The organism is Curtobacterium sp. MCPF17_051 (assembly GCF_003234595.1).
Classification (GTDB): Bacteria; Actinomycetota; Actinomycetes; order Actinomycetales; family Microbacteriaceae; genus Curtobacterium; species Curtobacterium flaccumfaciens.
On record NZ_QKSE01000022.1, the window covers coordinates 1 to 55,716 of the forward strand.

General features: G+C 71.5%; 52 protein-coding genes. 25 read left to right on the forward strand and 27 right to left on the reverse strand.

Translation table 11 applies throughout. The features are described 5' to 3' along the window. The 5 genes from DEJ35_RS15210 to DEJ35_RS15230 form a co-directional block, all read right to left on the reverse strand. On the reverse strand, positions 1–1,223 hold a 1,223-nt coding region (locus DEJ35_RS15210), incomplete at its 3' end, for an ROK family transcriptional regulator (protein ID WP_111193077.1). Between the two features lie 134 nt (positions 1,224–1,357). After that, positions 1,358–2,407 (reverse strand): sugar phosphate isomerase/epimerase, encoded by a 1,050-nt coding sequence (locus tag DEJ35_RS15215; protein ID WP_110862655.1) that lies wholly within the window; start codon positions 2,405–2,407, stop codon positions 1,358–1,360. Between the two features lie 34 nt (positions 2,408–2,441). Beyond that, positions 2,442–3,554 (reverse strand): Gfo/Idh/MocA family protein, encoded by a 1,113-nt coding sequence (locus DEJ35_RS15220; RefSeq protein WP_111193078.1) that lies wholly within the window; start codon positions 3,552–3,554, stop codon positions 2,442–2,444. After that, complete coding sequence (locus tag DEJ35_RS15225; protein ID WP_111123866.1) at positions 3,539–4,246, reverse strand: ThuA domain-containing protein; 708 nt, start codon at positions 4,244–4,246, stop codon at positions 3,539–3,541. The genes DEJ35_RS15220 and DEJ35_RS15225 overlap by 16 nt, the downstream gene beginning before the upstream one ends. After that, positions 4,243–5,439: a Gfo/Idh/MocA family protein gene (locus DEJ35_RS15230; RefSeq protein WP_258378504.1), complete on the reverse strand. Its 1,197-nt coding sequence runs from the start codon at positions 5,437–5,439 to the stop codon at positions 4,243–4,245. Before DEJ35_RS15230 ends, DEJ35_RS15225 begins: the two co-directional genes overlap by 4 nt. Before the next feature lie 97 nt (positions 5,440–5,536). Between DEJ35_RS15230 and xylA the strand changes: the two genes are divergently transcribed. The 3 genes from xylA to DEJ35_RS15245 all read left to right on the forward strand — a co-directional run bounded on the left by xylA (position 5,537) and on the right by DEJ35_RS15245 (position 9,289). Further along, on the forward strand, positions 5,537–6,730 hold the full coding sequence (xylA, locus tag DEJ35_RS15235; protein ID WP_111091413.1) for a xylose isomerase: 1,194 nt from the start codon (positions 5,537–5,539) through the stop codon (positions 6,728–6,730). Further along, positions 6,723–8,207 carry a xylulokinase gene (gene xylB, locus DEJ35_RS15240; RefSeq protein WP_111193094.1) on the forward strand — a complete coding sequence of 495 codons (1,485 nt, stop codon included), beginning with the start codon at positions 6,723–6,725 and terminating at the stop codon, positions 8,205–8,207. Before xylA ends, xylB begins: the two co-directional genes overlap by 8 nt. An 80-nt stretch (positions 8,208–8,287) precedes the next feature. After that, positions 8,288–9,289 carry an acetylxylan esterase gene (locus DEJ35_RS15245; RefSeq protein ID WP_111193080.1) on the forward strand — a complete coding sequence of 334 codons (1,002 nt, stop codon included), beginning with the start codon at positions 8,288–8,290 and terminating at the stop codon, positions 9,287–9,289. On the opposite strand, the gene DEJ35_RS15250 is transcribed toward DEJ35_RS15245, so the two are convergent. The 3 genes from DEJ35_RS15250 to DEJ35_RS17400 are packed head-to-tail and all read right to left on the reverse strand — an operon-like array spanning position 9,282 to position 10,610. Then, positions 9,282–9,476: a hypothetical protein gene (locus tag DEJ35_RS15250; RefSeq protein WP_110862651.1), complete on the reverse strand. Its 195-nt coding sequence runs from the start codon at positions 9,474–9,476 to the stop codon at positions 9,282–9,284. The genes DEJ35_RS15245 and DEJ35_RS15250 overlap by 8 nt on opposite strands. Positions 9,477–9,483: 7 nt before the next feature. Next, a complete protein-coding gene (locus tag DEJ35_RS17480) occupies positions 9,484–10,446 on the reverse strand; it encodes a helix-turn-helix transcriptional regulator (RefSeq protein WP_220032972.1) in 963 nt (320 codons plus the stop codon). Continuing rightward, the gene (locus tag DEJ35_RS17400) at positions 10,443–10,610 is read right to left on the reverse strand and encodes a hypothetical protein (RefSeq protein ID WP_181420178.1); all 168 of its coding nucleotides are present in this window, start codon (positions 10,608–10,610) and stop codon (positions 10,443–10,445) included. Before DEJ35_RS17400 ends, DEJ35_RS17480 begins: the two co-directional genes overlap by 4 nt. 196 nt (positions 10,611–10,806) lie before the next feature. Here DEJ35_RS17400 and DEJ35_RS15265 point away from each other — a divergent pair, with 196 nt between their 5' ends. From DEJ35_RS15265 to DEJ35_RS15275, 3 genes are all read left to right on the forward strand, one after another. Further along, on the forward strand, positions 10,807–11,565 hold the full coding sequence (locus DEJ35_RS15265; protein WP_181420177.1) for an AraC family transcriptional regulator: 759 nt from the start codon (positions 10,807–10,809) through the stop codon (positions 11,563–11,565). Between the two features lie 106 nt (positions 11,566–11,671). Beyond that, positions 11,672–12,049 (forward strand): ATP-dependent DNA ligase, encoded by a 378-nt coding sequence (locus DEJ35_RS15270; RefSeq protein ID WP_110862649.1) that lies wholly within the window; start codon positions 11,672–11,674, stop codon positions 12,047–12,049. Between the two features lie 55 nt (positions 12,050–12,104). Further along, a complete protein-coding gene (locus DEJ35_RS15275) occupies positions 12,105–13,130 on the forward strand; it encodes a glycosyl hydrolase family 18 protein (protein ID WP_110862648.1) in 1,026 nt (341 codons plus the stop codon). A gap of 66 nt (positions 13,131–13,196) precedes the next feature. Here the strand turns inward: DEJ35_RS15275 and DEJ35_RS15280 are convergent, their stop codons facing one another. From DEJ35_RS15280 to DEJ35_RS15295, 4 genes are all read right to left on the reverse strand, one after another. Then, the gene (locus DEJ35_RS15280; protein WP_375342447.1) at positions 13,197–15,563 is read right to left on the reverse strand and encodes a beta-glucosidase; all 2,367 of its coding nucleotides are present in this window, start codon (positions 15,561–15,563) and stop codon (positions 13,197–13,199) included. A gap of 131 nt (positions 15,564–15,694) precedes the next feature. Then, the gene (locus DEJ35_RS15285; protein ID WP_111193081.1) at positions 15,695–16,576 is read right to left on the reverse strand and encodes a carbohydrate ABC transporter permease; all 882 of its coding nucleotides are present in this window, start codon (positions 16,574–16,576) and stop codon (positions 15,695–15,697) included. Next, a complete protein-coding gene (locus DEJ35_RS15290; RefSeq protein ID WP_027464452.1) occupies positions 16,576–17,598 on the reverse strand; it encodes a carbohydrate ABC transporter permease in 1,023 nt (340 codons plus the stop codon). The genes DEJ35_RS15285 and DEJ35_RS15290 overlap by 1 nt, the downstream gene beginning before the upstream one ends. Positions 17,599–17,600: 2 nt before the next feature. Further along, positions 17,601–18,896 (reverse strand): ABC transporter substrate-binding protein, encoded by a 1,296-nt coding sequence (locus DEJ35_RS15295; protein WP_110862647.1) that lies wholly within the window; start codon positions 18,894–18,896, stop codon positions 17,601–17,603. A gap of 146 nt (positions 18,897–19,042) precedes the next feature. Between DEJ35_RS15295 and DEJ35_RS15300 the strand changes: the two genes are divergently transcribed. After that, a complete protein-coding gene (locus DEJ35_RS15300) occupies positions 19,043–20,086 on the forward strand; it encodes a LacI family DNA-binding transcriptional regulator (protein WP_181420176.1) in 1,044 nt (347 codons plus the stop codon). 13 nt (positions 20,087–20,099) lie between these two features. Here the strand turns inward: DEJ35_RS15300 and DEJ35_RS15305 are convergent, their stop codons facing one another. Further along, a complete protein-coding gene (locus tag DEJ35_RS15305) occupies positions 20,100–21,083 on the reverse strand; it encodes a helix-turn-helix domain-containing protein (protein WP_111091415.1) in 984 nt (327 codons plus the stop codon). A 121-nt stretch (positions 21,084–21,204) separates the two neighbouring features. Between DEJ35_RS15305 and DEJ35_RS15310 the strand changes: the two genes are divergently transcribed. Then, positions 21,205–21,651 (forward strand): MarR family winged helix-turn-helix transcriptional regulator, encoded by a 447-nt coding sequence (locus DEJ35_RS15310; protein WP_110862645.1) that lies wholly within the window; start codon positions 21,205–21,207, stop codon positions 21,649–21,651. A 95-nt stretch (positions 21,652–21,746) separates the two neighbouring features. Here DEJ35_RS15310 and DEJ35_RS15315 read toward each other — a convergent pair whose 3' ends face one another. From DEJ35_RS15315 to DEJ35_RS15330, 4 genes are all read right to left on the reverse strand, one after another. Continuing rightward, a complete protein-coding gene (locus DEJ35_RS15315) occupies positions 21,747–22,595 on the reverse strand; it encodes a carbohydrate ABC transporter permease (protein ID WP_027464448.1) in 849 nt (282 codons plus the stop codon). Continuing rightward, positions 22,595–23,563, reverse strand: coding sequence for a carbohydrate ABC transporter permease (locus tag DEJ35_RS15320; protein ID WP_181435602.1), 969 nt, complete (start codon positions 23,561–23,563; stop codon positions 22,595–22,597). Before DEJ35_RS15320 ends, DEJ35_RS15315 begins: the two co-directional genes overlap by 1 nt. Beyond that, positions 23,560–24,879: an ABC transporter substrate-binding protein gene (locus tag DEJ35_RS15325; protein ID WP_111091416.1), complete on the reverse strand. Its 1,320-nt coding sequence runs from the start codon at positions 24,877–24,879 to the stop codon at positions 23,560–23,562. The genes DEJ35_RS15320 and DEJ35_RS15325 overlap by 4 nt, the downstream gene beginning before the upstream one ends. A 227-nt stretch (positions 24,880–25,106) precedes the next feature. Further along, positions 25,107–26,123 (reverse strand): LacI family DNA-binding transcriptional regulator, encoded by a 1,017-nt coding sequence (locus tag DEJ35_RS15330; RefSeq protein ID WP_258370002.1) that lies wholly within the window; start codon positions 26,121–26,123, stop codon positions 25,107–25,109. A gap of 201 nt (positions 26,124–26,324) precedes the next feature. Here DEJ35_RS15330 and DEJ35_RS15335 point away from each other — a divergent pair, with 201 nt between their 5' ends. The 8 genes from DEJ35_RS15335 to DEJ35_RS15370 all read left to right on the forward strand — a co-directional run bounded on the left by DEJ35_RS15335 (position 26,325) and on the right by DEJ35_RS15370 (position 34,503). After that, entirely contained in the window at positions 26,325–27,560 is a 1,236-nt protein-coding gene (locus tag DEJ35_RS15335) for an ABC transporter substrate-binding protein (protein WP_110862642.1), read from the forward strand. Between the two features lie 2 nt (positions 27,561–27,562). Then, positions 27,563–28,528: a carbohydrate ABC transporter permease gene (locus tag DEJ35_RS15340; protein WP_111033625.1), complete on the forward strand. Its 966-nt coding sequence runs from the start codon at positions 27,563–27,565 to the stop codon at positions 28,526–28,528. Continuing rightward, a complete protein-coding gene (locus DEJ35_RS15345) occupies positions 28,521–29,408 on the forward strand; it encodes a carbohydrate ABC transporter permease (RefSeq protein WP_027464442.1) in 888 nt (295 codons plus the stop codon). Before DEJ35_RS15340 ends, DEJ35_RS15345 begins: the two co-directional genes overlap by 8 nt. Positions 29,409–29,440: 32 nt before the next feature. Beyond that, entirely contained in the window at positions 29,441–30,232 is a 792-nt protein-coding gene (locus DEJ35_RS15350; RefSeq protein WP_110862640.1) for a ThuA domain-containing protein, read from the forward strand. A 5-nt stretch (positions 30,233–30,237) separates the two neighbouring features. Continuing rightward, positions 30,238–31,332 (forward strand): Gfo/Idh/MocA family protein, encoded by a 1,095-nt coding sequence (locus DEJ35_RS15355; RefSeq protein ID WP_111193097.1) that lies wholly within the window; start codon positions 30,238–30,240, stop codon positions 31,330–31,332. Between the two features lie 181 nt (positions 31,333–31,513). Next, positions 31,514–32,887 (forward strand): ATP-binding protein, encoded by a 1,374-nt coding sequence (locus DEJ35_RS15360; protein ID WP_111193082.1) that lies wholly within the window; start codon positions 31,514–31,516, stop codon positions 32,885–32,887. Then, the gene (locus tag DEJ35_RS15365; protein ID WP_111123859.1) at positions 32,884–33,507 is read left to right on the forward strand and encodes a response regulator transcription factor; all 624 of its coding nucleotides are present in this window, start codon (positions 32,884–32,886) and stop codon (positions 33,505–33,507) included. The genes DEJ35_RS15360 and DEJ35_RS15365 overlap by 4 nt, the downstream gene beginning before the upstream one ends. Positions 33,508–33,621: 114 nt before the next feature. Beyond that, a complete protein-coding gene (locus tag DEJ35_RS15370; RefSeq protein ID WP_111193083.1) occupies positions 33,622–34,503 on the forward strand; it encodes a hypothetical protein in 882 nt (293 codons plus the stop codon). 65 nt (positions 34,504–34,568) lie between these two features. On the opposite strand, the gene opgC is transcribed toward DEJ35_RS15370, so the two are convergent. The 3 genes from opgC to DEJ35_RS15385 are packed head-to-tail and all read right to left on the reverse strand — an operon-like array spanning position 34,569 to position 39,417. Continuing rightward, positions 34,569–37,046, reverse strand: coding sequence for an OpgC domain-containing protein (opgC, locus tag DEJ35_RS15375; RefSeq protein WP_146244816.1), 2,478 nt, complete (start codon positions 37,044–37,046; stop codon positions 34,569–34,571). 8 nt (positions 37,047–37,054) lie between these two features. Continuing rightward, a complete protein-coding gene (locus tag DEJ35_RS15380) occupies positions 37,055–37,465 on the reverse strand; it encodes an ATP-binding protein (protein ID WP_110862635.1) in 411 nt (136 codons plus the stop codon). Then, positions 37,462–39,417 carry a glycosyltransferase gene (locus tag DEJ35_RS15385; protein WP_258378508.1) on the reverse strand — a complete coding sequence of 652 codons (1,956 nt, stop codon included), beginning with the start codon at positions 39,415–39,417 and terminating at the stop codon, positions 37,462–37,464. Before DEJ35_RS15385 ends, DEJ35_RS15380 begins: the two co-directional genes overlap by 4 nt. A gap of 337 nt (positions 39,418–39,754) precedes the next feature. On the opposite strand from DEJ35_RS15385, the gene DEJ35_RS15390 reads away from it, so the two are divergent. Further along, on the forward strand, positions 39,755–40,681 hold the full coding sequence (locus DEJ35_RS15390; RefSeq protein ID WP_111193085.1) for an NAD-dependent epimerase/dehydratase family protein: 927 nt from the start codon (positions 39,755–39,757) through the stop codon (positions 40,679–40,681). Positions 40,682–40,734: 53 nt separating this feature from the next. On the opposite strand, the gene DEJ35_RS15395 is transcribed toward DEJ35_RS15390, so the two are convergent. The 3 genes from DEJ35_RS15395 to DEJ35_RS15405 form a co-directional block, all read right to left on the reverse strand. Beyond that, positions 40,735–42,084: a fibronectin type III domain-containing protein gene (locus DEJ35_RS15395; protein WP_146244817.1), complete on the reverse strand. Its 1,350-nt coding sequence runs from the start codon at positions 42,082–42,084 to the stop codon at positions 40,735–40,737. A 319-nt stretch (positions 42,085–42,403) separates the two neighbouring features. Beyond that, positions 42,404–44,224, reverse strand: coding sequence for a DEAD/DEAH box helicase (locus DEJ35_RS15400; protein ID WP_110862632.1), 1,821 nt, complete (start codon positions 44,222–44,224; stop codon positions 42,404–42,406). A gap of 91 nt (positions 44,225–44,315) precedes the next feature. Then, positions 44,316–44,780: a MarR family winged helix-turn-helix transcriptional regulator gene (locus tag DEJ35_RS15405; RefSeq protein WP_181420175.1), complete on the reverse strand. Its 465-nt coding sequence runs from the start codon at positions 44,778–44,780 to the stop codon at positions 44,316–44,318. A gap of 96 nt (positions 44,781–44,876) precedes the next feature. On the opposite strand from DEJ35_RS15405, the gene DEJ35_RS15410 reads away from it, so the two are divergent. Continuing rightward, entirely contained in the window at positions 44,877–47,171 is a 2,295-nt protein-coding gene (locus tag DEJ35_RS15410; protein WP_258378506.1) for an MDR family MFS transporter, read from the forward strand. A 75-nt stretch (positions 47,172–47,246) separates the two neighbouring features. Then, positions 47,247–47,834, forward strand: coding sequence for a TetR/AcrR family transcriptional regulator (locus DEJ35_RS15415; RefSeq protein ID WP_111193088.1), 588 nt, complete (start codon positions 47,247–47,249; stop codon positions 47,832–47,834). Positions 47,835–48,145: 311 nt separating this feature from the next. Here the strand turns inward: DEJ35_RS15415 and DEJ35_RS15420 are convergent, their stop codons facing one another. Then, on the reverse strand, positions 48,146–48,904 hold the full coding sequence (locus DEJ35_RS15420) for an SDR family NAD(P)-dependent oxidoreductase (protein ID WP_110862630.1): 759 nt from the start codon (positions 48,902–48,904) through the stop codon (positions 48,146–48,148). A 68-nt stretch (positions 48,905–48,972) separates the two neighbouring features. On the opposite strand from DEJ35_RS15420, the gene DEJ35_RS15425 reads away from it, so the two are divergent. Both DEJ35_RS15425 and DEJ35_RS15430 read left to right on the forward strand, forming a co-directional pair. Next, a complete protein-coding gene (locus tag DEJ35_RS15425; RefSeq protein ID WP_111193089.1) occupies positions 48,973–49,551 on the forward strand; it encodes a TetR family transcriptional regulator in 579 nt (192 codons plus the stop codon). Positions 49,552–49,600: 49 nt separating this feature from the next. Beyond that, on the forward strand, positions 49,601–50,011 hold the full coding sequence (locus DEJ35_RS15430; protein WP_111193090.1) for a VOC family protein: 411 nt from the start codon (positions 49,601–49,603) through the stop codon (positions 50,009–50,011). 19 nt (positions 50,012–50,030) lie between these two features. On the opposite strand, the gene DEJ35_RS15435 is transcribed toward DEJ35_RS15430, so the two are convergent. Next, positions 50,031–50,300, reverse strand: a complete 270-nt coding sequence (locus DEJ35_RS15435; protein ID WP_111193091.1) for a hypothetical protein — start codon at positions 50,298–50,300, stop codon at positions 50,031–50,033. Positions 50,301–50,394: 94 nt separating this feature from the next. On the opposite strand from DEJ35_RS15435, the gene DEJ35_RS15440 reads away from it, so the two are divergent. Next, positions 50,395–51,270, forward strand: a complete 876-nt coding sequence (locus tag DEJ35_RS15440; protein WP_110862657.1) for a DUF808 domain-containing protein — start codon at positions 50,395–50,397, stop codon at positions 51,268–51,270. A 95-nt stretch (positions 51,271–51,365) separates the two neighbouring features. On the opposite strand, the gene DEJ35_RS15445 is transcribed toward DEJ35_RS15440, so the two are convergent. After that, a complete protein-coding gene (locus DEJ35_RS15445; protein WP_111193092.1) occupies positions 51,366–52,247 on the reverse strand; it encodes an SDR family oxidoreductase in 882 nt (293 codons plus the stop codon). Between the two features lie 85 nt (positions 52,248–52,332). Between DEJ35_RS15445 and DEJ35_RS15450 the strand changes: the two genes are divergently transcribed. The 3 genes from DEJ35_RS15450 to DEJ35_RS15460 all read left to right on the forward strand — a co-directional run bounded on the left by DEJ35_RS15450 (position 52,333) and on the right by DEJ35_RS15460 (position 54,831). Then, positions 52,333–52,911, forward strand: coding sequence for a TetR/AcrR family transcriptional regulator (locus DEJ35_RS15450; protein WP_110862626.1), 579 nt, complete (start codon positions 52,333–52,335; stop codon positions 52,909–52,911). 37 nt (positions 52,912–52,948) lie between these two features. Beyond that, complete coding sequence (locus DEJ35_RS15455) at positions 52,949–53,383, forward strand: VOC family protein (protein WP_111123853.1); 435 nt, start codon at positions 52,949–52,951, stop codon at positions 53,381–53,383. A gap of 62 nt (positions 53,384–53,445) precedes the next feature. After that, positions 53,446–54,831: an FAD-binding oxidoreductase gene (locus DEJ35_RS15460; RefSeq protein WP_111193093.1), complete on the forward strand. Its 1,386-nt coding sequence runs from the start codon at positions 53,446–53,448 to the stop codon at positions 54,829–54,831. Positions 54,832–54,950: 119 nt separating this feature from the next. Here DEJ35_RS15460 and DEJ35_RS15465 read toward each other — a convergent pair whose 3' ends face one another. Next, a complete protein-coding gene (locus DEJ35_RS15465) occupies positions 54,951–55,346 on the reverse strand; it encodes a hypothetical protein (protein ID WP_110862623.1) in 396 nt (131 codons plus the stop codon). Positions 55,347–55,716 lie beyond the last annotated feature (370 nt).

The following is a 55,716-nucleotide window of genomic DNA, read 5'->3' on the forward strand; positions in this document are numbered from 1 at the left end:
GTGGAGGGGGCGGCGGCGGGCGCCGCGGACGTGGTCGCCGGCACCGGCGCCGGCGCTGGCGCCGCGGGCATGGTGGCGTCGCGCAGCAGCTCCGCGAAGCCGATCTCGGCGGCGCCACGGACCAGGACGTCGCGGCCGAGTGCCGCCGGGACGATGCGGAGCCGGTCGGTCATGGCGGCCATCGTCTGCGCCCGGACGTCGGTTTCGATCCGGTCGCCGACGTGTCCGAGCAGCGCACCGAGGAACCCGCCGAGCACGACGACCTCGGGGTCGACGGTGTGGATGGCGTTCCGCAGTGCGGTCGCGAGAGCGGTGACCTGTCGGTCGACGACCCGCTCCAGCTCGGGCCGGCCCTCGGCGAGCGCCGCGGCGAGCGCGTCGAGGTCGTCCGGCGGGGTCCTGGTGACCGCGGTGAGCGCGGAGCGCGAGGCCTCGGTCTCCAGACAGCCGACCGCACCGCAGTGGCAGCGGATGCCGTTCGCCGCGACGAAGGTGTGCCCCAGCTCGCCCGCGTACCCGTCGGCGCCGCTGAAGGGCCGGCCGGCGCTGACGATCCCGCCGCCGATGCCGCTCGCGCCGCCGTTCAGGTACACGAGGTCGTCGACGCCGCGGGCGCTGCCGTACAGCCGTTCCGCCCAGGCGCCGAGGTTGGCGTCGTTCGCGGCCCGGACCGGCAGCCCCAGGCGTTCCGCGAGCGGTGCGGCGAGGGGTTCGTCACGCCATCCGAGGTGCGGGGCGTCGCGGACGGTGCCGTCCTCGACCCGGACGATGCCGGGCACGGCGACACCGACCCCGACGATCCGGGCCGCCGGTCCGGTGCGGGCGAGGAGTGCTGCGAGGACCCGGGCGACGGCGTCGATCGCCTGCGCCGCGGTGGGCACGGTGGTCTGCGGCTCGACCAGCCGGTCGCGGACGGTGCCGTCGAGGCCGACGAGGGCGACCCCGACGGCGTCGATCTCGACCGTGACCGCGGCGGCGAGGACGTCGCCGGACGCCCGGACGACCCCGCTCGGTCGTCCGACACCGGTACCGGGGGTCCCCGCGGCGGGAGTCTCCTCGTGCACGAGACCGGCGTCGACGAGTTCCCCGACGAGCGCGAGGATGGTCGAGCGGTTCAGGCCGGTGCGCCGGGTGAGTTCGGCGCGGGTGACGGGGCCGTCCTCGTGGACGAGCCGGAGGACGCGCGCGGCGTTGCCCGGCGTCGCCGTGGGCTGCCGTGCCATGGGTCCTCCTCGTTGGTGGGTGAGGTCGTGGGTGGGGTTTCGGGCTGAGCGACGAGTTTCGCACCGGCGGGCCCCGTGGACTGTCGCGCCGTGCGAAACCTCGGCGACCGCACGGCCCCGCAGCGTGGTGCCGGTCAGCGCGACCGCGAGAACGCGGCGTCGAACGCGGCGTCCGGCGGCGCGATGGTACCGAGCTGCCGGACGAACGCCAGCGCCTCGGGCCCGCCGACGAGCCGGTCCATGCCGGCGTCCTCCCACTCGACGCTGGTCGGGCCGGCGTACCCGATGTGGTTCAGGACGCGGAACACCCGCTCCCACGGCACGTCCCCGTGACCGGCGGTGACGAAGTCCCACCCGCGCCGGGGGTCGCCCCACGGCAGGTGCGAGGACAACCGCCCGTTGCGCCCGTCGAGCTGCTTCACCGACTCCTTGCAGTGCACGTGGTACACCCGGTCGGCGAAGTCGAGCAGGAACGCGGCGGGGTCGAGGTCCTGCCAGACGAAGTGCGACGGGTCGAAGTTGAACCCGAACGCCGGCCGGTCCTGGAACACCTCGAGCGTGCGCTTGGCGGTCCAGTAGTCGTAGGCGATCTCGGACGGGTGCACCTCGAGTGCGAACCGGACGCCGACCTCCTCGAAGACGTCGAGGATCGGTGACCAGCGGTCGTGGAAGTCCTGGTACCCGGCGTCGATCATCCCCGGGGGCACGGGCGGGAACCCGGCGACGGTCTTCCAGATCGACGAGCCGGAGAAGCCGGTGACGGTGTCGACACCGAGCGCTGCGGCGGCACGGGCAGTCCACTGCAGTTCCTCGGCCGCACGCTGCCGCACGCCCTCGGGGTCGCCGTCGCCCCACACGCGCGGCGGGACGATGTCCTCGTGCCGCTGGTCGATGGGGTCGTCGCACACGGCCTGGCCGACCAGGTGGTTCGCGATCGTCCAGACCCGCAGGCCGTGGCGTTCCAGGATCGCCAGCCGGTCCGCCACGTACTCCGGGTCCGTCGCGGCGCGCCGGACGTCCAGGTGGTCACCCCAGCAGGCGATCTCCAGCCCGTCGTAGCCCCACTCGCCGGCGAGCCGGGCCACCTCTTCGAAGGGCAGGTCGGCCCACTGTCCGGTGAACAGGGTGACCGGCCGGGAGGCCCGGGTCGTCTCCGTCGTGTCGCTCGCGTCCGTCGTCGTCATCGTCGTCGTCCTTCTTCGCGGTGGTCGGGTTCCGTCACCAGGATCCGGGTGCGGACCCGGCGGGGACGGTGGCGGGTCGCTCGACGCGCCAGTGCACGTCGACGACCGAGTGGTCTCGGGCGGCGGCCGAGACCGCCTCCATGACCTCGAGCACGTGGAACGCGAGGTCGCCGGAGGCACGGTGCGGCCGGTCCGTCGCGATCGCGTGCGCCATGTCGGCGAGGCCGTAACCGCGGCCGGCGTCGGCGTACCCGGCGGCGACCGGCAGGTCGCGCCACGAGCGGTCGTCGGCGGTGGCGATCGACACGGTGTCCGAGAACCGGTTCGGGTCCGGTACCCCCAGGGTGCCGGCGGTGCCGTACACCTCGAACAGCGGGGCGCGGGTGGCCCAGACCTCGAACGAGACGCTCACGGTGGAGACCACGCCGCCCTCGTGCTCGAGGATCGCGACGACGTGCGTGTCGATGTCGACCGGGATCGAGGTGCCGGCGTTCGGTCCGGTCGCGATCGTCCGTTCACGGGTGGAGCGGGTGGCGCTGCCGCTGACCCGGACGACCGGCCCGAAGAACGTGACGAGGCTGGTCAGGTAGTACGGCCCCATGTCGAGGAGCGGTCCGCCGCCCGGCTGGTAGTAGAACGCCGGCGCGGGGTGCCAGAGCTCGTGCCCGGGTGCGCTCCAGGCGACTGCAGCGCCGACCGGGGTGCCGATCGCGCCGTCGTCGAGGGCGGCCCGTGCGGTCTGGATACCCGTGCCGAGGACGGTGTCCGGGGCACTGCCGACGCGCAGGCCGGCGGCGCGGGCGGCTTCGAGCACCGGTGCGGCCTCGGCGGTGGACATCGCGAGCGGCTTCTCGCCGTAGACGTGCTTGCCTGCTGCGAGTGCCCGGGTGGCGATGTCGGCGTGCGCGGCCGGGATCGTCAGGTTGAGCACCGCGTCGACGTCGTCGGCGGCGAGCAGGTCGTCCACGGTGGTCCCGCGCACGCCCTGAGCCGCACCGACCTGCTCGGCACGGGCGACGTCGAGGTCGGCGACCGCGGCGAGCTCGAGGCCGGGCAGGGCCGGGAAGTGCTCGAAGTACTGCTGGCTGATGACCCCGACGCCGACGACTCCGACGCGGAGCACCCCTTCGTTCACCGTGCTGCCCACAGGAGTCCCCGTTCGATGATGGTGCGGACCGGCTGCGACTCGACGATCTCGATCCGGTGTCCGGGGGCCGAGACGAAGATCCGTCCCTTCCCCCACTGCCGGGTCCAGATCGCCGGTGCGGTGACCGGGCGGTTCCAGGGGTCCCACGAGCGGGCCTCCTGCGTGGTGGTGGCGAGGACGTCGTCGTACTCGTCGCTCAGCACCCAGTACTGCTCGGTGACGAGGTCGAAGTCATCGATGCCCTGCGTGATCGGGTGCTCGTGCCCGAGGTCGGTGATGTGCACCGTGTAGGGGATGTAGTTGTCCGACTGCTCCCCGACCCGTTCGTCGGGGTGCTTGCCCGCGTGGTGCGCGAACTGCCCGCCGATCATGTGCAGGTAGTCGGCGTTGTCGCGGTACGAGTCCGCGATGCCGCCGTGCCAGCCGGCCAGGCCGGTGCCGTTCAGGACGGCCCGCTGCAGACCGGCGAACTCGTCGGCGGCGATGGTCGTCATGGTGTTCACCTGGACGATCAGGTCGACCGTGTCCATGTACTCCTGGTCGGCGTACACGGCGGGCGATCCCTCGATCCGGACCGCGAAGCCGTGGTCCTGCAGGAACGGGATGAACAGGTCGGTGGTCTCGACGGGCTGGTGGCCGTCCCACCCGCCGCGGACGACGAGCGCCTGGCGGGTCTGCTCGGCGGCGCTCACGAGGTCGCCGTCCAGGTGCTGCCGGCGGCGGCGCTGCGTTCGACCGCGTCGAGGACCCGCTGCACGTGCAGGCCGTCGGCGAACGACGGCGACGGGTCGGTGCCGGCGACGATGGCGTCGACGAAGTCCTTCACCTGGTGGCTGAAGGTGTGCTCGTACCCGATGAGGTGCCCGGTCGGCCACCACGCGGCCATGTAGGGGTGCTCGGGCTCGGTGACGAGGATGCGGCGGAACCCCTGCTCCCCCGCCGGTGCGTTCGACTCGTACAGCCGGAGCTCGTTCATCGACTCGAGGTCGAACTGGATCGCGCCCTCGGAACCGCTGATCTCGAGCGTCAGACCGTTCTTCCGCCCGGTCGCGTAGCGCGTGGCCTCGAACGTGCCGATCGCACCGTCGGCCGCGCCGCCGTCGAGCCGTGCGGTGAAGAACGCGGCGTCGTCGACGGTGACCTGCCCGCGCTCGCTCGACGCGGTGCCGGAGAGCCCCACCCCCTCGGCCATCAGCGGACGCTCGGTCACGAAGGTCTCGAGGGTGCCGGACACGGTGGCGAGCGACGCGCCCGTGACGTGCTCGACCAGGTCGATCGCGTGTGCGCCGATGTCCCCGAGCGCCCCCGAGCCCGCGAGCGACTTGTCGAGGCGCCAGGTCATCGGGCCGTCGGCGTCGGCGAGCCAGTCCTGCAGGTAGAGCGCACGGACCTGGCGCACGGTGCCGATCCGGCCGTCCTGCACCAGCTGCCGGGCGAACGCGATGGCCGGCACCCGGCGGTAGCTGAACCCGACCATCGCCCGGACACCCTGTGCACGGGCGGCGGCGGCGGCGGCGGTCATCGCCTCGGCCTCGGCGACGGTGTTCGCGAGCGGCTTCTCGCACAGGACGTGCTTGCCGGCCTGGAGCGCGGCGATCGCGATCTCGACGTGCGAGGACCCCGGCGAAACGACGTCGACCACGTCGATGTCCGGATCGGCGACGACGGCACGCCAGTCGGTGGACGCCGCCTGCCAGCCGTACTGCTGCCGAGCGGCCTCGGTGCGTCCGGGATCACGCCCGACGATCACCGCCATCTCCGGCTCGGCGCCGAGGTCGAAGAACCTGGGGGCGGTCCGCCACGCCTGTGAGTGCGCGGCTCCCATGAAGCCGTGCCCCACCATCGCGACCCGCAGTCGTTGCTGCACCGTCGACTCACTTGCCATCCGCTCGCTCCTTTGCGATCACGTGCTTGCCACAGCCAACACTACCGCTTATGTTGGGCGCGGCAACATTTTGTTTCGACGACGAACGGTGACCACCATGGCAACGACGCCCACCCGTGCAGACAAGTTCTCCTTCGGTCTCTGGACCATCGGCTACAACGGCTCCGACCCCTTCGGCGGGCCGACCCGACCCGCCCTCGACGTGGTCGAGGCGGTCGAGAAGCTCGACGAGCTCGGCGCCTACGGCCTGACCTTCCACGACGACGACCTGTTCGCGTTCGGCTCGACCGACGCCGAACGCCAGACCCAGATCGACCGCCTCAAGGGTGCGCTCGAGTCGACCGGGATCGTCGTGCCGATGGTCACGACGAACCTGTTCTCCGCCCCGGTCTTCAAGGACGGCGGCTTCACCTCGAACGACCGGCAGGTCCGCCGCTTCGCGCTCCGCAAGGTGCTCCGCAACATCGACCTCGCCGCCGAGCTCGGCGCGTCGACGTTCGTGATGTGGGGTGGCCGCGAAGGCTCCGAGTACGACAGCGCCAAGGACGTGCAGGCCGCGCTCGAGCGGTACCGCGAGGCCGTCAACCTGCTCGCCCAGTACGTCACCGACAAGGGCTACGGCATCCGGTTCGCCATCGAGCCGAAGCCGAACGAGCCCCGCGGCGACATCCTCCTGCCGACCCTCGGTCACGCGATCGCCTTCACCGAGACGCTCGAGCGCCCGGAGCTGTTCGGCATCAACCCCGAGGTCGGCCACGAGCAGATGGCTGGCCTGAACTTCACGGCCGGCATCGCCCAGGCGCTCTACCAGGGCAAGCTCTTCCACATCGACCTCAACGGTCAGCGCGGCATCAAGTACGACCAGGACCTGGTGTTCGGTCACGGCGACCTGCAGAACGCGTTCTCGCTCGTCGACCTGCTCGAGCACGGCGCCCCGCAGGGCGGCCCGGCGTACGACGGCCCGCGCCACTTCGACTACAAGCCGAGCCGCACCGAGGACATCACCGGCGTCTGGGACTCCGCGTCGGCCAACATGCGCATGTACCTGCTCCTCAAGGAGCGTGCGCAGGCGTTCCGCGCCGACCCCGAGGTGCAGGCGGCGCTCGAGGCCTCCAAGGTCGGCGAGCTGTCGACGCCGACGCTGGACGACGGCGAGTCGTACGACGCGTTCCTCGCCGACCGCTCCGCCTACGAGGACTTCGACGCCGACGCCTACTTCGGCGGCAAGGGCTTCGGCTTCGTCCGCCTGCAGCAGCTCGCGATGGAGCACTTGATGGGTGCTCGTGGCTGAGAACACGGACGAGCGCCAGCTCGTCGCCGGCGTCGACTCGTCGACCCAGTCCTGCAAGGTCACCATCCGTGACGCCGCGACCGGTGCGGTCGTCCGCGAGGGACGCGCGTCCCACCCGGACGGCACCTCCGTCGACCCCCGCCACTGGTGGGACGCCCTCGGCGCAGCCGTCGCGGACGCCGGTGGCCTCGACGACGTCGGTGCCGTCGCCATCGCCGGGCAGCAGCACGGCATGGTCGCGCTCGACGCCGACGGCCGCGTGGTCCGCGACGCCCTGCTCTGGAACGACGTGCGGAGTGCGGACGCGGCCGCGCAGATGGTCGACGAACTCGGCCGGGAGGCCTGGGTCGCCCGGACGGGGCTGGTGCCGGTCGCGTCGTTCACGGGCACCAAGCTGCGGTGGCTCCGCGACGCGGAGCCCGAGAACGCGGCCCGCGTCGCGGCCGTGGCGCTCCCCCACGACTGGCTGTCGTGGCGGCTCCGCGGCCACGGCCCGGCGGACGAGAGCCCGCTCGGCCCCGACCTCGACGCCCTGGCGACGGACGCGTCCGACGCCAGCGGCACGGCGTACTGGGACCCGGTGCGCCGCGAGTACGACCCGGAGTTGTTCGAGCTCGCGCTCGGGCGACCGATGCGTCCGGCGTCGATGGGTGACGACGACGCCGTGGTCGTTCCCCGCGTGGTCGCTCCCGACGAGGCGATGGGCACCCTGTCCACCGACGTCGAGCTGCCCGGCGGCGCTGTCGCCCGGTCCGGCCTCGTCGTCGGCGCCGGACTCGGCGACAACGCCGGGGCAGCGCTCGGCCTGGGTCTCGGCCCTGGTGACGTCGCGGTGTCCCTCGGCACCAGCGGCACGGTCTTCGGGGTCAGCGACGCCGAGGTGCGTGACCCGAGCGGGACCGTGGCGGGCTTCGCCGACGGGACCGGGTCGCGCCTCCCGATCGTCACGACGCTCAACGCGGCCCGCGTGCTCGAGGTGATCGGCGGCCTGCTCGGCGTCGACCACGACGCACTCGGCGAACTGGCGCTGCAGGCGCCGGCCGGGGCCGACGGCCTCGTCCTGGTGCCGTACTTCGTCGGCGAGCGCACGCCCAACCGGCCGAACGCGACCGCATCACTGCTCGGCATGACGCCGGCGACCACCGACCGGGCGCACCTGGCCCGGGCGGCCGTCGAGGGGATGCTCTGCGCCCTCGCCGACGGACTGGCCGCGGTGCAGGGCACCGGGGTGACCGTCGAGCGGCTGCTGCTCATCGGTGGCGCTGCGCGGAACCCGGCGGTCCGCACCGTCGCCGCACAGGTGTTCGGCCGTGACGTCCTGGTGCCGGAGCCCGGCGAGTACGTCGCCGCGGGTGCTGCGAAGCAGGCCGCGTGGGCGCTCACCGGCGCACTGCCGACGTGGGACACCGCGACGACCACCGTGCCGTCCGACCCGCACCCCGCGGTGCTCGAGCAGTACCGCGCCGCGGCGCGCTGACCGACGCACCGGATCCGACACTCCCCGCCCCCGGCGCCCTCCACCAGGGCGCCGGGGCAACATCGTCCCCGGAGGACCCCATGCCACTGACCGACCTGCCCCTCGACGCGCTCCGCGCCCACCGCTCGGACGTCCGTCGTCCCGCTGACTTCGACGCCTTCTGGGCGGACACGATCGCCGCCGCCCGGACCGCGGGCGAGGGGGTCGAGTCGACCCTCGTGCCGGCCGAGACCCCGGTGACCGGTCTCGTCGTCGAGGACCTGACGTTCCCCGGGTTCGCCGGCGACCCCGTGCGCGCGTGGGTCAACCGCCCGGTGTCCGACGACCCCGGCGCACTGCCGGTCGTCGTCGAGTTCCTCGGCTACGGCGGTGGCCGTGGTCGCCCCGGCGAGCGCGTGCACTGGGCCCTCGCCGGCTACGTGCACGTCGTGATGGACACGCGCGGCCAGGGCTCCGGGTGGGCCGGCGGCGACACCCCGGACCCGCACGGCTCCGCACCGCACGCCAGCGGCTGGATGACGAGCGGCATCGGCTCACCGGCCGAGCACTACTACCGCCGCGTCTACACCGACGCCGTGCGGCTCGTCGAGGCGGTGCGGACGCTTCCCGGGATCGACCCCGAGCGCATCGCCCTGACCGGGGGCAGCCAGGGCGGCGGCATCACGATCGCCGCGGCGGCCCTGGTCGAGGCACACGTCGGACCGGTCGCCGCGGTGCTGCCCGACGTGGCGTTCCTCGCCGACTGGCGGAACGGCACCGACGTCGCGGTCGGCGGTCCGTACCTGGAGCTCGCGCAGTACCTCGCCGTCCACCGCGACGCGGCCGACAGCGTGTGGGAGACCGCCGCGTACCTGGACGGGGTGAACCACGCCGCCCGCATCACCGCCCCTGCGCTGTTCTCGGTCGCGCTGATGGACGACGTCGTTCCGCCGCGCACGACCTTCGCCGCGTTCAACGCCCTCGGCTCCACCGACCGCGAGATCGTCGTGTACCCGTACAACGGGCACGAGGGTGGCGGCTTCCGGCACTGGGAGCGTCAGGCTGCGTTCCTGGCGGACCGGCTGCAGAGCCCGGTCAGATGAAGTAGTGGTGCCGGTGGTGGGGGCCGGGGCTCCCTCCACCGACGTCGTAGTGCACGGTGAGGGTCTGCTCCCAGTCGCGTCCGCGGTGGTCGCCCCACTCGAACAGGATGCTGTCCGGCACCACGTCCGGCTGGTGGAGCAGGACCCGCTCCGCCAGCCCGATCAGCCGCTGTTGTCGCGTGCGCACGGGCGGGTCAGGTGCTCGTCTGGAGCGTCTTCTTCGGGTACTCGTCGAAGCGCTGGTGGTACGTGCTCGAGAACCGCCCCATGTGGCGGAAGCCCCACCGGTGCGCGACCTCGGCCACCGTCGTCTGCGCGCAGTCGGCGAGCTGGAGCGCGATCCGCACCCGGTCGAGGCGGACCTGCAGCAGGTACGTCATGGGGCTCACCCCGACGTGCTGCACGAAGTTCTCCTGGAGTGTGCGGGAGCTGACCCCGACGGCCCCGCAGACGTCCGCGAGCTGGAGCGGCCGGTCGCAGTGCTCCGCGAGCCAGGCCTGCGCGAGCTGCACGGTGTTCACCGTCCGGCGCACCGGCGGTGCGTCGCCTTCGGCACCCGTCCCGCCGAAGGCCCGCAGGACGGACTCGGCCAGCAGCACCTGTGCGGACAGGTGGCCGCCCGGGTTGCGGTCGGGGTGCAGCGCGTTGACCGCCACCGCGTCGATGCGGGCGAGCAGGTGGGAGACCTCGGCCTCGGCCGGGCGGGATCGCAGTCGCCCGGCGAAGCGGTGGTCGAACACGACCCCGTTCACGGCGTCGAGGAAGCCGCGGTCGACCCGCAGCACCTGGACGGTCCCCGCCGGCACGATCAGGGTGAACGGTCGGTCCGTCGGCAGGAGCACCGGCACACCGGGACGGGTGGGCGCGTCGTCGTCGACCCGGAGGCACCCCACGGTCGACCACGCCAGCACCGGCGTGCCGTCCGGCGTGAACGAGGCGGCGGCGGCCGTCGACACCGCCGACGACAGCAGCGCGACGTTGTGGTGGCGCACCGTCCGGTGGCGGAACGCGAACCGGTCGGTGGGTGCGAACCGAACGTCGCGACCGTCGTACACGGCACGGACCGTCCGGACGGCGTCGGAGGGGGTCCGGCCGCACCGCTCGGCGGCCCGGGGTGCGTGGCCGACCACGGCCCGCGGGACGGTGTCGCTGCTCACGGGTTCCGCCCCCGCTGTGCGCGGAGGTCCGCGAAGGTGAAGCGCTCGCGATCGACGTCGTCCTCGGACTGCACGATCCACCCGCGTCGGGCAGCCCGTGCCCGCGCCCGGTAGGAGGTGATGTGGACCGGGGCGACCCCCGGTGCACGTTCGTAAACACTCATGAGATCCTCCGATCTGCCCCCGCACCTCCGACCCTGTTCGGAGGGGGACAGTTTGAGTACCTTCTGGACGATAAGCGCCTCCGTCGAGGTCCACAATGGCCCCCGAACGGGTGCGATCCACATCCGCGCACCCCGGATAACGGCGGCGTCGTGGCGTCGGGGGCCGATCCGCCCGACCGACTCGTACCCTCCACGTATGGACCAGGCACCGACCACGGCGAGTGGTCCCGAGCACGGCGGAGCACGGCTGTCCCGCAGCGTGCACGAGGCGCTGCGGTTCGTGCACGCCCACGCCCGTGAAGCGATCTCCGTACCGGACATCGCCGCCGCCGCACACCTGTCGACCCGCGGCCTGCAGAGCGCGTTCCGGCGGGAGCTGCAGACCTCACCCGCGTCGTACCTGCGCGGGGTGCGGCTCGAGGGCGTCCGCCGCGACCTGCTGTCGATGACACCGGCCGACCGACGCACCATCGCAGACGTCGCGAAGCACTGGCACTTCAGCAACGCCGGGCGGATGGCTGCCGAGTACCGTGCCGCGTTCGGCACCGCACCGTCGGCAGCGCTCCGGTCGTTCGACCCGGAGGACCCGGAGCCCCTCGCCACGCCGGACCTCGCTCGGCCCCCGGGCGAGGGATCACGCTTCCGGATCGTGCTCGATTGCGAGGTGGAGGTCGACGACGCCGACGCGACGTTCGCCAGTGCCCTGCGACGCGCCCAGGGCGACGACCGCCCCTGGCACGGCTACGACCCCGACGGCAGCACGGCCGACGTCGTCGCGTTCCTGCTGGCGAGCGCCGTCCGCGGGGTCACCGGGGACAGCTCCGGCATCCGGCTGCGCGCGGTCAACCCGATGCTGCGGGCGCCGGATGAGCACGGCGGGTACCCGTCGGCCGAGCTCCCACCGTGGTCGGCACCGACCGTCCCGCCGTCGGCCGCCGGCACGGAACGGGACTGATCACGCCGTGGATGGACGAAAAGCGCCAGGGGTCGAGGAATCGGGGGAGGATGGACCCCGCGGGCCCGGCACGTGCGGCGGGTCCCACCCGACGGAAGGCAGCGCCATGGGCCAGCTCATCTACGACTCGCAACCCCTCGAGCTCCGCCTCGACGACCGTGCGCTCACGCACCTGCAGATCGTCATCGTGAACCTCATCCGCCGCGGAGAGAGCTTCGTGTTCTCGTGGAAGGACGACCCCGCCGTCGGTGGCGGCCGCAGCAGCATCTGGATCCACCCCTACTGCGGACTGCACTTCAAGTTCGCCGGCGGCAAGTCACCGAGCGTGAACCGCTCGTGGCTCGACGAGCTCTACGCCAGCGCGGCGAGCGGTTCCGGCCTCGTCCTGAGCCCGGAACCGACGGACGCCGAGGGCCCGGTCTCCGCCGACGAAGTCGCCGGGGCCCCGCCGGCACGCCCCACCACGACCATCAGCGCCTCCTGACCGGAGCGCCGACGACACGCCCCGACCGGGTACCAACGACAGGACGCCCCTCCCCGTGACCACCACCCCGCGTCGACGCCGCTCCGCGCTGCTCGCAGCCGTCCTCTCCACGGGACTCGCACTCGCCGGCTGCACGACCCCGACCGCTGCCCGGGCCGACGGGTTCGACGTGACCGGCTTCCAGCCCGAGAACGCCGACACCGCCCTGGTGGACGCGAACGCCGCCGCGATGGACGTGGTCGGCGTCGACGGCCTGCTGCTGAACCGGACGGGCACGAAGGTCACGGTCCCCTCGCGTGCCGCGAAGGCCCAGCGCGACCGGGCGCACGCGAACGGGCTCACCGCACAGCTGCTCGTGAGCAACTACTCCGAGGCCGACGGGGACTTCAGCGAGCCGATCGCGCGGAAGCTGCTCACCTCGCCCGCGAACCGCGCCCGGGTCGTCCGGTCGCTCGCCGCCGACGTCACCACGGGCGGCTGGGACTCGATCATGATCGACCTCGAGGCGTTGACCCCGGCCGAGAAGCCCGGCCTCACCGCCTTCGCCTGGGAGCTCCGAGCCGCCGTCGGCGACGACGTCCGGCTCGACATCGCCCTGTCCGCGTCGACCACAGCCGCCGGGTACGCCCGCCTGGGCTACGACGTGCGCGCCCTCCGCGCCCCGCTCGACCACCTGACGCTCATGGCCTACGACCAGCACGGCCCCTGGGAACCGGACGCGCCCGGCCCGGTCGGGTCGCTCGCGTGGTCGTCGAAGGCCGCCCGTGCACTCGCGACCCTCGCCCCCGCCGACCAGATCGTGCTCGGTGTCGCCGGGTACGGCTACCACTGGAAGGGGACGCGTCCGGCCGGTCAGCTCTCCGACGCCCAGGCCCGGCTCCGGGTCCGGAAAGCGGGCGCGACCGCCCGGTGGGACGCGACGGTCGGCGAGTGGACCGCGACCCTGCCGAGCGGTGAGGTGCTCTGGTGGTCCGACGCACGCTCGCTGCGCGAGCGGATCGCGCTGGCGGACCGGCTCGGCCTGACAGGCGTCGCCGTCTGGTCCCTGGACCTGTCCGACCGGATCGAACCGGTCGGGTGACCGCGACCCACTGACGGACAGGAGGCCCGGTGCACGCTGGCACCGGGCCTCCTGTCCGTCTCCCGGTCAGACGAGCGACCACTCCACCAGGCGGGGGTCGTCGAGGGTGACCTCGTGGACGGCGCCGGTGACCGCGACGGTGGCGCGCTCCGTGGCGGTGCCGGGGACGGGGTGTCGGACCGGCCCGTCGCCCGAGGCGACGATCCCACCGGCTGCCACCGGGCCTCCCGGCCGTGACACCGCCGCGTGCGACGCGACCCAGACCTGCACGTCGCCGGGCTCGACCACCCTGCGCATGCGGCGGTCGGTGAACGCGAAGCGCTGCACCGGGACGCGGAAGCGGACCCGCGCGAACTCCCCCGCGGCGAGCGCGACCCGCGCGTACCCGAGGAGCTGCACCTCGGGCCTGGTGACGCTGCCGTGCACGTCGTGCCCGTAGAGCTGCACGACGTCTTCGCCGTCACGGGACCCGGTGTTCCGGACCGTCACCGACGCGGTGAAGACGCCGTCGGAGCGGACGTCCTGGTCGACGACGAGCTCGTCGTAGGCGAAGTCGGTGTAGCCGAGGCCGAAGCCGAACGGTCGCACCGGCGTCGAGTCGGCGGCGGTGACGTCGGACGGACCGCCGAGCCGCGGGTGCAGGTACGTGAACGGCTGCGCACCGGCGGACCGGGGCAGGGACAGCGGCAGGCGGCCCGAGGGCGAGGCGACACCGGTGAGCAGGTCGGCGATCGCCAGCCCGCCGCCCTCGCCCGGGAAGAACGCCTGCACGACCGCGGCCGGACGCGGCTGGTCGCCGTCGAGCGCCCAGCCGATCGCGTACGGCCGGCCGGTGAGCAGCACCATCACGGTGGGGGTACCGGTCGCGACGACGGCCTCGACCAGCTCGCGCTGCACGCCGGGCAGGTCGAGCGAATCGGTGTCGTTGCCCTCGCCGACCGTGCCGCGGCCGAAGAGTCCGGCCTGGTCACCGACGACGACCACCGCGACGTCCGAGGCGGACGCCACGGCGACCGCGTCGGCGAAGCCGGCCCGGTCGTCGCCCGTGACGGCGCAGCCCGCTGCGAAGCGCACCGCTGCCGGGCCGAGGGCCTGGGCGACGGCTTCGCGGACGGTCGGGATCGCGAAGCCGAGCGGCAGGTCGGGGTGCGAGGCGAGCACGTGGTTGGCGAACGAGTAGCAGCCCTGCAGGGCCTCGGCTCGGTCGGCGTTCGGGCCGATGACCGCGACCGAGGCGCCTGCCGCGAGCGGGAGGACGGGGGTGGCGTCGCTGGCGCCGTCGGCGCTGCCGCTGTCGGTGGCGCCGCTGTCGTTCGACAGCAGCACGAGCGACTTCGCCGCCAGCCGGCGTGCGAGTGCCTGGTGCAGCGGGGTGTCGAGGTCGATCCCGGTGGAGGCGTCTCCGGCGAAGGCGTCCGGTTCGAGCAGGCCGAGCCGTTCCTTCTGCCGGAGCACCCGGAGCACGGCGCGGTCGACGAGTGCCTCGTCCACCTGCCCGCTGCGGACCCGCTCGACGAGCGGCGCGAGGTACGCGTCACCGGTCGGGAGCTCGACGTCGACGCCGGCCTCGAGCGCCAGCGTCGCGGCCTCGCCACGGTCGGCGGCGATGCCGTGCATGACCTCGAGGAACGCCACCGAGAAGTAGTCCGCGACGACCGTGCCGTCGAAGCCGAGCCGGCCGCGGAGCAGGTCGGTGAGCAGCTCGCCGTTCGCCGCGACGGGCACGCCGTCGATCTCGGCGTACGAGTTCATGACGCTCCGGGCGCCGCCGTCCCGCAGCGCCATCTCGAACGGCGGCAGGTACACGTCGGCGAGTTCGCGGGCCCCGGCGTGCACGGGGGCGTGGTTCCGTCCCGCCTGCGACGCCGAGTACCCGAGGAAGTGCTTGAGGGTCGCGTCGACCCCGGCGGACTGCAACCCGCGCACGTACGCGGTGCCGACCGTGCCGACCAGGTACGGGTCCTCGGCGATGCACTCGTCGACCCGGCCCCAGCGGGGGTCACGGATCACGTCGAGCACCGGTGCGAGCCCCTGGTGGACGCCGAGCTGCCGCATCGACGCACCGATCGCGGCGCCGACCTGCTCGACGAGCTCCGGGTCGAACGACGCGCCCCACGCCAGCGGGGTCGGGAACGTCGCGGCCTTCCACGCGGCGAGGCCGGTCAGGCACTCCTCGTGGACGAGCGCCGGGATCCCGAGCCGGGTCTCGCGCTGCAGTCGGCGCTGTTCGGCCCAGAGCCAGGCGGCACGCTCGTCGGGTTCGACGGGACGGGTGCCGTAGACGCGGGTGAACTGCCCGATGCCGTCGCGGGTGATGTCCGCCAGCGTGCTGCCCTGCTGCACGGCCGCCATCTCGCCCTGCATGGGGGCGACGACGCCGTTCTGGTCGAGCCAGTAGCCGACGAGCTGGGCGACCTTCTCGTCGAGGGTCATCACGGCGAGCAGGGCGTCGGCGCGGGCTCCGGCGGTGGTCGCGGTCGCGTCCGTCGCGTCCGTCGCGTCCGTCACGCTGTCGGCCTGGAGGCGCGGGTCGTGTCCGGCGGTCTGCGTCGCGTCGGTCGCGGTCACCCCTTCACCGCCCCGGTCAGGCCACCGACGATGCGGCGCTGGAAGATCGTGAAGAACACGAGGGCCGGGATCATCGACATCGAGGTGAACGCGAGCACCTTGGCGGTGTCGACGGAGTACTGCGACGAGAACGACTGGACCCCGAGCGGCAGCGTGTACGCGGCCTCGTTGTTCAGGATGAACAGCGGCAGGATGTAGCTGTTCCAGCTGGCGATGAACGCCAGGATGCCGACCGTGACGACGCCGGGCAGCGACAGCGGCACGACCATCCGGAAGAAGAACCCGAGACGGCTCGCTCCGTCGATCGACGCGGCCTCCTCGAGCTCGTCGGGGATCGCCCGCAGGAACGGCACCAGGATGATGACGGTGGTCGGCAGCGCGAACGCGATCTGCGGCAGGATCACGCCGGCCAGGCTGTTCGTCAGACCGAGGTCCTTGACGAGCAGGTACAGCGGGGTGATCGCGACCGTGATCGGGAACATCAGGCCCGCTGCGAACAGGGCGTAGAGCGCCCCGCGGCCGGCGAACCGGTAGCGGGCGAGCACGAAGCTCACCATCAGCCCGAGCACGACGACCCCGAGGGTGGTCGTGAAGGCGCTGATCGTGGAGTTGCCGAGCTGCTGCCAGAAGATGCCGCTCGACAGCACGGACCCGTAGTTGCCGAACTCGAACGGTGCCGGCAGCCCGGCGGGGCTCGTGGTGATCTGCGAGTTGGTCCGGAAGCCGCCCAGCACGATGTAGAGCACGGGTGCCAGGTTGGCGGCGACGAACAGGATCGCGACGACGTAGGTCAGCGGGTTCGCGCGTCCGATCGCGGCACTGGACCGGCGCTCCCGCACGGCCCGGCGCCCGGGGGCGACGATGCTCGTGGTGGCCATCAGTTCTTCCTCTCGGTGAGTGCACCCGCGGTGTCGCGGCGGAGCACGAAGCGCTGGTAGATCAGGGCGACCACGAGCGAGATCACGAACATCACGACCGCGACGGCGCTGCCGAAGCCGAAGTTGCCCGAGGTCCGGCCGTTGGCGACCATGTACGTCGCCATCGTCGAGGTGCCCGCGGTCGACGCGATGTACTGCCCCCAGATGATGTAGACGAGGTCGAACAGCTGCAGCGAGCCGATGATCGACAGGAACGCCCAGATGCGGATGGTCGGACCGAGCAGCGGCAGCGTGATGCGCCGCTGGATCTGCCAGTAGCCGGCACCGTCGATGGCGGCGGCCTCGAACAGTTCCTCGGGGATGCTCTGCAGGCCGGCGAGGAACAGGATCACCGCGAAGCCGATGTACTTCCACGAGATGATCACGAGCAGCGTCCAGATGGCGATGTCGGGGTTCGACAGCCAGTCCGCACGGAGGCCGCCCAGGCCGATGCTCTGGAACAGGTCGTTCACGGCGCCGTTCGACTGGAGCATCAGGCTCCACCCGGTGCCGACGATCACCTCGGAGATGACGTACGGCACGAAGACGAGCACGCGGACGAGTCCTCGGCCGTGCATCTTCTGGTTGAGCAGCAGTGCGAGCACGATCGCGATCGGCCCCTGCAGCACCAGGGAGAGCACGACGATGAAGCCGTTGTGCATCAGGACCGCGTGGAACGCCTTGTCCTGGAAGATGATCAGGTAGTTCTGCAGCCCGACGAAGTCGGTGGGCGGGCCGTAGCCCTGCCACTTGAAGAACCCGTAGTACGCGGCGAGCGCCACGGGCAGGATCACGAACGTGACGAAGACGATGACCGCTGGTCCGGCGAGGACCGCGATCTCGACGCGCTTCCGCCAGTCCGCGATGCGGCGCTTGGTCCGCCGACCGGCGGGGAGCGGCGAACCGCTCCCCGCCGGGGACGTCCCCGCGGCCGTGTCCGACCCGGTGGTCGGAGTCGTACCGAGCGAGGTGTCGAGGGTCATGCTCAGCCCTTGGCCGCAGCCTGGTTGGTGGTCTCGACGATGTCCTTCGCGTCGCCCTTGCCGGCGAGCAGGTCGACCACGCTGGTGTTCAGCGCGTTGCCGACGTTCTGGCCGTACAGGGTGTCGAGGTACTGCGAGACGAACGGGGCCTCCTGGTAGGCGGCCAGGGCCGACTTGAGGTAGTCCGAGTCGACGACCGACTGGGCTTCCTTGTTCACCGGGATGGCGTTGAAGGCCTTGTAGTAGCCCTCCTGGTTGTCCTTCTGCACGATGAAGTTCAGGAAGTCGGTGCACGCCTTCTTCGGGGCCTGCGCCGAGCAGGAGTTGCCGTCGACACCACCCATCATCGACTTCGGGTCACCCTTGCCGCCGTCGATCGCGGGGAACGGGAACCAGCCGAGGTCGGGCAGCGGCTTGGCGTCCGGCGTCAGCGACGCGATCACGCCCGGGTCCCACGCACCCATGAGCTCCATCGCGGCCTTGTGGTTGGCGAGGAGACCGGCGGAGCTGCCGGCGCCCTGCTGTGCGGCGGTGGTCAGGAAGCCGTTGTTGAACGGCTTGGTGGCGTTGAAGTCCTCGAGCTGCTCGCCCGCCTTCGTCCAGCAGGCGTTGTCGAACTTCAGCGACTCCGCGGCGTCCTCGAGCGTCTTCTGGCTGCACTCGCGGAGCGCGAAGTTGTAGTACCAGTGGGCGGCCGGCCAGGCGTCCTTCGCGCCGACGGCGACCGGGTCGATGTCCTTGGCCTTGAGCTTCGTGATCGCGTCGTTCAGCTCGTCCATGGTCGTGGGCGTGCCCTCGATACCGGCTTCCTTGAACAGGTCCTTCGAGTACCAGATGCCCTCGGGGAGCACCGCGCCCGGCATGGCGTACGTCTTGCCGTCCTTCTCGTACCCGGCGAACGTGCCCGCGCTGATGGACTTCTTCGCGTCGGCGCTGATGGAGTCGGAGATGTCCATGAGCTGCCCGGCAGCGATCATCGCGTCCATCTTGCCGCCGCCGCGCTGCAGGAACACGTCGGGGGCATCGCCGGAGTTGAGGGCGGTCTGGAGCTTGCCGTCCAGGTCCTCGTTCTGGATCGCCTGGGTCTTGATGGTGACGTTCGGGTACTTCTCCTCGAACGCCTTGACCGTCGAGGCCCAGTAGGCCTTGCCCGGTCCGGTGGTCGAGTTGTGCCAGAAGGTCATCGTGACCTTCCCGCCGTCCTCGGAGGCATCGCTGCCCGCCGAGCACCCACTGGCCACCAGTGCTGTCGCCCCGATCAGCGCGATGGCTGCCGCGGCACGGATCTTCCTCGTCATCGTGGAACTCCTGAAGTGTCGTCGTTGACATGCGCGACATCGACTGCCGCTGCGGAGAGCATGCCTGCTGCTCCGGGCCGGTGTCAATCGATATCGATAACGTTTTCTTACTCGATTGCATGGTGCCGCAGCGGTACGGTGTGCACATGGACTCGGCACTCGGCGCGCGTCCCGGTGCCGGCCGGGTGACGATCGGCGACGTGGCGCGGGTGGCCGGGGTGTCGATCCCGACGGTGTCCAAGGTGATCAACCAGCGGGACGGCGTCGCACCCGCCACGATGCTCCGCGTGCAGCAGGTGGTCGAGGACCTGGGGTACGAGACCTCGCTGGTCGCCCGGAGCCTGCGGAGTTCGCGGACCGGGGTCGTCGGCATCCTGGTGCCCGAGTTCGAGCCGTTCTCGACCGAGCTGCTCCGCGGCATCTCGCGGGCGGCCACCGGCACCGGCTACGAGCTGCTCGCCTACGCCGGCCTGATGACCGGCGCCGACCGACCCGGGTGGGAGCGCCGGTCGCTGTCCCGCCTCTCCGGCACCCTGATCGACGGCGCGATCGTCGTCACCCCGACCACGGCACTGTCGAGCTCGTCGATCCCCGTCGTGGCGATCGACCCGCACACCGGGCCGGAAGGGCACGCCACCGTCGACGCCGACAACGAGGCCGGCGCGGTGCAGGCCGTCGAACACCTGCTCGCACTCGGACACACTCGCATCGCGCACCTGCAGGGACGCGCCGACCTGGCCTCCGCCCAGCTGCGCGCGGCCGGGTACCGCTCGGCCCTGACGGCCGCGGGCATCACGGTCGACGAGTGCCTGCTGCGTGACGGCGGCTACCAGGAGGACCAGTCCGCGGCCGTCGCCCGTGAGCTCCTGGCCCTCGCCGACCGCCCCACCGCGGTGTTCGCCGCGAACGACTCGTCGGCGATCGGCGTGCTCCGCGCCGCGGCCGAGTTCGGGCTCCGCGTGCCCCAGGACCTGTCCGTCGTCGGCTTCGACGACGTGCCGCAGGCGTCCACCACGACCCCGCCGCTCACCACGGTGTCGCAGCCGCTCGCCGAGCTCGGGTCACACGCCGTGCAGATGCTCCTGACGATGCTCCGTGGCGAACCGACCACGGACCACGTCCGGCTCCCCACGACCCTGCGCGTGCGGGCGAGCACGGGCCCCGCGCCGAGGCCGGCACCCGGCCGCTGAGCACCCGCCGTCGTCAGCGGCGCAGGGTCTGCTTCGGGTACTCGCCGAACCGGGCAGCGTACGCCGCCGAGAACCGGCCGAGGTGGGCGAACCCCCACCGTCGGGCGACGTCGCCGACGACCCCGGCCTGCGGGTCGAGCTCGAGCAGTTCCCCGCGCACCCGGTCGAGCCGGACCTCGCGCAGGTAGGTCAGCGGCGACACGTCGAACACCCGGCGGAACGACTCCTGGACCGACCGCACGCTCAGGCCGGCGACCTCGGACAGCTCCTGGACGGTGACCGGCTCGGCGGCGTGCGCGTGGATGTACTCCACTGCTGCCCGCAGCCGGGCGTTCCGGGGCAGGCCGAGCACCGCGGGCAGGTCGTCGGCCTGCGGCGGGAAGGTGTCCAGGAACGCGGTGGCCGCCGACCGCTTGGCCTCGTGCCACGCGTCCGAGTCGGGCCCCTCGGCGCGCAGCGCCCGGGACAGCGCCAGGAGCGCCCCCTGCCAGCGCTCCGCCGTGTCGGGCTCCGGCGCGCGGGTGGGGTCGAACCGCAGTGGTGCGGCGTCGACCTCCAGGTGCTCGAACGCGACGCGGTGCACGTACTCCCGCCCGAAGTGCACCAACCGCTGGTCGTGGTCCTCGGCCGTGAACACGAAGTCGTCCTCGGGCGGCAGGAGCACGGGGACGTCGCGGCGCAACTCCATCCGGACGCGCCCGGAGTCCAGGTGCGCGGTCCCGCTGGTGATCCACGTCACCACGTAGTCGGTGCCGACGGGCACCGAGCCGCGCACGGCACCGCGGAGCTGCGAACGCCGGATGCTCACGTCGGAGTCCCCGACGGCCGTGTACCGGTAGGAGAAGTCGTCGTCGATGCGCCGGACGGACCACCGATCGGCGCCGTGGACGGCGGCGAGGTCGCGCTCGGCCGAGTCGGGGTCCCCGCCGGAGACCTCGAAACGGACCGGTTCACCGGCGCGGGAAGCGGACTGCGGAGTCGGGACGGGGTCAGCCACGGTGCCCCGAATCCGTCATCGCCACCTGAACCGTTCCACGCTTCGCGTTATGTGGATACGCTGGGGCGGTGACTGCGGCGTATCGTGATCCGGACGAGACCCGTGCAGAGGGGGCGTTGTCGTGAGCGATGTCGACCTGGACGCGGCTCTGACCCGGCTCGAGGCCGCGGTCTCCGAACTGCGCGGGCGCCTGCGCGACGAGCTCGGAGTCTCCGGCGGCGACCTGACGCTGCTGCAGTTCGTCTCGCGCGCCGAGGAAGCGGGCCGGACGGTGCGCGTGAAGGACCTGTCGAAGCACCTGGGGCTCACCGGCCCGGCGGTCACCGGCATGGTGGACCGACTCGAGCACAGCGGACACCTCAGTCGTATCCCGAACCCGGATGACGGCCGCAGCCGGCACATCGAGCTGACCGATGCTGCCCGCCGCGACTACGCGCGCGCGATGGACGGCACGAACAAGCACCTGCACGACCTGATGGCCTCCTTCTCGGAACGGGAGCGGGCCAGGTTCGTGCGGATCATCGACCGCATCGTCGCGGCCGTCGATCTCGGCGCACCGAGCCCCTGACGGCAGGTTACGGGCGGTCAGGACGACGCCCTGACGAATGTCCAGCATGCGCAGCTAGGTAAGTTCCCTACCTATCTCCGCATGCCGGACACCCGTCACCCCTTCACCGCGCCGGAGGTCAGACCGGACACGATCGAGCGACGGAACACGAGCACCAGGATGACGATCGGCACCGTCGCAGCGACACTCGCGGCGAAGATCTGCGCGAACGGCACCGTGAACTGCGTCCCGAAGAGCGCGATGCCGACCGGGATCGTCCGGAACGAGTTCTCACTGTTGAAGGTCAGCGCCATCAGGAACTCGCTCCACGACGCCGTGAAGGTGAAGACGCCGACCGTGAACAGGCCCGGCTTCGCCATCGGCAGGATCACCGACAGCACGGTCCGCCATGCCCCGGCGCCGTCGATCTCGGACGCCTCCTCGATCGTCGACGGGATCCCCTGCAGGTAGTTCCGCATGATCCAGATGGCGAACGGCAGGTTGAACGCCACGTACGGCACGATCAGGCCCGGGTACGAGTTGAGCAGCCCCAGGTTGCGCTCGAGCAGGTACAGCGGCGTCAGCACCGCGATCGCCGGGAACACCGACAGCATGAGCAGCGAGGTCATGATCGCCGTTCGCCCCCGGATGAACCGGCCGGCCAGGGCGTACCCGGCGAGGAACGCCAGCGCGAGCACGATCACCGTGGTCGACACCGACACGATGACGCTGTTCACCATGTACTGGCCGAGCGCGTTGTCGCGGAAGGCCACCACGAAGTTGTCGAAGGTGAACGACTGCGGCCAGACGGTGGGCGGCGACTGCCCGATCTCGGACGCCGGCTTGAGCGACGTCGTGACGAGCCAGTAGAGCGGCAGTGCGGTGAGCACCGCGATGACGACACCGCTGACGTTGACGGTGTTGACCCACTTCCGCCAGCCCTTGCGCACACGTTGACGGGGCATCAGTCGTCCCCTCCCTTCGCCTGGTTCCGGAACGCCCGGAGGAACAGCAGACACCCGGCCGCGACGATGACCGCGGTGGAGGTCGCGATCGCCGCGCCCGGTCCGATGTTGATGTCCTGGAAGAGCACCTTGTAGCCCATGATCGCGAGCGACTGGGTGGCGGTGCCCGGTCCGCCGTTCGTCAGCACGAACGGCAGGTCGAAGACGCCGAAGGCCTGCAGGATGCGGAACAGCACCGCGATCGTCAGGGTCGGCGTGAGCTGTGGCAGCACCACGCGCCAGAACGTCTGCCAGGTGCTCGCGCCGTCGAGCTCGGCGGCCTCGTAGTGGTCCTCGGAGATCTGCACGAGCCCGGCGAGCAGGATGATCGCGACGAACGGTGTCGTCTTCCAGATGTCCGCGACCATCAGCCCGGTGATCGCGGGCACCGGTTCGCCGAGGATCACCGGGGCCTCCCCGAACAACCCGAAGAACCACGTCGCGACGCCGTAGGTGCTGTCGTAGATGTACTTCCACAGCTGCGCGTTCACGATGGTGACGAGCGACCACGGGATGAGCATGAGCGCGAGCATCCAGCCGCGGGTGGCCCCGAGGCGCTCGAGCACCAGCGCGACGAGCATGCCGAGCACGAGCTCGACCGACACCGTCACCACCGTGTAGAGCACCGTGAAGCCGAGCGCCCGGTACCAGTCGGCGCTCTGCAGCAGTGCCGCGTAGTTGTCGAGCCCGAACGACTGGATCGTGAAGCCCTCGTAGCCGACCTCGACGTCCGCGAAGCTCAGGACCACCGAGTACACGACCGGGAAGATCGTCACCGCCGCGACCACCAGGAGCGCCGGGGCCGCGAAGCCCCACGCGCCCCGCGAGCGGATGCGGTCGAGACGCGACCGCCCCGTCGGCCGGGGTGGCGGATCGACGCGACCCGTGCCTCCAGGCCGTGCCGGTCGTGTCGCCGTGCCGGCGCTCACAGCGCCGCTCCCTGCAGGGCGAGCGAGATGGCGGAGGCCATCGCGCTGGTACCGCCGTCGACGGTCGCCTGCCCGCCGAGGATGCTGTTGCCGTTCTGGTAGACGCCCTGCGACACCTTCGGGTAGTAGGCGGTCGAGGTCGGACGGGGCACGAGCGTGATGCCCGCCGCCGTGTCGTAGGTCGGGCGCTCCTGGCGCTTGGCGTCCGCACTGACGAGGCTCGCCGACCGGGCCGGCAGGACACCGCCCTCACGGGTCAGGAACTGCTGTGCGGTCTCGCTCGACATCCAGCGTGCGAAGGTCAGTGCCGCCGCGGGTTCCTGCGTGTGCGGGTTGATGTAGTTCCCCCACCCGCCGATCGTCGAGTGGTGCTCGTCCATGCCGTCGAACGTCGGCCGGGCGGCGAGACCCACCTTGCCGGCGACCCGGCTGTCCGGGCCGTTCGCGATCCCCCACGCGTACGACCAGTTGCGGAGGAACGCCGCGCGGCCGCCGGAGAAGGCGTCGTTGGTGTCCTGCTCCTGGTACGTCAGGGTGGCCCGTGGCGACGCTCCCGATGTCACCAGCGACCGCATGAACTCGAACGCGCGCTTGGTCTCGGAGCTCGTCGTCGCAGGTGCCGTGAGGTCGTCGTTGAGCAGTGAACCGCCGGCGTCGGCGACGAACTCGGTGACGTTGCAGGTCAGTCCCTCGTACACGTCGCCCTGGAACGCGAACCCGTACGACACGTCGCCGGTGTCGACGAGCTTCGCGGCGGTCTCGCGCACCTCCTCCCACGACCCCGGCACCTGCAGGGAGTGCTTCGCGAGCAGGTCCTTCCGGTACAGGAAGAACGACTCGTCGATGTACAGCGGGAACATGTAGTAGGTCCCGTCGACGCTCGCCGCCAGCCGCAGGCCCTCGGGGAACTGGTCGAAGAAGTCCTCGCCGACGAGCTGGTTCACGGGGGTCGCGAGCTTGTTCTTCGCGAACTGCCCGGGCCAGGCGACGTCACCGAGGTAGACGTCCGGTGTGCTGCTGCCCGCCGCGATCTGGGTCGTCAGGCTGGTGCGGTTCGTGTCGGTGTCGCTCGGGGCGCTGACGATCCGGACGCGGATGTTCGGGTGCTCCTCCTGGAACTCCGCGATGAGCCGGCGCCGCAGGTCACCGCCGTCCTTCGAGGCGACCTGCCCGGCCCACCAGCTGATCGTCGCCTCGCCCTCGGGCGGTTCGGTCGGCCAGTCCTCGACCCGCGTGCGCTCGGGTCGGGTGGAGCAGCCGGCGAGCAGCAGCACCCCCGCTCCCCCGAGCATGAACGTCCTCCGGTCGATTGCCATCCGTCCTCCTCGACGTGTGGTGCTGCGAACCTGTACGTCCACACAACCAGGCGGAGCCTGGTCTGTCCGGCAGGGGCGCCGGCGGCGGTGCCGTGCCGGGCACCTTTCGGTCTGGACGACACCTCACGCGCTCGGGGATCCGTGGACTGTCGCGCAGCCCGGAACGTGGCTGGCGGCTGCCTGGAGGCGCGTGGCGGCGCCGACCCGTGCCTCCAGACCGGCAGGGGTCAAGCGGGGGCGGGGGCCGTCGATCCGGCGAGGTGCAGGGCGCACGGGATGAGCGTGTGCGTGCGCTCGGTGCTGCCGCCCTCGAGGCGGTCGACCAGCGACTCGACCGCCAGGCGGCCGAGCTCCGGCCCGGGGGCGTTCAGCGTCGTGAGCACCGGTTCGGTCGCCGCGCCGGCGCCGTCGGAGGACACGATCGCGATGACCGAGACGTCCTCGGGCACCCGGCGCCCGCCGGCCCGCAACCCGCTGACGAGCCCGAAGTTCGAGTCGTCCTTCATGATGATCGCGGCCGTGACGTCGGGGTCGCGCGCCAGCAGGTCCCCCGCCGCACGGCGCCCTCCCTCGGCGGAGGCACCGGCGGCGACCACGGTACCGGTGAGGCCGCGGCTCGCGATGCCGGCGCGGAACGCCGCCTCGGAGCGGACCTTCGGGCCGTAGTCGGCCATCGACGTGCCGTCGAGGTCCTCGACCACGAGGCCGATCCGACGGTGCCCGAGCCCGGTGAGGTGGTCGAGGGCGTCCTCGACGGTGCGCTCGAAGTCGATGTCCACGTACGAGATGCCCGAGGGGTCGGCGGTGCGGCCGATCGCGACGAACGGGACCTCGAGTTCGGTCAGGCGGCCGATCCGGGGGTCGTGCATCGTGACCTCCATCACCACGACCCCGTCGGCGAGACCGCCCGAGATGAGGTCCTGCACGTCGTCCGCCGTCGTCACCGCCGGCCAGAGCACCAGGTGGTACCCGAGCTCCGAGGCGCGGCTCGCGGCACTCGTGAAGAACTGCAGCGCGGTCTGGCCGAGCCGGTGCTCGAGCACCGGGAACACGAGCGCGAGGATCCGGGTGCGGCGCGACGCCAGTGCCCGGGCGACCACGTTGTTCCGGTAGCCGAGCTCACGCATCGCCGCCGTGACCCTGGCACGGGTGTCGGCGGACACGCGCTTGTTGCCGTTCACGACGAAGGACACCGTCGCGATCGAGACGCCCGCCCGGTCGGCGACCTGCTGCATCGTCGCCATGCCGCTCCCTCACCCTGTCCCGCTCACTGTAGCGGGGGCGGTGCCCGAAAAAGTTCGTCTAAGCGCTTTACCATCTAACCGCTTCGATGCTAGTTTCGACCCCACTCGGGACGCGACGGAGCGGTTCTGGTCCGGTCGTCCCCGATCCACGAGCGACACGTTCGACTCGTGTCCGGCAACCATCCAGAGAAGAGCGAAGCAATGAAGCCTCGACACCGCAGGATCGCCCCGGTCCTCAGCGCGGTCGCCATGCTGGCGACCGTCCCCCTCGTCCTCGCCGGCTGTTCCGGCGGCTCGTCCGCGAGCTCCGGCGGCAAGGTGGACTCCATCACCGTGCTCGACTACTACAACCAGGGCAACGACAAGAAGGTCATCGGCGAGTACCTCGACAAGTGCGGGGCCGAGAACGACGTCACCATCAAGCGCAGCCTGGTCCCCGGCTCGTCGCTCATCCAGAAGGTCCTGCAGCAGGCGTCGTCGAAGACCCTGCCGGACGTCCTGATGCTCGACAACCCGGATCTGCAGCAGATCGCCGAGACCGGTGCGCTGTCGCCGCTGTCCGACTACGACATCTCGACGGACGGCTACGCCAAGGGCGTGCTGCAGGCCGGGACCTACGAGGACCAGGTCTACGGCCTCGCCCCCACCGTGAACACCATCGCGCTCTTCTACAACAAGAAGGCGCTGTCCGAGGCCGGTGTCACCCCGCCGAAGACGTGGGACGAGCTGCAGTCCGCCGCGGCGAAGCTGACCGAGGGCGACCAGTACGGGTTCGCCGTCGACGCCAACGCCACGTACGAGGGCACCTGGCAGTTCCTGCCGTTCATGTGGTCGAACGGCGGCGACGAGAAGGACATCGCGACCCCGGAGACCGAGGAAGCACTGTCGCTCTGGAAGGGCCTGGTCGACGACGGCTCGATGTCGAAGAGCGTCGTGAACTGGACCCAGGCCGACGTGAACGACCAGTTCATGGCCGGCAAGGCCGCGATGATGATCAACGGCCCGTGGCAGATCCCCGGCCTGAAGGAGTCGAAGGTCGACTACGGGATCGCCCAGATCCCCGTGCAGTCCGCCAGCGACAAGGCCGTGGCCCCGCTCGGTGGCGAGGTCTGGACCGTCCCGAACACCGGTGACAAGGCGAAGCAGGCCGTCGCCGCCAAGATCGTCGACTGCATGAACAGCGACGCGAACCAGCTCGCGATGGCGAAGCTGCGGTACACGATCCCCTCGAAGACCGACGTCGCCCAGCAGTTCGGCAAGGACGTCCCCGAGGAGCAGGTGTTCGTCGACCTCGTCGCCGACGCCCGTGCCCGCACCGGCGAGCTCGGTGCCGACTGGCCCAAGGCCGCGACGAAGATCTACACGGCCGTGCAGTCGGCGCTGACCGGGCAGGACTCCCCGGCCGACGCCCTGCGGAACGCGCAGTCGAGCAACTGAGCATGACGAGCACCGCGACCCCCGTCGCCCCACGGCGGGCCGCCGGGGACGGAGCACCCGCTCCGTCCCGGCGGCCCCGCCCGGGCCGCTCGCTGCGCTTCGAACGGATCGCGCAGCTGCTGTTCCTGCTGCCGGCCGTCCTCTTCCTGCTGCTGTTCTTCGGCTACCCCGTGGTCAAGAACATCGTCATGAGCTTCCAGGCGTACACGACGTCGACGTTCTACACGGGCGAGGCACCGTGGGTCGGCCTGGCGAACTACGCCTCGGTCGTGTCGTCCCAGCTGTTCGGCACGGCGATGCTCAACACGGCGCTGTTCACGATCGGGTCGATCGTCGGCCAGTTCGTCCTCGGCCTGCTGCTCGCCCTGTTCTTCCGCCGGAACTTCCCGCTGTCCGGCCTCCTGCGCTCCCTGCTCCTGCTCCCCTGGCTGCTGCCGCTCATCGTCTCGAGCGCGGTCTGGAAGTGGATGCTCGACCAGGACTCGGGCGTCGTCAACCAGTTCCTCGGCACCTTCGGCATCCCGTCGGTCCCGTGGCTGACGAGTCCCGCCGTGGCGCTCATCACCGTCATCGCGGTGAACATCTGGATCGGGATCCCCTTCAACACCACGATCCTGTACGGCGGTCTGCAGGACATCCCCACCGAGCTGTACGAGGCAGCTGCACTCGACGGCGCGACCGGGTGGAAGGCCTTCTGGGCGATCACCTGGCCGATGCTGCGACCCGTCGTGAGCGTCACGCTCGTGCTCGGCGTCGTCTACACGATCAAGGTGCTCGACATCATCCTCGGGTTGACGAACGGCGGGCCGGCGAACGCCACCCAGACCATCGCGACCCAGTCCTACGACCTGTCGTTCAAGCAGTTCGACTTCGGGCAGGGCGCCGCGCTGAGCAACATCCTCATCGTGATCTCCGCGCTGTTCGCGATCGTCTACCTCCGCCTCAACAGGAAGGCCGTCGATGACTGACGCAGCGTCCACCAACGACGTCCTCCGGACCCGCGCGGTGGTCACCCGCGGCACCCGGCGACCCGTCCGTCCCACGAGCGCGAAGCAGTGGGTGCTGTCCGGCGTCGGGATCCTGATCCTCGCCGTGATGCTGTTCCCCGTCTACTGGATGATCAACATCTCCCTGCAGCCGGCCGGTTCCGCCATCGAGGCCGCCTGGTTCCCGATCAACGCGCAGCTCGGCGGTTACGCGCAGGCGATCGCCGACCAGGGCGGCGCCCTGGTCACGAGCCTGGTGATCGCCCTGGGCAGCGTCGTCGTCAGTCTGCTCATCGCGACGCCGGCGTCGTACGCGCTCGCCCAGTTCAAGGTCAAGGGCATCAACGCGGTGCTGTTCGGCATCCTCATCTCGCAGATGATCCCGGGCATCGTCGTCGCGAACGCCCTGTACGCGGCGTACAACGACCTCGGTCTGCTCAACACCGTGCCGGGGCTGATCCTGGCCGACAGCACCGCCGGCGTGCCCTTCGCGATCCTGATCATGCGCGCGTTCATGCAGAACATCCCGCCGTCGATCATCGAGGCCGCGAAGGTCGACGGTGCCGGCAACTTCCGGGCCTTCCGCTCGGTCGTCGTGCCGATCAGCGCCAACGCCCTGATCACCGCCGGACTGTTCACGTTCCTGTTCACCTGGAGCGACTTCCTGTTCGCCCTGACCCTCACCACCACCGAGGACGTCCGGCCGATCACGCTCGGCATCTACAACTACATCGGCACCTTCACCGCCGACTGGTCGACCGTCATGGCCGCCGCGGTGATGGCCTCGATCCCCGCCATCGTGCTGCTGCTCGTGGCGCAGAAGTTCATCGCCGCCGGGGCCACCGGCGGCGCAGTCAAGTGACCGGGTCCCACCACCCCCGAAAGGCACACACCATGACCACCACCCCGCTCCGCATCACCGTCTGGGGCGAGAACGTCCACGAACAGGTCGAGCAGCACGTCGCCGAGCGCTACCCCGACGGCATGCACGGCGCGATCGCGGACGGCATCCGCGAGCACCTGCCCGAGGCCGTCGTCCGGACCGCCACCATGCAGGAGCCCGAGCACGGCCTCACCGACGAGGTCCTCGCGAACACCGACGTCCTCACCTGGTGGGGGCACGCCGCACACCAGGACGTCGACGACGCCGTGGTCGACCGGGTGCACCGGCACGTGCTCTCCGGCATGGGGCTGCTCGTCCTGCACTCCGGCCACTGGTCGAAGATCTTCGGCAAGCTGATGGGCACCACCTGCACCCTCCGCTGGCGCAGCGAGCACGACCAGGAGCTCGTCTGGACCGTCAACCCGCAGCACCCGATCACCCGGGGGGTGCCGAACCCGATCGTCATCCCCGAGCAGGAGATGTACGGCGAGTACTTCGACGTCCCGACGCCCGACGAGCTCGTGTTCATCTCGGGTTTCACCGGCGGCGAGGTGTTCCGGAGCGGCATGACGTACCGCCGCGGACTCGGGAAGATCTTCTACTTCTCCCCAGGTGACCAGGACTTCCCCGTCTACCACCACCCGGACGTCCGTCGCGTGATCGCGAACGGCGCCGAGTGGGCCCGGCCCGAGCGCGAGCGGGAGATCCCGACGCTCCGCCGCTACGACCTGGGCGAGTACTTCGACGGGCAGCACTACCGCGGCCCGTTCGACGACGCCGAGCCGGAAGCGGTCGACGCGTGAGCCCGCTGCGCGTCCTGCAGGTCGGCGCCGGCGGGATGGGGCGGGCCTGGCTCGCCACCGTCGCAGCCGACCCCGAGGTCGAGCTGGTCGGCATCGTCGACCTCGACCTCGACGCCGCCCGCGCCGGGGCCGAGCACACCGGTGACCCGTCGATCCCGGTCGGCACGGACCTGACCGTGCTGGCCGCCGAGACCGGTGCCGAGGCCGTCCTCGACATCACCGTGCCGGTCGCGCACCACCCGGTCACGCTGCAGGCGCTCCGTGCAGGGCTCCCCGTGCTCGGCGAGAAGCCGGCCGCGCAGACCGTCGCCGAGGCGCTGTCGCTCGCCGCCGCCGCCGAGGCCACCGGCAAGCTGTTCATGGTGTCGCAGTCCCGCCGCTACAACGACCAGCTCGTCGCGTTCCGGCAGCACGTCCGCGACCTCGGTGCCGTGGGCGGGCTGAGCACCCGGTTCGCGAAGGCTCCGCACTTCGGTGGTTTCCGCGAGGAGATGGACGACGTCCTGCTGCTCGACATGGCCATCCACGCCTTCGACTCCGCCCGGTACGTGCTCGAACGCGACCCGGTGTCGGTGTACTGCGAGTCGTGGAACCCGTCGTGGTCCTGGTACCGGGGCGACGCGGCCGCGGCAGCCGTCTTCACGTTCGAGGACGACGTCCGCTACGTCTACGACGGCTCGTGGTGCGCGCCGGGTGCCGAGACCTCGTGGAACGGCGACTGGCGTGCCTCCGGAGCGGCCGGCACGGCACTCTGGGACGGCGACCACCACCCGTCGAGCGACCTCGACGGCACCCCCGGTTCCCCTGCCGCTGCGCCGTCGGTCGGGCACGAGATCGCCGGGTCGTTGGCGTCCTTCGTCCGGGCGGTCCGCTCCGGCGAGGTGCCGGACGGCGAGGTGCACGGCAACGTGATGAGTCTGACCATGGTCGACGCGGCCATCACCTCGGCCCGCAGCGGTCGCCGGGTCGTCATCGACGAGGTGCTCGAACAGGCGCACCGGGACGCCCTGGCCGCCGAGCAGGACGACGCGATCCGCGACCGCCTGGCGGGGTGGGAGTCGGTCCGCGGCGCCCTGCGCGAGCGGCTGCCCGCTTCGTGAGCAGGAACGGTCGGGTCGCGCGCGGCGACCCGACCGTTCCTGCTCACCACGTGCGGTACGACGCACCCCGAGCAGGCCTGGAGGCCCGTGGCGACGCCGCCACGGGCCTCCAGGCCTGCGTTCTGCGGCGATCCGGGCCCCGCGCGCGCTCGGCGGGGACGCCGCCGGTTACGGTGTCCGGGTGCACGGACAACGGTCGTCGGACAGTGACACGGCGGCGGAGCCGGTCGTGCTCGTCGCGGCCGACCCGCGCCGGCGGACCGGCCGGACTCCTTGGCGGCTCGTCCTGGTCGGCGTCGTGCTCGCCGCGGTCGTCGGCGGCGCCGCGGTCGCGACCGCCGGCACGCTGGTGGCGCAGCGCATCGCGGAGTCGTTCGCCGTCCGTGACGCGACCAGCGACACCGCGGCGCTCGCACGCGTCGTGGTCGAACCCGCACTGCTCGACGCGGTCGCCGACCCGTCCCGGTCCGCCGTCGACCGGGCTGCCGCACGGACGCGCCTGGACGACGCGGTGGCCGGTGAGCTGCGCACCGGATCGGCGGTCCGGATGAAGCTCTGGGCGGCCGACGGCACGGTGCTCTGGTCGGACGAACGTCGACTGGTCGGCGAGCGCTTCCCGCTGTCCGACGAGGACCTTGAGGCGCTGGAGTCGGACCGGTCCGACGCCGAGGTGTCCGACCTGACCGAGCCGGAGAACCGTTACGAGCGCGGGCGCGGGCCGCTGCTCGAGGCCTACCAGGCGGTGCACACGCCGTCCGGCGAGGCGCTGCTGTTCGAGGCGTACCAGCCGTACGACCAGGTGCTCGCGCGCGCCGCGGACCTGCGGCGGTCGTTCGCCGTCCTGGCCTTCGGCACGGTGGCGGTGGTGCTCGCGCTCCTGGTGCCGCTGCTGCTCGGGTTGCTGCTGCGGATCCGTTCCGGGCAGCGCCTGCGGGAGCGGCTGCTCGGTCGCGCGCTCGACGCCGAGGCCGCGGAACGCCGTCGGATGGCCGCCGAACTGCACGACGGACCGGTGCAGGACGTCGCCGGACTCGCACTGTCCCTCGGTGCCGATCCCGCCACGCGCGACGCCGCCACCGTGCTCCGGGGTGCAGTGTCGTCGCTGCGGACCTCGATGGCGACGATCCGGCCGGCGGCGCCGACGCCCGAGGGACTCGGCGCCGCCCTCGACGACGCCTGTGCCCGCGCGCGCGCAGCGGGGCTCGCGACCACCGTGCGGGTGCCGGACGCGGTCGACGCGTCCCCCGGCGCGCTGCTCGCGGTCGTGCGCTTCGTCCGTGAGGCCGTCTGGAACGTCGTCAAGCACTCCGGTGCGGGCCGGGTCGACGTCACGGTGACGCAGGCCGGCGGCTCGGTCCGGGTGGTCGTGCACGACGACGGGGCGGGCTTCGACCCCGCCGTGGTCATCGAAGGCGGCCGCACCGGACACCTCGGCACGACCCTGCTGCGCGAGGTCGCCGAGGACACGGGCGGGTCCCTGCTGCTCCGGACCGCTCCGGGTGCCGGCACCACCTGGGACCTCGAGGTCCCCGTCGACGCGGAGGCCCTGCGGTGAGGATCCTGCTGGTCGACGACCACGCGCTGGTCCGGAGCGGGCTGCGCGCGGTGCTCGCGACCACGGACGACTGCGAGGTCGTCGGCGAGGCAGCCACCGGCGAAGCGGCGGTGTCGCTCGTGCCGACGCTCCGTCCCGACGTCGTCGTGATGGACCTCTCGATGCCCGGTGCCGGCGGCGTGGAGGCGACCCGGCAGGTGCGGGCGCTCCTGCCGTCGGTCCGGGTCCTCGTCATCACGACGTTCTCGGACGACCACCGGGTGCGGGCCGCGTTGGCGGCCGGCGCCACGGGCTACCTGCTCAAGGACGCCGCGCCCGACGACGTGGTCGCGGCGGTCCGTGCCGCAGCGCGCGACGAGACGCCGATCGACCCCCGGGTGGCCCGGGCGCTCCTGCCCGGTGCAGCCGCCGGAGCCGTCGCGGACCGGGGGCCGGAGCTCCCGCCCCGGGAACGGGACGTGCTCGTCCGCATCGCCCGGGGCATGTCGAACCGGCAGATCGGCACGGAGCTCGGCATCGCGGAGCGCACCGTGAAGGTGCACGTCGGGTCGCTGTTCCGGCGGATCGGCGTCGCGGACCGCACGAGCGCCGCGCTGTGGGCGCGCGACCACGGGTGGTGACCGTGCCCTGCCGAACGCTGCTGACCGGGTACTAGTACCAAGGTCTGATGGTGCGGAGTCGGGCTGGCGACGACGATCGTCGTACCGGCCAGACAGGCCCACCAGGAGGCACCCATGCACACCCAGCGCTCACGCAGGATCGGCAGCGGCATCGTCGCCGCGATCGCCCTCGGCACCGTCGCCGCCGCTGCCCTCGTCGGGGTCTCCCCCGCGAACGCGTCCGGCAAGACCTCGACCGGTGGCGACTACGCCGTCACCGTGAACGGGGTCACGACGAACCCCGCCCAGGGCAAGGAACTCAGGGTGCGCGACACCCCGGTCTCCGGCACGATCGCGGTACGGGGCAAGCACAACGGCTTCGACATCCGGGTCGCCGACCTCGGCGTGTACGACTACACGCTGACCGGCGCTCCGGACAGCCAGCGGATGGTGACGAGGCCGACCGTGGTGTTCGCGTCGAAGGTCCCGTCGCTCACCGCCGCACAGCTCGCCAGCACGAAGTTGTCGTCACTCGAGGTCAAGGACGACACCCTCGTGGTGATCTTCTCGACGGGTGCCGGGAAGCTCAAGGTCCAGGCGAAGGACGGCGCCCAGGGCGGCGTCTTCCAGATGGAGACGGAGTTCGCGGGGCCGGTGACGTTCACCCACACCCTCGGCGCGGGCCTGTTCTACTTCACGAACCCGTACACGGGCAAGATCAACTTCGGCGACGGCACGGCCGCGGTGTCCGCGGGCAGCGGTGCCCACCAGATGCTCCTCGGCAAGGACAGCCCGCAGGTCGCCACGAAGACCTCGCAGACCACGACCACCACCACGTGGACGGTCCAGCCCGGCGGGCGGCTGGGCGGGGTGCTCGGCGAGGACGCCGTCGAACTGTCGCAGGGTGCGACGAACTGCACCAGCGACTGCCAGGCGCAGAACCAGATCCGCGGGTCGCTCCCGGTCCCGCCGGACCCCGTGGACCCGACGCCGCTGGGCGTCACGCGGATCGCGTGAGCGCATGACGGACAGGAGGCCCGTGGCGACGCCGCCACGGGCCTCCTGTCCGTCCGTGCTCGTGATCAGCGCGGGATGACGGAGAACAGGAACTTCTTGCGGACCATGTACCAGGCCAGCAGGATCAGCGCCGTGTGCACCACGAACCCGATCCAGAAGTTGCCCCACGGCACTCCGGGGATCGACGCGATCGCCAAGGCGAAGAACACCTGCCAGACGAACACGTACAGGCTCGCCTGCCCGAGCGGGATCCAGAGCCAGCCGATGGCGGCGGCGATGGGCTTCCAGAACACCGTGAGGATCGCGTAGGACACGATCGCGAAGAACGCGATGTCCACCAGGCGGCCCCACTGCAGGTCCACCCGCTGGTACGCCGCGTTGTACAGCGACTCGTACATCGTCGCCGGGAACGGCACCGGGGTGAACCCGAAGTGGTCGCCGGCCCACACGTAGACCAGGAACGCCGCGTACCCGACGACGGCGACGCCGACCAGGACCTTGCCGAGACGCCCGGTGAGCGCACCGACGATCTGCCGCCGGTAGTACCCGAGCACGAGCCCGTGGGTGAACACCACCTGCCAGGTGAACAGGGGGAACACCGCCTCGAACTGGGAGTTCAGCGGACGGAATTCCGGGTTGAGCGCCTGGAACACGTACAGCGCCCAGCTGGCGGCGAGGAGCGCCCACCAGAACCCGCGGCGGATCACCCAGATCAACACCGGGATGAACAGGCTCAGCACCACGAACAGGCCCATGATGTTGAACGGCCACGGCCCCATCTCGAGCAGCAGGAACTGCCGGATCGCGTACCAGGGCGGCGGGTAGGCGAGCAGCTGCATCGCGTTCGGGTACAGGTCGTAGACCCGGCCCTCCGCATCGACACCGCCGGTCCCCGTGCCGCGGTCGGTGAACGTGGTGATGGCGTCGGTGTTCAGGAACGGGACGAAGCTCAGCGCGAAGACCACCAGGATCACCACGAGCGTGACGACGTACTGCTTGCGCGCGCGCTTCCACGCCCCGACGGCCGCCGCCCACTCGCCGAACTTCTTCACGGCGAACGGGTACGTCATGCCGAGGACCATGCCGGACAGGAACACGAACATCTCGGCGCCGGTGATCGCCCCGACGGCGTGCAGCGTGAGGTACGAGTACGGCCCGCCGATCTCGATGTGGGTGATCACCACGGCGAGGATGATGAACCCGCGGAACAGGTCGAGCCGCAGGTCACGGCCGGGCTTGCCGTCGTCGGGGTAGCGCCAGCTCGGCAGGAGCCGGCCGAACACCCCGCTCAGCAGGAACACGATCGCCAGGCCGGCGGCCAGCCAGACGATCCACGCCATCTGCTCGCCGCCGGTCTCGTACTCCTGGGAGATCGCGGCGTTGCCCTGCTGCACGGTCACGCGGTCGGTGACCGGACCGAAGGCGAAGTCACCGGATCCCTCGAGGTCGGCGCGGAAGGACTCCGCGACGCCCGGGTCCGCGGTGAGTCGCCAGTCGGCCACGCGGTTGCCGGCCTCGGGCTCGCGTCGCTCGGCCTCGAGCACGGTCATGCCCCGGATCAGCGGACGCTCCTGCACGGCGGCGAGCACCTGCCGCCACCAGCTCCGCTTGACCTGGAGCTCGGCGTCGCCCTGCAGCTCGCGGTTGTACAGGGCGCCGGTGTCGAGGAGCATCGGGCGGTCGTCGGCCGCGGCGAACCGGTCGTAGAACGTGCCCGACTGGGGTTGGTCGTACCCCCAGTCCTCGTCGAACCGGGCCTCGACCTCACCGCTGCGGGTGAGCGGCACGGCGCGGCCGGCGGCCTCGGTCGGGTCGCCCTTGCCGTACGAGAACATCGAGAGCCCGACCCAGTCGACGGCCTCGGCTCCCGGCCAGTACGGCCCGTACGGGTCGTCAGCGGCGGTGAGCTGTCCGTCGCCGTTCGTGTCCGCCTTCGCGACGTCGACCGGGGACAGGTTCCGCAGCCGCCCGGCGGACTCGCCGAACGGGTAGCCGGCACCGTACGACGGCGACCACACCATGAGCGCGTCCGACGTGCCCGCGTGCACGGTCGTGCCGAGCGCCCGGAACGCCCGGACGAACTCCGTCGGCTGCTGGCCCCAGCGGACCCACGTGCCGTTCATCTGCGGTGCGAACCGCACGAGCACCTGGGTGTCGTACTGGTCGTGCAGGTCCTCGAACACGGTGTTGACGGCACGGGTGTCCGCGGTGTCGAGCGACCGCAGTTCGCGGTCGGGTTCGAGGCTCACGACGAGCACCGCACCCTGGGTCGCCGCCGCACGCGCCGAGCGGAGGAGCTCCTGCTTCGCCGTGCGGTCGAGCGGGTAGTCGACGGAGACCCCGTACATCGACGGCGTCGCGCCGAGCCGCCCCTCGTACCCTTCGGGCGAATCGCTGGCCCAGTCGAGGTCGGGGCCGAACCACGTCGACCCCTCGGCCGGCTGCACGGCGGCCGTCGGGTGCACGGACGCAGCGGACGCCGGCAGCGCACCACCGAGCAGGAGCGTGGCGATCGTGACGATGAGGGCGACCGCGCGGGTCACCGGCTTCCTCACCGGTCGCACGCAAGCGTCCAGACGTTGTGGCCGGGCTCGTGCCGGTGCTCGAGCCGGTCGAGCGCCGCGATGGCGAGCGCCAGACCGCGCCCGCTCTCCTGCTCGACGTCGGCCATGGTGACGGCACTCAGGTCGATGTCGGCGGGCATCCCGTTGTCGGTCAGCACCGCCGTCAGGGCCTGCTCGGTGGCCTCGAGGTGCACGGTGTACCGGCGCCCGGTCCCCCGGTCGGCGCGGACGGTGTGCTCGACGATGTTCGCGGCGACCTCGGCCAGGGCGGTCTCGAGTGCGAAGCGGAGCCGGACGTCGTCGATGCCCAGGCCGTCCCACCACGCGGCGAAGCGGTCCTGCACCTCGTCGAGCGAGTCGGGCGTCGCGGCGACCTCGAACGTGGTCTCGGTGCTCACAGGGGTCCTCCGGCGGTGCTCGACTCGTGTTCGGACTGGGCTGGGGTGGCCGGGCCGCGGTACCGGACGGCCCGGATCACGATGCTGAAGATGAACAGGTCGAAGACGACCCACGCGGTGTTCACGAGCGGCGCGATCCCCTCGGCCTGGCCGGTCAGGTAGCGGATGCCGATCATGACCAGGGCCGCGACCAGGGCGCCTATCGCGTACAGCTGCGGCTTGACCAGGTCCCACCGCGGCTTCTGCTCGGTCTCGTCGCGCACCTTCGGGGTGACGCGGAACCCGAGCGGCTTGCCCCGGAAGACGTTCTCGAACGCGCTGGTCACCGACTCGATCCAGACCGGGAACAGGGCGAGCGAGTACTGCTGCCCGCGCCAGGTCGGTCTGCCGGCGGCCACCACCCAGAACAGCAGCTGGTTCAACACCAGGAACGGGATGAGCCGGGCGAAGAAGTCGACGCTGTAGGCCTGCACGGGGATGACCCCGAACGACAGGCAGAGCACCGGGGCGGCGATGTAGACGATCGCAGCGAACCCGGACAGGTAGCTCCACATCGTCGAGAAGTACATGAGCCGCTGCCCCCACGACAGCCCCTTCTGCACCAGGGGGTTCTCGCGGAAGAACACCTGCATGGTGCCCTGCGCCCAGCGGAGTCGCTGCACGAGCATCGTCGGCAGGTCCTCGGGGGCCAGGCCCTTCGCCAGGATCTCGTCGTGGTACGCCGACTTCCAGCCGAGGCCGTGCAGGCGCATCGCCGTGGCCATGTCCTCGGTCACCGAGATCGTCGCCAGCGGCATGATCGGCTGCGCCTCGTCGTCGCGGTTGACGTCGAGGGCACGGGCGAGCACGGCGATCGACTCGATGGCGGCGACCGGTGAGGCCTCGCGCCGGCCGAGCACGTCGAGCGCGGCGTCGTCGAGACCCGCGAAGGTGTTGGCGTCGGTGGACATCGCCGCGAGCTCCTGCAGGTCGTTCCGCACGGACTCGAGGTCGGCGGCGGCAAACCGGAACGCGATGGCGTCGATCCCCCGCTGGAACGCGTACGTCACGTCACCGAGGGGCTCACCGGCGCGCACCTGGTCGCGAGCCTGGTCCACCACGATCTCGGCGTCGTCGAGGGCGGCGAGCACGCGCGGGTCGGTCTCGGTCTCGCGGGAGCGGGCGAGGAGCTTGCGCGAGGTGGCGAGGGTGCGCTGGACGGACGCCTCGACCTCGGCCACGTAGCGCGAGATGCCGAGCTGCATGAGCGCCTCGCGCCGCAGGATGGCGTTCGACCCGCAGAAGAACGCCGCGTTCCAGCCGTCCTTCGACTGCTGGATCGGACCGTAGAACAGCGGCGCCTGGCTGCCGAGGGGGTCGTCGTCCGGCACGTTCTCGAACCACTGCGGCGTCTGCACGAGCGCCATCCGCGGGTCCTTGAAGTAGCCGAGGGTGCGGTCGAGGATCGCGGGGTCCGGCACCTGGTCGGCGTCGAGGATGAGCAGGAACTCGCCCTGCGTCGCGAGCAGGGCGTTGTTGAGGTTGCCGGCCTTGGCGTGCCGGGGCCGGTCCACCCAGTCGGCGCCGCGCGTGATGACGCCGATGCCGAGCGCCTCGGCCGCCGCACGCATCTCGGGACGGTTGCCGTCGTCGAGGATCCAGGTGGTGTGCGGGTGCGTGATCGCCTTCGCCGCCCGGGCGGTGCGCTCGACCAGGTCGATCGGCTCGTTGTAGGTCGTGATGAAGACGTCGACGGTGACGTCGGTGGACGGCTTCGCCGGTGGTTCGCCGCGCTCCCGGAGCCGCCAGGCCCCGAGGGCGAAGAGCAGCGAGTCGATGACGCTGTAGGTCTCGGCGAGGATCAGCGGCACCGCGATCCACCACGAGTGCCAGTTCACCGAGGCCGCCCAGCGCCAGACGATGTAGTTCACACCGGCGAGGGACGCCAGGAGCGCCACCGTCCGCACGGTCACCAGGCGTCGGCGGGCGGTCCCGGTGGCCAGGCGGCGGCGGTCCTGTCGGCTGACGTCGAGCGCGGTCACCGGGTCTCCCCGTCCGCGGCGTCGCCGGACGTGCTGCGTCGCAAGCGTTCCTCCTGATCCACCCTGCCGGTCCCGCTCCGGTCGTCGGTGTCGACCTCGGCGTAGGGACCTGTCTACCCCAGCCACGGGCCTCCTGTCAGTCCCCTGCCCCGATCTGGGGACGGACGGACACCACACGGCACGCAGCGCTCGCCTTCCGGTCACCGGCAGGGCATGCTGCTGACGGGGCACCGCGGTCGCCGGGCCCGACCGACGGAAGCGGGACACCATGTCACACCACCTCGTGATCGGCGCAGGCCCGGTGGGCCGTCACGTCGCTGCCCTGCTCACGGAGCGCGGCGACCGGGTCACGGTCGCCACCCGCTCGGGTCGCGACACCGGGCTGGAGGCAGTGGGTCACGTCGCCCTCGACGCATCGGACCCCGACGCACTCACCCGGGCCGCCGACGGCGCCGCCGTCCTCTACAACTGCGCGAACCCCGGCGCCTACCCGGAGTGGGAGCGGGCATGGCCACCACTCGCCGCGTCGCTGCTCACCGCAGCCGAACGGACCGGTGCCGTGTACGCAATCACCGGCAACCTGTACCCGTACGGTCCGGTCACCGGGCCGATGCACCCGGGTCTGCCCGATGCCGCGACCGACCACAAGGGCGCCCTCCGTGCCCGGATCTGGGCGGACGCCCTGGCGGCTCACCGTGCTGGTCGGATCCGCACGGTCGAGGTCCGCGGTTCGGACTACGTCGGCCCGGGCATCGGCGGGAACGGCCACGTCACCCGGGTGCTCCCGGCGGCCCTGCGTGGGAAGCCCGTGACGATGATCGGCCGGACCGACCTGCCGCACACGTTCACCGACGTGCTCGACGTCGCTCGCACCCTCGTCACGACGGCGGCCGACGACTCCGCGCACGGCCGGACCTGGACGGTGCCGAGCAACCCACCACGGACGCAGCAGCAGGCGCTGACCGAGGTGCTGGCGGCGGCCGGGAAGCCCCCGGTGCCGGTCCGACGCCTGCCGGCCGGCGCGGTCCGTGCCCTCGGGCTGGTGTCACCGATGCTGCGCGAACTCGCCCAACTGGGCTACCAGTGGACGGCCCCGTACGTGGTCGACGACACCGAGACCCGGACCCGCTTCGGCCTCGAGCCCACCCCGTGGGACGAGGTGTGCCGGCGGACGGTCGCCGGGATGACCGCATGAGGGCGGGGCGGGACGCGCCGTTGCGTCCCGCCCCGCCCCGCTCGTGCCGCGGCTCAGGACACCTGGAGCCGCGAGTACTGCGCCGACGAGAGCTGCTCGGCGGCACCGCCGTCGGCGCCCACCCGCCAGAGCCCGGGCGTCGGACCGCCGTCGATCACGACGAACACGTCGCCGTCCTCGTCGGCGGCTCCCACGAAGGCACCACGACCGTTCGCGGTCGGACCGCTCATCGTGTGCTCGCTGAGCGTCCCCGCGGCGTCGCGGGCGACCAGGTGTGTCAGGGTCTGGTCGACGTGGCAGCCCTTCGGACTCCCCTCGCTGGCCGACGGGCACCACTCCGCCGACTGCAGCTGCGTGAGGTGGGTCGAGTTCACCGCGGCGTACTGGAACGCGGTGCGGGGTTCGAACAGCGTGATCGTCGTCGATGCCGCGGCGATCGCGTACCAGCCGGAGTACCCGGACCCGCCGAACGCCTGGAAGCTGACGTAGAGCGTGCCCTGGCCGTCGGCGAGCAGGCCGTTCAGGTACCCGAGGCCGCTGCCGTTCGGCGCGACGACCGTCCGCTTGGTGACGGTGCCTGCCGGGCTGGCGGTGTTCACCACGCCACCGCGGCTCGTGCTCGAGAACGTCGACACCGTGCCGTCACGGCCGACCGCCCACAGCGTGCGCGTCGCCGAGGTCTCGGGCGGCGCGAAGGCGACCACGCTGGCAGCAGCACCGCCGCGCACGGACAGCTTCTGCACCGCACGGGTCACGGAGTCCACCCAGTACAGGTTGCCCTCGGCGTCGGAGCGCAGGTCCGGGGTCAGGTGCAGACCGGACGCGATGGTCTCGGTCTCGCCGCCGTCGGCCGGGTGCAGCAGGATCGCGGTGCCGTCCACCGACGGTGTGAAGACGTCGCCGTCGGCGTTCGCGGTGAAGCCGGCGCCGTCGGTCGCGACCGTGGTGGGCTCGTCCGTGCCCGAGGTCGGGAACCGCACGACGTCGCCGTTGCCGTCGAGGGCGAACAGCGACTGCGTCGTCTCCGGCTCGGGTGCCGGCGGTGACGTCCAGCGCAGCGTGACCGTGCGACCGGTCCCCCGGTGGCCGAGGGCACGCACCGAGAAGCGGTACGTGGTCGCGGGCGAGAGCTCGTCGAAGCGGTCGGAGCGGGCGCGCGGGTGGAGTCGGTGGACCTGGTGGTCGTGCCGGTTCGCGACGGCGTCGACGGCGACCTTCCAACCGGTCACCTTGGCGCCGCGGTCCGGGCCGCGCCACGTCAGCGTGGCACTGTCCGCGTCGCCGGTGACGCGGACGGCGGTCGGTGCTCCCGGCACCGACGGAGAGGTGTGCGCCGTCGCCGGCACCGCACCTCCGAAGACGAGCGCCGCGGCGGCCACCGCGGTGATGAGTGCTCGGTACACGATGGTTCCCCTGCCTTCCCCGCGGCTCCCTGCGTCACGGCTCCGGGTATCACAGCACCCTGCGGACTCCAGGGGAACGCCTGCGGGCGGGATCTGCGGTTCCCCGCACCGCAAGATGCCGCAGGCCCGGACCGGCAGACGCCGTCGTGTTCCCGAGACACCGCCGAATCCGACGGCGTCTCGCCGACTCGGCGGCGTGGAACCGACACGACGGCGTCTCGGGGGCCCGGGACCCGCACCGACGACGGACGGGAGGCCCGGTGCCAGCCGGCACCGGGCCTCCCGTCAGAAGGGGGTCGCGTCTCGGACGCGGCGCGTCTCAGTAGCGCGGCTTGCGCTCCGGACGGTCGTCACGGTCACCGCGCGGCGCGCGGTCCTCGTACCGGCGCCCGCCACCACGGCGGTCCGGGCGGATCTCGATGAGCTTGCCGCTGATCCGGGTGTCGGTCAGGCGGTCGAGCACACCGGCGTCCATGTCCGCCGGCAGTTCCACGATCGAGAAGTCCGGACGGATCTGGATCGCACCGAAGTCGTCACGGCGCAGACCGCCCTCGTTCGCGAGGGCACCGACGATCTGGCGCGGCTCGACGCGGTGGCGGCGGCCGACCTCGATGCGGTACGGGGTCATCGGCTGCGAACGACGCGGTCCGCGGTCACCACGGTCGCGGTCGCCTCCACGGTCGCCGCGGTCGCTGCGCCCACCACGGTCGTCGCGGGCACCACGCTCGTCGCGCTCGCTGCGACGGGCGTCGCGCTCCATCTGGGTGCGGAGGGCGTCGTCGGCTGCGGTGAGGAGCAGCGGCGAGTCGCCCTGCGCCACGACGGCCAGGGCTGCGGCGACGTCGTCCGAGGGGACGTCGTGGTGCTCGACGTAGTGCGCGATGACGTCGCGGAAGGCCGCGATCCGGCCCTGGTCCTCGAGCGCCGCGGTGATGGCGTCGTCGAAGCGGGTCAGGCGCGTCTCGTTGACGTCGTCGATCGTCGGCAGCTGCATCTGCGTGAGCGGCTGCTTGGTGTGGCGCTCGATCGCGGACAGCAGGCGACGCTCGCGCGGGGTGACGAAGCTGATCGAGTCACCCGAGCGGCCGGCGCGACCGGTCCGGCCGATGCGGTGCACGTAGGACTCGATGTCGACCGGGATGTCGAAGTTCACGACGTGCGTGATGCGGTCGACGTCGAGACCACGGGCGGCGACGTCGGTGGCGACCAGGATGTCGAGCTTGCCCGACTTCAGCTGGTTGACGGTGCGCTCGCGCTGGGCCTGGGCGACGTCACCGCTGATCGCGGCGGCGGCGTACCCGCGGGCACGGAGCTTCTCGGCCAGGGTCTCGGTCTCGCTCTTGGTGCGGACGAAGATGATCATGCCCTCGAAGTCCTCGACCTCGAGGATACGGGTGAGTGCGTCGACCTTCTGCGGGTACGAGACCATCAGGTAACGCTGCGTGATGTTCGCGGCGGTCTTCGTCTTGGTCTTGACGGTGATCTCGGCCGGGTCGGTCAGGTACTGCTGCGAGATGCGGCGGATCTGCGCGGGCATGGTCGCCGAGAAGAGCGCGACCTGCTTGTCGTCCGGGGTGTCGGCGAGGATCGTCTCGACGTCCTCGGCGAAGCCCATCTTGAGCATCTCGTCGGCCTCGTCGAGCACCAGGTACTTGAGCTCGGACAGGTCGAGCGTGCCCTTCGCCAGGTGGTCCATGATGCGACCCGGGGTGCCGACGATGACGTCGACGCCGCGGCGCAGGGCGGAGAGCTGCACGCCGTACGCCTGGCCGCCGTAGACCGGCAGGACGTGGACGTTCTTCATGTGCGACGCGAACTGCTCGAACGCCTCGCAGACCTGCAGGGCGAGCTCACGCGTCGGGGAGAGCACGAGCGCCTGGGGCTTCTTGCTGCCGGACTCCATGCGGGACAGGATCGGCAGCGCGAAGGCCGCGGTCTTGCCGGTGCCGGTCTGCGCCAGGCCGACGACGTCGCGCCCGGCGAGGAGCGTGGGGATGGTGGCTTCCTGGATGGCGGAAGGGGTCTCGTAGCCGATGTCCTTGACGGCCTTGAGCACAGCGTCGCTCAGGCCGAGATCGGCGAACGTCACCACGGGCCCGTCGTCGAGGGTCTCAGTGGTGGGGGTGGTGTCCGTGCTCATACCACCAACGGTATCTCGAATGCGCGCTCCGCAGGGACGGGAGGCCCGTGGCGACGCCGCCACGGGCCTCCCGTCCGTCCCCCTGGTCACGTCACGAGCGCGTGGTGCCGATCCCCAGGACCGCGTCGGCCCGGTCGTTCAGTCGCGTCAGCATCTCGGCGAGCGAGCGCAGCTCGTCCGAGGCGAACTCCCCCGTCAGGTCGTCGAACACCTCGGCGCCGGCGGCGTCCAGCTCGTCGAGCAGTCGTCGGCCGGCGGGGGCGAGGGCGACGAGCGTGGCGCGGCCGTCCGCGGGGTCGGGCGCCCCGACCAGGTGCTCGGCCTCGATCAGCGAGGCGACCCGGCGGCTGATCACCGGGCGCGACAGCCCGGTCGCGTCGGCGATCGCGGTCGCCCGGACCGGGCCGTGCCCGGCGACGGCTCGCAGGATCACGCGGGCCGTCGGGTCGAGCCCGCCCCGGGACTCGATGAGCGAGGAGCGCAGGGTCTGCCGGACCCACAGCCGGTCGAGCTGGGATCGCAGAAGTCGCTCGGCGGCACGCCGGTCGTCGGTCACGCGCTCAGCGTAGCGGGCACATTTAGTTGCTTGCCGGAAGCAACAGATGTATCGTTGCGCGGTCTGCAAAGTTTCACAGCCAGAAAAAGGAGTTCGATGACCGCCACCGCACCCGTCCCGGTGCAGCACGGTCGGCACACCGCCGAGGCCCCCGCGGCCTCAGGGGGCGCCGGCCAGCAGCCGCTGATGACCCACCGTCAGATCCTCCTGGTGATCTACGGCCTGATGGCGGGCATGTTCCTGTCCTCGCTCGGCCAGACGGTGTTCGGCACGGCGATCCGCACGATCGGCGACGACCTGCACGGGCTCGACCAGCAGGCCTGGGTGACGACCGCGTACCTCATCACCTCGACCATCGCGACGCCGATCTACGGCAAGCTCTCCGACATCTTCGGCCGCCGCCCGCTCTACATCTTCGGCATCGTCGTCTTCATCCTCGGCGCCGTCCTGTCGTCGATGTCGACCTCGATGCTCATGCTCGCCGCCTTCCGCGCGGTGCAGGGCATCGGTGCCGGCGCGCTGATGTCACTGCCGCTCGCGATCATGGGCGACATCCTCGCCCCGCGCGAGCGCGCCAAGTACCAGGGGTACTTCCTCGCCGTGTTCGGCATCTCGTCCGTCATCGGCCCGCTCATCGGCGGTCTGCTCGCCGGTTCCTCCGAGATCCTGTGGATCACCGGCTGGCGCTGGGTGCTCCTGATCAACGTGCCGATCGGTGTCGCGGCGCTCCTCATGGTCATCGTGTTCCTGCACCTGCCGAAGGTGCACGGCGCCGGCGACGCGAAGCCGAAGGTCGACTGGTGGGGCGCGACCGCCGTCATCGTCACCCTCGTGCCGCTCCTGCTCGTCGCCGAACAGGGCCGCATCTGGGGCTGGGGCTCCCCCGCCGCCCTCGCCTGCTACGTCGTCGGTGTCGTCGGCCTGATCGGTCTGCTGCTCATCGAGTCGAAGATGGGCGACGCGGCGATCATCCCGCTCAAGCTGTTCCGCTCGGGCACGTTCTCGATGGCGACCGTCATCGGGTTCCTGGTCGGCTTCGCGATGTTCGGCGCGATGCTCACCATCCCGCTCTACCTGCAGATCGTCGTCGGACTGACCCCGACCGAGTCCGGCTTCGCGACGCTGCCGCTCGTCGGTGGTCTGATGATCGCCTCGATCACCTCGGGTCAGATCGTCGCCCGCGTCGGCCGGTACCGGATCTTCCCGGTCATCGGCACCGCGCTCGTCTCCGCCGGCTACGTCGTCCTGACCTTCATGACGATCGACAAGCCGCTGTGGTTCCTGATGATCGGCATGTTCCTCATCGGGCTCGGCCTCGGCTCGGTCATGCAGTCGCTGACCCTGGCGTCGCAGGGCTCCGTCGAGGCTCGTGACATGGGCGTCGCCACGTCGTCCGCCACGTTCTTCCGCCAGATCGGTGGCACGCTCGGCACCGCCGTGCTGCTGTCCATCCTGTTCTCGGTGATGCCGGCGAACATCCTGACCGCGACCGCGAACCAGAAGGACCTCGGTCCGGCGCTCGACGCCGCGCTCAACCCGACCGTCGCCAGCGCGAAGGCGAACCAGGGCGCCATGGACAAGATCTGGACGCCCGTCGTCACCCCGCTGACGAAGACCGTGCAGTCGCAGCTCGACGCCGCCTCGGCGAAGGCGAAGCAGGCCGCCGACGCCGCGGTCACCGAGCAGGTCACCGCGGCCGTGCAGCAGCAGGTCACCGCCGGTGCCGTGCCCGCCGCAGCAGCGCAGACCGTCATCGACCAGCAGGTCGCCGCGGCCACGCCCACCGCCGAACGGTCGGCACTCGAGCAGGTCGCCGACCAGGCGCACGCCAGCGTGCAGGACGGCACCGTGTCCGTCGACTGGGCGGACGCCGGACAGCGCTCCTACTGGGTCGACGAGCTCACCCCGGAGCTGGCGAAGAAGATCGACGACGGCAACACCACGAGCGACAGCGCCACCAGCACGAACGACACCTCGTTCCTGACCGGTGCGGACAGCCGCCTGACCCGGCCGTTCATGGCGGGCTTCAACGCCTCGTCCGTGACGATCTACTGGGTCGGTCTCGGCGTCATCCTGCTCGCGTTCGTGCTGACCTGGTTCTTCCGGGTGCCGCCGCTGCGCCAGCGGTCCGCCCTGCAGGAGCAGGCCGACATGTCCGCCGAGGCGCAGCTCGAGGCCGAGGCGGGCGCCGCCGCAGCCGAGGCCGGCTCGTTCACGGGCCCGATGACCGGGTCCGTGCCGACCGGTTCGGGTTCGACCGGATCGGGTTCGACCGGTTCGGGTTCGACCGGTTCGGGTTCGACCGGTTCGGGTTCGACCGGTTCGGGTTCGACCGGATCGGGTCCCACCGGATCGGGTCCGACCGGATCCACGCCGACGCACCGTCGGTGACCGACCGGGGCGTCCGTCCGTGCCCCTTTCCGGGCGGGCGCCCCGCCCACACACACCAACCCACCAGGAGTCCACGTGATCACCACCCCGGCAGCGGCTGCGGCAACGGAGCCGTGCACGCTGCGTGAACGGAAGAAGCAGCAGACCCGGCAGGCACTGCACGACGCAGCGCTCACCCTGGTGTCCGCGCACGGGCTCGACGGCGTCACGGTCGAGCAGATCTGCGCCGACGCCGACGTCTCCCCCCGCACCTTCTTCAACTACTTCTCGTCGAAGGCGCACGCCGCGCTCGGGCTCGACTCCGTCGAGGTCCCGGAGCACTCCGCGGCCTGGTTCGCCGAGGCCGACGGTGCCCTGGTCGACGACCTGTGCGCCCTGGTCGCGGCCACCGTCCCGCTCTCGCAGGACCGCCTCCGCATGAAGGAGCTGCTCGTGCTCCGGCCGGAGATGTCCTCGATGGTGATGCAGTGGATGGCCGAGTCGCGCCAGTCCCTGCTCAGCGTCGTCGGCACCCGCACGGACGCGCAGACCGCCCGCACCGCGGTGACCCTGGTGATGTCGGCGCTCAGCGAGGCGGCGCACCGCGAGACCGTGCGGAGCAACGACGAGCTCGCGGACCGGCTCCGTGCCGTCGTGCGCGAGATGGCGGCGCTCGTCTTCTGAGCTGCCGCCGGCCGCCGGCAGGCCGCCGGCCAGCTCACCTTGTCGAATCGGGCGTACCTGGCAGGAAGTTCCTGCCCGGTACGCCCGATTCCGCTTTCCAGTGCACCTGTTCTGGGAAGGAACGTCGCGCCGTGCGCGTGCCCGGAGCCGGACGGGAGGCCCGTGGCGGTGTCGCCACGGGCCTCCCGTCCGTCAGGTGTCCGGGTGGCGAACACGCCGTCGTGTCTGCCCGACGCCGCGAAGTCGTCGAGACGCCCCCGTTCCCGGAGGCGTCTCGACGTGACGACGGCGTCTCGTGCCGCAGCAACGGGTCAGACGACGGACCAGCCGCCGTCGCTCGGCAGCACCGCACCGTTGACGTTCGCCGAGTCGTCGCTCAGCAGCCAGGTGATGGCGGCGGCGAGCTGCTCGGGCTGGGCGACCGGCGGGATGGTGGTCTGCATGATCGGACCGACCCGGCGGGCCGCGTACTCGCTGCGCATCGGTGCCTCGATGTTCGTGGCGACCGCACCCGGTGCCACGGCGTTCGCCCGGATGCCCTGCGGCCCGTGGAAGAACGCGACGCTCTTGGTGTACCCGGCGATGGCGTGCTTCGACGAGGTGTAGGCAGCACCGGCGGCCGAGGCCTTCAACGCGGCCTCGGACGCGACGTTCACGACCGAGCCCTTGCCGGCGGCGATCATCAGCGGCAGCACCGCGCGGGTCAGGCGCATCGGGCCGGTGACGTTGACGCTGAAGACACGCTCCCAGGTGGCGTCGTCGACCTCGTCCGGCGGCAGGAACGCGTCCATGATGCCGGCGACGTTGGCGAGCCCGTCCACCCGGTCGCCGGCGGCGGCGATGAGTGCGTCGATGGTCTCGCTCGCGGCGACGTCGCCGACGACGGTCTCCACGGCGAAGCCCTCGAGCTCCGAGCGGAGTGCGTCGAGTCGCTCGGCCACGACGTCGGTCGCGATGACGCGCCCGCCCTCGTTCGCGATGCGCGTCGCCGTGGCGCGTCCGATGCCGGAACCCGCTCCGGTGACGATGATGGTCCTGCCGGTGAACCGTCCGGCGGTGGTGTCGGTCATGTCGTCTCCTCGATGAGAGGCGCTCACTGCGCCACACCGGTTATAGCACTCAGTGCCGAAAGGTCTCCATGAGCTCGACGAACGACCGTCCGACGGGGCGCCCGCGCACCATCGACCCCGACGCCGTGTCCCTCGTCGCACTCCGGCTGTTCGACGAGCAGGGCTTCGACGCGGTGTCGATGGAGGACGTCGCCTCGGCGGCCGGGGTGAGTCGTCGGTCGCTCTTCCGGCTGTTCCCGAACAAGGCGGCGCTGGTGTGGGGCGGTCTCGACGAGTTCGCCGCACGGTTCCGCGAAGCCCTGCGGTCACGGCCGGCAGACGAGCCCTCGGCGGTGGCGCTCCGGGCGGCCTACCGGATCGGAGCGACGTTCCCGGAGGACGCGGTCGAGGTCACCCGACACCGACTCCGGGTCATCCGCGCGAACCCGTCGCTCGAGCACGTCGGTGCCGCCACGGTCACGGCCCTGACCGATGAGATCCTGCGGTACGTGGCCGAGCGGGACGGGGTCACCGCCGACGACCTCGCCGTCGCCGTGCGCGCCCACACGCTGGCCGCCGCCGCGAGCGCCGCACTCACCTGGTGGGCGCTGCACGGCGACGGACGGCCGGAGGACGTCGTGGAGCGTGCACTGGTGCTGCTCGGCTGACGAGCCCCCGGGGTTCCCCCACTCCGCACACCGGAGTACCTTGCCGGGCATGCACACGACCGGGCCCGCGCCGTACTTCCAGTTCGCCGGCGCCGCCAGGCAGGCCCTCGAGCACTGGCAGCGGGTGTTCGGTGGCGAGGTGCAGATCGCGACCTACGCGGACTTCTCCCGCACGGACGGTCCGGCCGACGCCGTCGCGCACGGCCAGCTCACCGGTGAGCTGCAGCTGTTCGCCGCGGACGCGAGCGAGCGCGACACCCCGTTCTCGGCGACGGGGCTGCTCTTCTCACTGCTCGGCGCTGCGGAACCGGGCGTCCTGCGTCGGTGGTTCGACCAGCTCGCCGTGGGCGGCACGGTCGTCGACCCGCTGCAGCAGCGCCCGTGGGGCGACTGGGACGGCATCGTCCGTGACGCGTACGGGGTCACCTGGCTGATCGGGTTCGAGGACTCGGCGCGCTGATTCCCGCCCGCTGCAGCGCCTACTGCTGGTCGGACGGCAGCAGCGGCGCCCAGAAGGCGTCGGGACCGTCGGCCTGCAACGCGTCGCGCTCGAACCGGAACCCGTAGTCGCGCACGAAGTCGAGGGCCGCGGCCTGCTCGTCCTCGGCGTCGTCGTGGTCCGCGTCGAACAGGTACACCCCGTGCCCCATCGCGACACCGGCGTCGCTGATGACGGAGAGGTCCCAGCGCCCCTGTTCGGAACGCTCGATCCGGACGACGGCGGCCTGGGATGCGGTGAAGTCAGCCATGCCGCGAGCCTACGGACGCCCCGTGGCTGGCGTTCAGGATGCTCCGCGGCCACTACGCTGTGCACGGTCACAGGTCAGACGAGTGGAGAACGAATTGTCAGTCGGATTGCTCGCCGTGGTGGACGACATCCTCTCCGCAGCCCTCAAGGCCAGCGCGAAGACCGCCGGGGTCGTGATCGACGACGCCGCCGTCACGCCCCAGTACGTGCAGGGCCTCGAGCCCGCTCGTGAACTCCCGGTCGTCGGGCGCATCGCCCTCGGCAGCCTGTTCAACAAGTTCATCATCATCATCCCGCTGGCCTTGCTGCTCACGGCCTTCGCACCCGGGGTGCTGCCGTGGCTGCTGCTGCTCGGCGGCACCTACCTGTGCTTCGAGGGTGCCGAGAAGGTCACCGAGTGGTTCGGTGTCCACCACGAGGGCGGGTCCGACGAGGCCGTCACCGAACCGAAGCTCGTCTTCGGCGCCATCCGCACCGACCTCATCCTGAGCACCGAGATCATGCTCATCGCACTGGCGGGCCTCGATCCAGACCTGGGGCTCTGGCCGACGCTCGGCGCCCTGATCGTGATCGGTCTGGTCATGACCGCGGTCGTCTACGGCGCCGTGGCACTGCTCGTGAAGGTCGACGACATCGGCCTGCAGATGATGAAGAACTCCGTCCGCCGCACCCGCCGGATCGGTGCCCGCATCGTGCGTGCGATGCCGATGGTCTTCCGGGTCATCAGCGTCATCGGCACGGTCGCGATGCTGTGGGTCGGTGGCCACCTGGTCATCGCGAACCTCGCCGAGACCTTCTGGCACGGTCCGTACGACCTGCTGCACGTGATCGAGCACGCGCTCGAGGCCGCAGGCCCCGTCGTCGTCTGGATCGCCGACACGGCCGTGTCGGCCGTGGTCGGCCTCGCGCTGGGCATGGTCGTCGTCGGCATCGTGCTGGGCATCGGCCGCCTGCGCGGCAAGCGGCACTGACGCGGCTGCACGGCGGACGGGAGGCCCGTGGCGGTCCGACGCCGCGCCTCCCGTCCGGCGCACCGCGCGCCCACCGCTGACGGTGCGAGCCGCACTCAGCGCTGCACGTTCTCCAGGTCCTCGAGCAGGCTCGGGTGCGTCGGGACCCAGCCGAGCGCTCCGCGCGTGTGGGCACTCGACGCCGGCTGGTCCATCGCGAAGATCGGCGCGAACGCGCCGAACGTCTCGTCGGCCACCCGCTCGACGGGCAGGCCGAGCCGACGCCCGATGACCTCGGCCAGGTCACGCACCCGGTCGCCCTCGTCGGCGACCGCGTGCCAGACGGTCCCCGCCGGAGCACCTTCGAGCGCGAGCCGGAACAACACCGCGGCGTCCGCGGCGTGCACGGCGGGCCACCGCTGCTCGCCGTCGCCGGGGTAGCCCGCGACCCCCGCCTGTCGGGCCGCCTCCGTCAGGATCCCGGCGAACCCGCCCGTGCCGTCCGCGTGCACGGTGCGCGGCAGCCGGATCGCCGAGACCCGGACTCCCCGTGCCGCCAGGTCGAGGGCGGCGAGGACGGATCGGGCTCGACCCGCGACCGGCCCCTCGAGCGGGAGCGGGTCGGTCTCGACCGATGCCCGACCGGGCTCCCACGGTGTGCCGGAGACGACGACGAACGGGCGGTCGCTGCCGACGAGCGCCTCGCCGAGTGCGGCCATGGCGGCACCTTCCTCGGCGATGCCCCGCTCGAGCGCCTCCGCCGAACTGAAGTCGTTCGAGAACGCGAGGCTGATGACCCCGTCGGCGGCGCGTGCGCCCTCGCGCAGCACCTCGAGGTCGGTGAGTGCACCGCGGGTGGGGGTCGCCCCCGCGGCGACGAGGGCAGCGGCCGACCGGTCCGACCGGGCCAGGGCCGTGACGGTGTGCCCGGCTGCGATGAGTTCGGTGACGACCGCGGTGCCGATGGTGCCGGTGCCGCCGGTGACGAAGACGTGCATGGGTGCTCCTCAGAAGTGATGGGACTTTTGTACCGTCACCGTACACCTGCGATGGGACAATTGTCCCGTCGCGTATGATCGTCCCATGGTGCGATGGCAACCCGGGGCCCGGGAACGACTGGTCCTGGCCGCGGTCGACCTGTTCTCCGAGCAGGGCTACGACGAGACGACCGTCGCGCAGATCACCGACCGCGCCGGTGTCACGAAGAGCACGTTCTTCCGGCACTTCCCGGACAAGCGCGAACTGCTCGTCGCCGGGCAGGAGACCCTGAGCCGGCTCCTGGCCGAGGGGATCACCGGTGCACCGGCCGGCGCCACCCCGCTCGATGCCGTCGCCGCGGGACTGGAACGGGCCTCGGACGAGATGGGACCGCTCAACCGCGAGCTCGGACCACGACTGCGAGCGGCCGTCGCCGCCAGCGCCGAGCTGCAGGAGCGCGACGCCCTGAAGAGCGTCGGGATGGCCGCGGCCATGACCGACGCCCTGGTCGGCCGCGGTGTCGCCGACGCGCCCGCTCGGCTGGCCGCCGAGATGGGTGTCCTGGCATTCAAGCAGGGCTTCGAGCGGTGGTCCGGTGTGGGGCGCGCGGACGACGACCGGCTGGCCGACCACGCCACGGCCGCGCTCGCGGAGCTCCGAGCCGCGGCCGCCCAGCTCGGCTGAGCGGACGCCGGTCGCGCATCGTCGTATCCTCGGCGCCATGGCAACGGTGCGACAGGTCCAGGTGACGTTCGACTGCGCCGAGCCGGAGCGTGTCGCCCGGTTCTGGTGCGAGGTCCTCGGGTACGTGGTGCCACCGCCCCCACCGGGGTTCGCCGACTGGGACGCGTTCGACCGGTCGCTGCCGCCGGAGCACCGAGGATCGGCCTTCGCGTGCGTCGACCCGACGGGTGCCGGGCCCCGCCTGTTCTTCCAGCGCGTCCCCGAGGGCAAGACGGCGAAGAACCGGGTGCACCTGGACGTCCGGGTCGGCACCGGGCTGGTCGGTGCCGAACGGCTCGCGGCCCTCGACGCCGAGAGCGCCCGACTGGTCGGACTCGGCGCCACCCAGGTCCGTCGCATGACCGCGGACCAGGTGAACGAGTCGTGCATCGTCATGCAGGACGTCGAGGGCAACGAGTTCTGCCTGGACTGACCGGCGTATCGTCGACGGACCCGAAACCGCACCGCCGCGCCACGGAAGGACCCCCACCCCGAATGACCGTCACCACCGCATCCGACGCCACCGCCCTCGAACACCTGCTGGGGTCGGACCAGGTGCTCCGCGACCCGGAGTCGCTCGAGCGCTACCGTCACGACGACGCCGAGTGGGCCGACTCCACCGCGCCGCTCGCCGTGGTCCTGGCACGCAGCACCGACGACGTCGTCACCGCCCTCCGCTGGGCAGCAGCCGCGGGTGTCCGGGTCGTCCCCCGTGGTGCCGGCACCGGCCTGTCCGGCGGCGCGAACGCGATGGCCGACTCGATCGTCGTGTCGCTCGAGCGGATGAACCGGGTGCTCGAGGTAAACACCGACGAGCGCTACGCCGTCACCGAGCCCGGCGTCATCAACGACGCACTCCGCGCGGCGGTCGCCGAGCACGGCCTCTGGTACCCGCCGGACCCGGCGAGCTCGGCCATCTCGACGATCGGCGGCAACGTCGCGACGAACGCCGGCGGCATCTGCTGCGTCAAGTACGGGGTCACCCGCGACTACGTGCTCGGCATGACCGTCGTGCTGGCCGACGGATCGGTGGTCGAGCTCGGTCGCCGGACGGCGAAGGGCGTCGCCGGGTACGACCTCACCGGGCTGATGGTCGGTTCCGAGGGCACGCTCGGCATCGTCGTGTCGGTCACCGTGAAGCTGCTCCCCCTGGCCGGCCGTGACGAGCGCGCCGTGATCGGGTACTTCCCCTCGCTGACCGCAGCGGGCGACGCCGTGGCCGCGATCTCGCGGGCGGGCATCATCCCCGCGGCACTCGAGATCGTCGACCGCACCTGCCTGCGAGCCGTCGACGCCTGGATGCACCTCGGGCTGCCGGCGGACGTCGACACCCTGCTGCTCGCACGGGTCGACGAGCGCGGTGCGGCCGGCGACGGGATCGCCGACCACGTCGCCGACGTCTTCGCGCGGGCCGGCGGCACGGACGTCGAGCGGGCCACCGATCCCCAGGACATCGACCGACTGTTCCAGGCCCGCCGACTCGCCTACCCGGCACTCGAACGGCTCGGTCCGGTGCTGACCGAGGACATCTGCGTGCCGCGGAGCGCGGTGCCCGAGATGCTCCGGCGGATCCAGGTGACCGCGGACGCACAGGACGTCACGATCGCCAACATCGCGCACGCCGGCGACGGCAACCTGCACCCGCTGATCATCGCGCCCGAGGGCGACGACGCCGCGAAGGCCCGTGCGAAGACCGCGTTCGACCAGATCGTGGCGGACTGCCTGGCGCTCGGTGGGACCGTGACCGGTGAGCACGGCGTCGGGCTGCTGAAGCTGCCGGGCCTGCGGGTCGAGCTCGGCGACCGCGTGCTCGCGATGCACCGCTCCGTCAAGGACGCGCTCGACCCGGCGGGGACCCTGAACCCGGGCAAGGCGTTCTGACCGGGCAGACGACGGACGGGAGGCCCGGTGCCAGCTGGCACCGGGCCTCCTGTCCGTCAGGTGGTCGCGTTCAGCGACCGGTGTGCGTCACGCAGGAGCGCATCCGCACGCCCGCCCGCTCAGTGGCGACGGAAGTACCCGTTCGCGCCACCGACGTACATCAGGATGGTCGCGATGAGCACCGCGATGCCACCGATCCAACCGAAGGCGTTGCCACCCGAGGCCGCGCCGACGCCGACACCGATCAGCTGCAGGATCGCGAGGACCGTCAGCACGATGCGGGCCCAGTTGCGGCCGTCGCGCATCTTGAAGACGATGATGAGCTCGATCACGGCGAGGATGAACGCGAAGATCGCGCCGCCGACGAGCGGGGCGGTGCCGACGTCCTGTGCGGCGGACGAGCTGCCACCCGAGACCAGACCGATGATGCCCTGCAGGATGTTCGCCAGGACCACGACGAGCCAGATGACGAACGAGACGGTGACGGAGGTGGGACGACTGGACGTCGATGCCATGGGGAATGCCTTTCTCTATGGACCACGTTCAGCGGCCTCTCAGAGAACGTCGTTGCAGGCGCGCTCGCTGTCCGGATGAGCCCGAAGGTCACAGAGCGGTAACGACGGCGAATCCGTCCAAACCCTTCGCCGCAGGGTGCCGAATCACCTGCAACGACCGGGAAACACCCGGAGCGCTCACCAGCCGCACATCGCTGGTTCTCCACCCCACCGAGGGTGTGTTCGGCGCGCACACAGCAGCCGCGCCGAGCGCGACAACAGCAAAGGACTGATCACGATGCGTAAGAGCCTCAAGACCTCCATCACCCTCGCCACGACCGGCGCCCTCGTCCTCGGCGGTGCCGCGTTCGGGATCTCCTCCGCACAGGCC

Bases quoted from the DNA above. Each gene is read 5' to 3' on its own strand.
- DEJ35_RS15215 (WP_110862655.1), bottom strand. From the start codon at position 2,407: ATGACGACGACGGACGCGAGCGACACGACGGAGACGACCCGGGCCTCC.
- DEJ35_RS15230 (WP_258378504.1), bottom strand. From the start codon at position 5,439: ATGGCAAGTGAGTCGACGGTGCAGCAACGACTGCGGGTCGCGATGGTG.
- xylA (WP_111091413.1), top strand. From the start codon at position 5,537: ATGGCAACGACGCCCACCCGTGCAGACAAGTTCTCCTTCGGTCTCTGG.
- DEJ35_RS15245 (WP_111193080.1), top strand. From the start codon at position 8,288: ATGCCACTGACCGACCTGCCCCTCGACGCGCTCCGCGCCCACCGCTCG.
- DEJ35_RS17400 (WP_181420178.1), bottom strand. From the start codon at position 10,610: ATGAGTGTTTACGAACGTGCACCGGGGGTCGCCCCGGTCCACATCACC.
- DEJ35_RS15265 (WP_181420177.1), top strand. From the start codon at position 10,807: ATGGACCAGGCACCGACCACGGCGAGTGGTCCCGAGCACGGCGGAGCA.
- DEJ35_RS15270 (WP_110862649.1), top strand. From the start codon at position 11,672: ATGGGCCAGCTCATCTACGACTCGCAACCCCTCGAGCTCCGCCTCGAC.
- DEJ35_RS15280 (WP_375342447.1), bottom strand. From the start codon at position 15,563: ATGACCCTCGACGAGAAGGTCGCCCAGCTCGTCGGCTACTGGCTCGAC.
- DEJ35_RS15285 (WP_111193081.1), bottom strand. From the start codon at position 16,576: ATGGCCACCACGAGCATCGTCGCCCCCGGGCGCCGGGCCGTGCGGGAG.
- DEJ35_RS15290 (WP_027464452.1), bottom strand. From the start codon at position 17,598: ATGACCCTCGACACCTCGCTCGGTACGACTCCGACCACCGGGTCGGAC.
- DEJ35_RS15295 (WP_110862647.1), bottom strand. From the start codon at position 18,896: ATGACGAGGAAGATCCGTGCCGCGGCAGCCATCGCGCTGATCGGGGCG.
- DEJ35_RS15300 (WP_181420176.1), top strand. From the start codon at position 19,043: ATGGACTCGGCACTCGGCGCGCGTCCCGGTGCCGGCCGGGTGACGATC.
- DEJ35_RS15315 (WP_027464448.1), bottom strand. From the start codon at position 22,595: ATGCCCCGTCAACGTGTGCGCAAGGGCTGGCGGAAGTGGGTCAACACC.
- DEJ35_RS15325 (WP_111091416.1), bottom strand. From the start codon at position 24,879: ATGGCAATCGACCGGAGGACGTTCATGCTCGGGGGAGCGGGGGTGCTG.
- DEJ35_RS15330 (WP_258370002.1), bottom strand. From the start codon at position 26,123: ATGGCGACGATGCAGCAGGTCGCCGACCGGGCGGGCGTCTCGATCGCG.
- DEJ35_RS15335 (WP_110862642.1), top strand. From the start codon at position 26,325: ATGAAGCCTCGACACCGCAGGATCGCCCCGGTCCTCAGCGCGGTCGCC.
- DEJ35_RS15340 (WP_111033625.1), top strand. From the start codon at position 27,563: ATGACGAGCACCGCGACCCCCGTCGCCCCACGGCGGGCCGCCGGGGAC.
- DEJ35_RS15345 (WP_027464442.1), top strand. From the start codon at position 28,521: ATGACTGACGCAGCGTCCACCAACGACGTCCTCCGGACCCGCGCGGTG.
- DEJ35_RS15350 (WP_110862640.1), top strand. From the start codon at position 29,441: ATGACCACCACCCCGCTCCGCATCACCGTCTGGGGCGAGAACGTCCAC.
- DEJ35_RS15370 (WP_111193083.1), top strand. From the start codon at position 33,622: ATGCACACCCAGCGCTCACGCAGGATCGGCAGCGGCATCGTCGCCGCG.
- DEJ35_RS15390 (WP_111193085.1), top strand. From the start codon at position 39,755: ATGTCACACCACCTCGTGATCGGCGCAGGCCCGGTGGGCCGTCACGTC.
- DEJ35_RS15400 (WP_110862632.1), bottom strand. From the start codon at position 44,224: ATGAGCACGGACACCACCCCCACCACTGAGACCCTCGACGACGGGCCC.
- DEJ35_RS15410 (WP_258378506.1), top strand. From the start codon at position 44,877: ATGACCGCCACCGCACCCGTCCCGGTGCAGCACGGTCGGCACACCGCC.
- DEJ35_RS15420 (WP_110862630.1), bottom strand. From the start codon at position 48,904: ATGACCGACACCACCGCCGGACGGTTCACCGGCAGGACCATCATCGTC.
- DEJ35_RS15425 (WP_111193089.1), top strand. From the start codon at position 48,973: ATGAGCTCGACGAACGACCGTCCGACGGGGCGCCCGCGCACCATCGAC.
- DEJ35_RS15430 (WP_111193090.1), top strand. From the start codon at position 49,601: ATGCACACGACCGGGCCCGCGCCGTACTTCCAGTTCGCCGGCGCCGCC.
- DEJ35_RS15435 (WP_111193091.1), bottom strand. From the start codon at position 50,300: ATGGCTGACTTCACCGCATCCCAGGCCGCCGTCGTCCGGATCGAGCGT.
- DEJ35_RS15445 (WP_111193092.1), bottom strand. From the start codon at position 52,247: ATGCACGTCTTCGTCACCGGCGGCACCGGCACCATCGGCACCGCGGTC.
- DEJ35_RS15450 (WP_110862626.1), top strand. From the start codon at position 52,333: ATGGTGCGATGGCAACCCGGGGCCCGGGAACGACTGGTCCTGGCCGCG.
- DEJ35_RS15455 (WP_111123853.1), top strand. From the start codon at position 52,949: ATGGCAACGGTGCGACAGGTCCAGGTGACGTTCGACTGCGCCGAGCCG.
- DEJ35_RS15460 (WP_111193093.1), top strand. From the start codon at position 53,446: ATGACCGTCACCACCGCATCCGACGCCACCGCCCTCGAACACCTGCTG.
- DEJ35_RS15465 (WP_110862623.1), bottom strand. From the start codon at position 55,346: ATGGCATCGACGTCCAGTCGTCCCACCTCCGTCACCGTCTCGTTCGTC.